The 56,262-nt window shown below is 44.4% G+C and carries 53 protein-coding genes; 13 read left to right on the top strand and 40 right to left on the bottom strand.

What is annotated here, in order from left to right; all coding sequences use genetic code 11:
- A partial coding sequence (locus FTV29_RS10920) for an RNA-guided endonuclease TnpB family protein (protein ID WP_180075507.1) occupies nucleotides 1-575 on the top strand: 575 nt, incomplete at its 5' end.
- Between the two features lie 12 nt (nucleotides 576-587).
- Here the strand turns inward: FTV29_RS10920 and FTV29_RS10915 are convergent.
- The 10 genes from FTV29_RS10915 to mazG all read right to left on the bottom strand — a co-directional run bounded on the left by FTV29_RS10915 (nucleotide 588) and on the right by mazG (nucleotide 9,222).
- A complete protein-coding gene (locus tag FTV29_RS10915) occupies nucleotides 588-1,856 on the bottom strand; it encodes a sensor histidine kinase KdpD (protein ID WP_100534599.1) in 1,269 nt (422 codons plus the stop codon).
- 704 nt (nucleotides 1,857-2,560) lie between these two features.
- Nucleotides 2,561-3,094: a ribosome biogenesis factor YjgA gene (gene yjgA, locus FTV29_RS10910; protein WP_005172645.1), complete on the bottom strand. Its 534-nt coding sequence runs from the start codon at nucleotides 3,092-3,094 to the stop codon at nucleotides 2,561-2,563.
- Nucleotides 3,095-3,096: 2 nt separating this feature from the next.
- A complete protein-coding gene (locus FTV29_RS10905; protein WP_034608740.1) occupies nucleotides 3,097-3,366 on the bottom strand; it encodes an HPr family phosphocarrier protein in 270 nt (89 codons plus the stop codon).
- Nucleotides 3,363-4,214, bottom strand: coding sequence for an RNase adapter RapZ (gene rapZ / locus FTV29_RS10900; RefSeq protein WP_005172647.1), 852 nt, complete (start codon nucleotides 4,212-4,214; stop codon nucleotides 3,363-3,365). The genes FTV29_RS10905 and rapZ overlap by 4 nt, the downstream gene beginning before the upstream one ends.
- Before the next feature lie 18 nt (nucleotides 4,215-4,232).
- Nucleotides 4,233-5,081, bottom strand: a complete 849-nt coding sequence (panC, locus tag FTV29_RS10895; RefSeq protein ID WP_005095700.1) for a pantoate--beta-alanine ligase — start codon at nucleotides 5,079-5,081, stop codon at nucleotides 4,233-4,235.
- Between the two features lies 1 nt (nucleotide 5,082).
- Nucleotides 5,083-5,892: a 3-methyl-2-oxobutanoate hydroxymethyltransferase gene (gene panB, locus FTV29_RS10890; protein WP_005095698.1), complete on the bottom strand. Its 810-nt coding sequence runs from the start codon at nucleotides 5,890-5,892 to the stop codon at nucleotides 5,083-5,085.
- Between the two features lie 53 nt (nucleotides 5,893-5,945).
- A complete protein-coding gene (gene folK, locus FTV29_RS10885) occupies nucleotides 5,946-6,431 on the bottom strand; it encodes a 2-amino-4-hydroxy-6-hydroxymethyldihydropteridine diphosphokinase (RefSeq protein WP_005095697.1) in 486 nt (161 codons plus the stop codon).
- A complete protein-coding gene (gene pcnB, locus FTV29_RS10880; RefSeq protein ID WP_159138480.1) occupies nucleotides 6,428-7,900 on the bottom strand; it encodes a polynucleotide adenylyltransferase PcnB in 1,473 nt (490 codons plus the stop codon). Before pcnB ends, folK begins: the two co-directional genes overlap by 4 nt.
- A gap of 136 nt (nucleotides 7,901-8,036) precedes the next feature.
- On the bottom strand, nucleotides 8,037-8,450 hold the full coding sequence (locus FTV29_RS10875; RefSeq protein ID WP_159138481.1) for a ComEA family DNA-binding protein: 414 nt from the start codon (nucleotides 8,448-8,450) through the stop codon (nucleotides 8,037-8,039).
- Nucleotides 8,410-9,222, bottom strand: coding sequence for a nucleoside triphosphate pyrophosphohydrolase (gene mazG, locus FTV29_RS10870; RefSeq protein ID WP_180075506.1), 813 nt, complete (start codon nucleotides 9,220-9,222; stop codon nucleotides 8,410-8,412). Before mazG ends, FTV29_RS10875 begins: the two co-directional genes overlap by 41 nt.
- A gap of 90 nt (nucleotides 9,223-9,312) precedes the next feature.
- Between mazG and FTV29_RS10865 the strand changes: the two genes are divergently transcribed.
- Nucleotides 9,313-10,083, top strand: coding sequence for an SDR family oxidoreductase (locus FTV29_RS10865; RefSeq protein ID WP_180075505.1), 771 nt, complete (start codon nucleotides 9,313-9,315; stop codon nucleotides 10,081-10,083).
- A gap of 22 nt (nucleotides 10,084-10,105) precedes the next feature.
- Here FTV29_RS10865 and FTV29_RS10860 read toward each other — a convergent pair whose 3' ends face one another.
- The 20 genes from FTV29_RS10860 to FTV29_RS10765 all read right to left on the bottom strand — a co-directional run bounded on the left by FTV29_RS10860 (nucleotide 10,106) and on the right by FTV29_RS10765 (nucleotide 30,986).
- The gene (locus FTV29_RS10860; RefSeq protein WP_218946067.1) at nucleotides 10,106-10,702 is read right to left on the bottom strand and encodes a 4'-phosphopantetheinyl transferase superfamily protein; all 597 of its coding nucleotides are present in this window, start codon (nucleotides 10,700-10,702) and stop codon (nucleotides 10,106-10,108) included.
- Nucleotides 10,703-10,846: 144 nt separating this feature from the next.
- A complete protein-coding gene (locus tag FTV29_RS10855) occupies nucleotides 10,847-11,542 on the bottom strand; it encodes a hypothetical protein (RefSeq protein ID WP_005172668.1) in 696 nt (231 codons plus the stop codon).
- Between the two features lie 21 nt (nucleotides 11,543-11,563).
- The gene (locus tag FTV29_RS10850; RefSeq protein WP_180075504.1) at nucleotides 11,564-13,615 is read right to left on the bottom strand and encodes a hypothetical protein; all 2,052 of its coding nucleotides are present in this window, start codon (nucleotides 13,613-13,615) and stop codon (nucleotides 11,564-11,566) included.
- 2 nt (nucleotides 13,616-13,617) lie between these two features.
- On the bottom strand, nucleotides 13,618-15,126 hold the full coding sequence (locus FTV29_RS10845) for a hypothetical protein (RefSeq protein ID WP_180075503.1): 1,509 nt from the start codon (nucleotides 15,124-15,126) through the stop codon (nucleotides 13,618-13,620).
- 274 nt (nucleotides 15,127-15,400) lie between these two features.
- Nucleotides 15,401-16,810 (bottom strand): ribosome biogenesis GTPase Der, encoded by a 1,410-nt coding sequence (gene der, locus FTV29_RS10840; protein ID WP_005095683.1) that lies wholly within the window; start codon nucleotides 16,808-16,810, stop codon nucleotides 15,401-15,403.
- Nucleotides 16,811-16,981: 171 nt separating this feature from the next.
- Nucleotides 16,982-18,130: an outer membrane protein assembly factor BamB gene (bamB, locus tag FTV29_RS10835; RefSeq protein ID WP_180075502.1), complete on the bottom strand. Its 1,149-nt coding sequence runs from the start codon at nucleotides 18,128-18,130 to the stop codon at nucleotides 16,982-16,984.
- Nucleotides 18,127-18,822 (bottom strand): tetratricopeptide repeat protein, encoded by a 696-nt coding sequence (locus FTV29_RS10830; RefSeq protein WP_180075501.1) that lies wholly within the window; start codon nucleotides 18,820-18,822, stop codon nucleotides 18,127-18,129. Before FTV29_RS10830 ends, bamB begins: the two co-directional genes overlap by 4 nt.
- Nucleotides 18,823-18,852: 30 nt before the next feature.
- Nucleotides 18,853-20,148, bottom strand: coding sequence for a histidine--tRNA ligase (hisS, locus tag FTV29_RS10825; RefSeq protein WP_180075500.1), 1,296 nt, complete (start codon nucleotides 20,146-20,148; stop codon nucleotides 18,853-18,855).
- Between the two features lie 3 nt (nucleotides 20,149-20,151).
- Nucleotides 20,152-21,273, bottom strand: a complete 1,122-nt coding sequence (gene ispG / locus FTV29_RS10820) for a flavodoxin-dependent (E)-4-hydroxy-3-methylbut-2-enyl-diphosphate synthase (protein ID WP_005172685.1) — start codon at nucleotides 21,271-21,273, stop codon at nucleotides 20,152-20,154.
- A 23-nt stretch (nucleotides 21,274-21,296) separates the two neighbouring features.
- Nucleotides 21,297-22,088, bottom strand: a complete 792-nt coding sequence (locus FTV29_RS10815; RefSeq protein ID WP_180050994.1) for a DUF4115 domain-containing protein — start codon at nucleotides 22,086-22,088, stop codon at nucleotides 21,297-21,299.
- Entirely contained in the window at nucleotides 22,079-22,879 is an 801-nt protein-coding gene (gene pilW, locus FTV29_RS10810; RefSeq protein WP_005172689.1) for a type IV pilus biogenesis/stability protein PilW, read from the bottom strand. Before pilW ends, FTV29_RS10815 begins: the two co-directional genes overlap by 10 nt.
- Before the next feature lie 14 nt (nucleotides 22,880-22,893).
- Complete coding sequence (rlmN, locus tag FTV29_RS10805) at nucleotides 22,894-24,129, bottom strand: 23S rRNA (adenine(2503)-C(2))-methyltransferase RlmN (protein ID WP_005095669.1); 1,236 nt, start codon at nucleotides 24,127-24,129, stop codon at nucleotides 22,894-22,896.
- 122 nt (nucleotides 24,130-24,251) lie between these two features.
- A complete protein-coding gene (ndk, locus tag FTV29_RS10800; RefSeq protein WP_004647460.1) occupies nucleotides 24,252-24,683 on the bottom strand; it encodes a nucleoside-diphosphate kinase in 432 nt (143 codons plus the stop codon).
- A 110-nt stretch (nucleotides 24,684-24,793) separates the two neighbouring features.
- Nucleotides 24,794-24,994: a Fe-S cluster assembly protein IscX gene (iscX, locus tag FTV29_RS10795; protein ID WP_005172695.1), complete on the bottom strand. Its 201-nt coding sequence runs from the start codon at nucleotides 24,992-24,994 to the stop codon at nucleotides 24,794-24,796.
- An 87-nt stretch (nucleotides 24,995-25,081) separates the two neighbouring features.
- Complete coding sequence (locus FTV29_RS10790) at nucleotides 25,082-25,633, bottom strand: phosphatase PAP2 family protein (RefSeq protein ID WP_180075508.1); 552 nt, start codon at nucleotides 25,631-25,633, stop codon at nucleotides 25,082-25,084.
- Nucleotides 25,634-25,663: 30 nt separating this feature from the next.
- The gene (locus FTV29_RS10785) at nucleotides 25,664-26,935 is read right to left on the bottom strand and encodes a glycosyltransferase family 1 protein (RefSeq protein WP_005095661.1); all 1,272 of its coding nucleotides are present in this window, start codon (nucleotides 26,933-26,935) and stop codon (nucleotides 25,664-25,666) included.
- 91 nt (nucleotides 26,936-27,026) lie between these two features.
- Nucleotides 27,027-27,260 carry a hypothetical protein gene (locus FTV29_RS10780; RefSeq protein WP_159516235.1) on the bottom strand — a complete coding sequence of 78 codons (234 nt, stop codon included), beginning with the start codon at nucleotides 27,258-27,260 and terminating at the stop codon, nucleotides 27,027-27,029.
- A gap of 389 nt (nucleotides 27,261-27,649) precedes the next feature.
- A complete protein-coding gene (gene ilvC / locus FTV29_RS10775) occupies nucleotides 27,650-28,666 on the bottom strand; it encodes a ketol-acid reductoisomerase (RefSeq protein WP_005172704.1) in 1,017 nt (338 codons plus the stop codon).
- Nucleotides 28,667-28,770: 104 nt separating this feature from the next.
- Nucleotides 28,771-29,262 (bottom strand): acetolactate synthase small subunit, encoded by a 492-nt coding sequence (gene ilvN, locus FTV29_RS10770; RefSeq protein ID WP_004813125.1) that lies wholly within the window; start codon nucleotides 29,260-29,262, stop codon nucleotides 28,771-28,773.
- A complete protein-coding gene (locus FTV29_RS10765; protein ID WP_034608751.1) occupies nucleotides 29,259-30,986 on the bottom strand; it encodes an acetolactate synthase 3 large subunit in 1,728 nt (575 codons plus the stop codon). The genes ilvN and FTV29_RS10765 overlap by 4 nt, the downstream gene beginning before the upstream one ends.
- A 687-nt stretch (nucleotides 30,987-31,673) precedes the next feature.
- Between FTV29_RS10765 and FTV29_RS10760 the strand changes: the two genes are divergently transcribed.
- The 4 genes from FTV29_RS10760 to holA all read left to right on the top strand — a co-directional run bounded on the left by FTV29_RS10760 (nucleotide 31,674) and on the right by holA (nucleotide 36,504).
- Nucleotides 31,674-32,024, top strand: coding sequence for a DUF4124 domain-containing protein (locus tag FTV29_RS10760; protein ID WP_180075499.1), 351 nt, complete (start codon nucleotides 31,674-31,676; stop codon nucleotides 32,022-32,024).
- Between the two features lie 123 nt (nucleotides 32,025-32,147).
- Nucleotides 32,148-34,769: a leucine--tRNA ligase gene (leuS, locus tag FTV29_RS10755; RefSeq protein WP_180075498.1), complete on the top strand. Its 2,622-nt coding sequence runs from the start codon at nucleotides 32,148-32,150 to the stop codon at nucleotides 34,767-34,769.
- 193 nt (nucleotides 34,770-34,962) lie between these two features.
- Nucleotides 34,963-35,496, top strand: a complete 534-nt coding sequence (locus tag FTV29_RS10750) for a hypothetical protein (RefSeq protein WP_005095647.1) — start codon at nucleotides 34,963-34,965, stop codon at nucleotides 35,494-35,496.
- A gap of 9 nt (nucleotides 35,497-35,505) precedes the next feature.
- Complete coding sequence (holA, locus tag FTV29_RS10745) at nucleotides 35,506-36,504, top strand: DNA polymerase III subunit delta (RefSeq protein WP_180050981.1); 999 nt, start codon at nucleotides 35,506-35,508, stop codon at nucleotides 36,502-36,504.
- Here holA and FTV29_RS10740 read toward each other — a convergent pair.
- The gene (locus FTV29_RS10740; RefSeq protein WP_180050979.1) at nucleotides 36,501-36,950 is read right to left on the bottom strand and encodes a bacteriohemerythrin; all 450 of its coding nucleotides are present in this window, start codon (nucleotides 36,948-36,950) and stop codon (nucleotides 36,501-36,503) included. The two genes, holA and FTV29_RS10740, sit on opposite strands and share 4 nt — an antisense overlap.
- Before the next feature lie 590 nt (nucleotides 36,951-37,540).
- Here FTV29_RS10740 and FTV29_RS10735 point away from each other — a divergent pair.
- From FTV29_RS10735 to FTV29_RS10725, 3 genes are read left to right on the top strand one after another with little or no spacing between them, the layout of a single operon-like run.
- A complete protein-coding gene (locus FTV29_RS10735) occupies nucleotides 37,541-38,905 on the top strand; it encodes a MacA family efflux pump subunit (protein ID WP_159138490.1) in 1,365 nt (454 codons plus the stop codon).
- A 2-nt stretch (nucleotides 38,906-38,907) separates the two neighbouring features.
- The gene (locus tag FTV29_RS10730; RefSeq protein ID WP_180075497.1) at nucleotides 38,908-40,884 is read left to right on the top strand and encodes a MacB family efflux pump subunit; all 1,977 of its coding nucleotides are present in this window, start codon (nucleotides 38,908-38,910) and stop codon (nucleotides 40,882-40,884) included.
- Nucleotides 40,885-40,894: 10 nt separating this feature from the next.
- On the top strand, nucleotides 40,895-42,313 hold the full coding sequence (locus FTV29_RS10725; protein WP_159138492.1) for an efflux transporter outer membrane subunit: 1,419 nt from the start codon (nucleotides 40,895-40,897) through the stop codon (nucleotides 42,311-42,313).
- 69 nt (nucleotides 42,314-42,382) lie between these two features.
- Here the strand turns inward: FTV29_RS10725 and FTV29_RS10720 are convergent, their stop codons facing one another.
- The 3 genes from FTV29_RS10720 to orn form a co-directional block, all read right to left on the bottom strand.
- A complete protein-coding gene (locus FTV29_RS10720) occupies nucleotides 42,383-44,218 on the bottom strand; it encodes a tetratricopeptide repeat protein (RefSeq protein WP_159138493.1) in 1,836 nt (611 codons plus the stop codon).
- 98 nt (nucleotides 44,219-44,316) lie between these two features.
- Nucleotides 44,317-45,087 (bottom strand): ThiF family adenylyltransferase, encoded by a 771-nt coding sequence (locus FTV29_RS10715; protein ID WP_005172727.1) that lies wholly within the window; start codon nucleotides 45,085-45,087, stop codon nucleotides 44,317-44,319.
- Between the two features lie 456 nt (nucleotides 45,088-45,543).
- Nucleotides 45,544-46,101, bottom strand: a complete 558-nt coding sequence (orn, locus tag FTV29_RS10710; protein WP_004278381.1) for an oligoribonuclease — start codon at nucleotides 46,099-46,101, stop codon at nucleotides 45,544-45,546.
- A 124-nt stretch (nucleotides 46,102-46,225) separates the two neighbouring features.
- Between orn and rsgA the strand changes: the two genes are divergently transcribed.
- The 4 genes from rsgA (at nucleotide 46,226) to secB (ending at nucleotide 48,558) form a co-directional block, all read left to right on the top strand.
- On the top strand, nucleotides 46,226-47,284 hold the full coding sequence (gene rsgA / locus FTV29_RS10705; protein ID WP_005095621.1) for a ribosome small subunit-dependent GTPase A: 1,059 nt from the start codon (nucleotides 46,226-46,228) through the stop codon (nucleotides 47,282-47,284).
- Nucleotides 47,285-47,377: 93 nt separating this feature from the next.
- Nucleotides 47,378-47,785, top strand: a complete 408-nt coding sequence (locus tag FTV29_RS10700; protein WP_005095619.1) for a rhodanese-like domain-containing protein — start codon at nucleotides 47,378-47,380, stop codon at nucleotides 47,783-47,785.
- An 18-nt stretch (nucleotides 47,786-47,803) separates the two neighbouring features.
- Nucleotides 47,804-48,061, top strand: coding sequence for a glutaredoxin 3 (gene grxC, locus FTV29_RS10695; RefSeq protein ID WP_100329331.1), 258 nt, complete (start codon nucleotides 47,804-47,806; stop codon nucleotides 48,059-48,061).
- A gap of 38 nt (nucleotides 48,062-48,099) precedes the next feature.
- A complete protein-coding gene (gene secB, locus FTV29_RS10690; protein WP_004278389.1) occupies nucleotides 48,100-48,558 on the top strand; it encodes a protein-export chaperone SecB in 459 nt (152 codons plus the stop codon).
- A 212-nt stretch (nucleotides 48,559-48,770) separates the two neighbouring features.
- On the opposite strand, the gene FTV29_RS10685 is transcribed toward secB, so the two are convergent.
- From FTV29_RS10685 to FTV29_RS10660, 6 genes are all read right to left on the bottom strand, one after another.
- Nucleotides 48,771-49,577, bottom strand: a complete 807-nt coding sequence (locus FTV29_RS10685; protein WP_005095616.1) for an enoyl-ACP reductase — start codon at nucleotides 49,575-49,577, stop codon at nucleotides 48,771-48,773.
- 127 nt (nucleotides 49,578-49,704) lie between these two features.
- Nucleotides 49,705-50,529 carry a TatD family hydrolase gene (locus FTV29_RS10680; protein ID WP_074384015.1) on the bottom strand — a complete coding sequence of 275 codons (825 nt, stop codon included), beginning with the start codon at nucleotides 50,527-50,529 and terminating at the stop codon, nucleotides 49,705-49,707.
- Nucleotides 50,526-51,488 (bottom strand): RsiV family protein, encoded by a 963-nt coding sequence (locus tag FTV29_RS10675; protein WP_159138494.1) that lies wholly within the window; start codon nucleotides 51,486-51,488, stop codon nucleotides 50,526-50,528. Before FTV29_RS10675 ends, FTV29_RS10680 begins: the two co-directional genes overlap by 4 nt.
- 49 nt (nucleotides 51,489-51,537) lie before the next feature.
- Nucleotides 51,538-52,362: a hypothetical protein gene (locus FTV29_RS10670; protein WP_159138495.1), complete on the bottom strand. Its 825-nt coding sequence runs from the start codon at nucleotides 52,360-52,362 to the stop codon at nucleotides 51,538-51,540.
- Nucleotides 52,363-52,469: 107 nt separating this feature from the next.
- Nucleotides 52,470-54,062 carry a peptide chain release factor 3 gene (locus tag FTV29_RS10665; RefSeq protein WP_005095608.1) on the bottom strand — a complete coding sequence of 531 codons (1,593 nt, stop codon included), beginning with the start codon at nucleotides 54,060-54,062 and terminating at the stop codon, nucleotides 52,470-52,472.
- 299 nt (nucleotides 54,063-54,361) lie between these two features.
- Entirely contained in the window at nucleotides 54,362-56,212 is a 1,851-nt protein-coding gene (locus FTV29_RS10660) for a bifunctional diguanylate cyclase/phosphodiesterase (protein WP_159138496.1), read from the bottom strand.
- Between the last annotated feature and the right edge of the window lie 50 nt (nucleotides 56,213-56,262).

Here is a 56,262-nt window from a genome sequence, read left to right as displayed (position 1 = left end):
CTACTGCAACTAAAGCGATTGGTATTGATCTCGGTTTAAAAGACGTTGCCACCTGTTCTGATGGTACTGTAATTTCAAATCCTAAGTTCTATCGGAAATATGAACAGAAATTAGGTATTGCTCAACGAGCCAAGAATAAAAAACGTGTACGTGCATTACACGCTAAAATTGCTAATTGTCGTAAAGATCATTTGCATAAGGCAAGCACCATGCTTGTGAGAGAAAATGCACTGATTGTTATTGGCGATCTGAGTGCGGGTAAACTTGTAAAAACTAAAATGGCAAAATCTGTTTTAGATACAGGTTTTTCAGCATTCAAAACAATGCTCAAGTATAAATGCGAGAACGCAGGGGCAATGCTTGAAGAAGTAAGTGAGAGATTCACAACCCAAATCTGTTCGTGCTGTGGTGAGATCACTTCTAGCAGTCCGAAAGGTAGAGCAGATTTGCGAATAAGAGTATGGGAGTGTGAATGCGGAAGTTCCAATAACAGGGACGAAAATGCAGCGAAGAACATACTTGCGCTTGGGCATAAGCGTCTAGCAGTAGGAATCACCTCCGTTTCAGGGAGGTGAGGATGTCAACTTTTAGGATTTCTCAGCATGCAGATCTTCAAGCACCAATGCCTGATGATCATTGGTGACCATTGGCAAACGCACCGTAAAGGTCGTACCTCGACCTTCTTTTGAATCCACCGCGATTTGACCATGATTCAGATCAATAAAGCGCTTGCACAATACCAAACCTAAACCGGCACCTTTCTCTTCAGCAGTACCTCGGACACTCACCATCAACGTCGGCTTGAACAGATTCTGTATCTGCTCTTCAGTCATGCCCAGACCGGTATCCTGAATGGTGATTTTAACCTGCTCACCGTCCATTTCTGCCTCTAAAATGACTTTACCGCCTTGATTAACTGGGGTAAATTTCAGCGCATTGGAGACCAGGTTTTGCAACACTGAAGTAATCATATTGATATCCGCATGGACTTTAATGTCTTCGGGAATATTGTCGATTAATTCAATTTTTTTATTCAACGCCAGACTGTGCAATACACTGCAGACAATTTTACTGGATTGCTTGAGTTCATAATTAATCGGATGATATACAAAGCGTCCGCCCTCGGCCATGGCCCAGGTCAGCAAGCTTTCCAGCAAGTTATAAGTCGATTGTGCATTATCATATAAATAATCCGCGATACTCTGAATACTGGACTCATCCAAGGTATCACGTTCCTGCGCCAGAACTTCGGAAAAGCCCAGCAGGCCATGAAATGGCGCACGCAGATCATGTGCGATGATTTGGAAAAATTTGGTTGTACTAAAGTTTTGTGCACATTGCTGTTCGTATAGCTCTTTCAGCTCAGTATGTTCTTCATTGAGTTGGATTCGAATTACTAAACTTTCAGCAAATTGCTTAACGGTCTCAATATCATCCTGATCAAACATGTCAGTTTGATCATCAAAAAAAATCACCTGACCTAGCGGCTGACCAGCATTCGCTTTTAAATTAAATGCGACCAGTCGGTGATGCGCCACACCCAGCTCTTTCACATAATTCGACAATTCTGCATAAGCAGGATGCGTCTGATCGATGACATCTGCCTGTTGCAGATATGTAGGGATGGCAATTTCCTGCGGAGCATGCAAGGCCCGAAAACCGTGCGGACAGCTGTACCAGATATACGGCTCCATATGGAATCCAATAATACTGGTTTTAACGCCTAGGACTTTACGGGCAACCTTACAGAAGGTGTCTAGTAAATTATTGGAGGTATAGACGCCTAAAATGAGAGATATACGACATGAGCTTAAAAGCTCCGTATTCTGACCGACCTCTAGCAGTTTTAGTTCCATGTCTGCCTCTCTGAATATGTATGGAATATAGAAAACACTGTCGACCAAATTTATACAATCAATAACAAAGATTCTATATTTACTGAACGCTGAAAACTCACCTATAGGTTAAAGGATTTGTTAATCTGTTTCTATCCAAATACACTCATAACCGCAAGGCACTGATATTTAATTAATTAAGAATAACTTGAAAATTTAATCTTCAAAAAAAGTCTGCTTAAGTATTTGAAACTCAATATCTAAGCTAAAATTAAGCATGTTTATTTGTATTTACTTTAACATACTCTTGACCAAAAAATACTCAGCATCGATTTTTATCCCCTTTTAAATAAAAGTTAATGGTTTTTCAACTATATAGATTTAAATTTCGTTTAAAAAAATAAATTAGATTGGCTTCACTCTCTAATAACGCTCAAAATTCATTTTTTATTTTTAAAAAATACTTAACAATGATCTTGAGTCTCAACTTAAAGTCTCAAAAAAACTGTCTGAAAGATAGCCTTTGAATTGTAAAGAAATTACAGTCTTTAACAAATTAATTGCGAAAATTTTGTGATTTTTTATCACTCAAGCTTACATTAAAAATGGAAATTTCATGCTGAGGAAGAATGAATCCAATTCAGGGTATTTTTTACACAAGAAACAGTGCACTTAAGGTAAAGACAAAAAAAAGCAGCCTAAAAAGACCGCTTTTTAACGAAGAATTAATTGTCTGAAATTAACGCCACTTGCTGTACATAGTTAAATAACTTTAACTTAGACGCATTGACCTCTGCTTCAGGTGCCTGATTCTTTAAATCACGATGTACGCGAAGATAATGCTGACGCAAGGTATGACGCTCTGTGGCATTATAGGTTTTGGTAAATTCATTAATGGCCGGGTCACCATCTTTGACAATTCGATCGACCCAACGCTGTAATTGGGCTGTCTTTTTAAGACCTTGTTTTGGTGTTAAATAAGATAAAATCACCGTTTCATTTTCATTGCGCAGTAATTTACCAATACGTGAAAATTGACGGCGACGTGCTTCATGTGAGGTAAATTCCTGTACATCGAGCAATGCTTCAATCAAACGCTCTTCAACAGGCAAGTTTTTAATTTGTTTAGCACTCAACTCAGCCAGCTGTGCACCCAAAGCCGCCATACGCTGGACTGCTTTTTTCTGTTCGGTTTTACTTGCGCGTCCCTCTAAAGAATCGAAATCTTCTTCAGTTAAACTGTTCGGTCGACGTGCCACGATTAATCTGCCTCATAAAATTTTGCTGCAAATAGTGCCTGAATTTCAGATAAGGCTTTGTCCTCATCCGCTCCTTCAATCACCAAGCGTAAAGTTGTTCCTTTGCCCGCACCGAGCATCAGCAAGGACATGATATTTTTTGCATCTACCAGTTTGTCCGTTTTTCCAATCTGGATACTGGAACGAAATTTGGTAGTCACTTCTATAAGTTTACCAGATGCGCGTGCATGTAAACCCAGTTTATTAATTACGTCAACAGTGGTATCAATCATGACCAGTGCTTCATTTCTCGATGGAGGACTTGAATAGACCATTTTGCCTCAAGGGCTTTTTTTAGTCTATCCACAATGTAAACAGAACGATGCTGGCCACCGGTACAGCCAATTGACACAGTCATATAATGACGATGCCCTTCAGAAAAGGTTGGCAACCATTTGTCCAGAAAATGGTAAATATCATTAAACATATCTTCGACCTGATCGCTCTTTTGCAAAAACTCCTGCACCGGTTGATCGAGTCCTGAAAATTTGCGTAATTCCAGTTCCCAATGCGGATTCGGCAAATGCCGGACATCAAAGACATAATCGGCATCCAGTGGAATGCCATGCTTATAACCAAAAGACTGCAAAATCAGGATCAGGTTATCGGTCTGTCCCAACTTGGTCAATAAGGTATGTTTCAGGTCATGCACGCTTTTATCTGTAGTATCGATGTGCACGGTAGAACGCAGCTGGATGGGCATTAGCAGGATTTTTTCTTCCTGAATGCACTCGTTCAGACTCTTAAAGCGCGAAGCTAGAGGATGCGGCCGACGCGAGGCACTAAAGCGCGCAATCAGTTCCTGATCCTGCGTGGTCAGATAGATAATATCAACCGAGCCATGCTGTTGTAGCTGCTCGAACACATGATCAAATTCTTGCAAATCGGCACGGGTACTGCGTACATCGACCCCCAAAGCCAACTGTTCCAGATTGTTCTCACTGTGCAGTTTCGCCACGATTTCGGGAAGCAATGCCAAAGGCAGATTATCAATACAGTAATAACCCAGATCCTCAAGCACCTGCAATGCAGATGATTTACCTGAACCAGATTGTCCCGTGACAATTAAAATGCGCTTCATACATGCTACCCTTTCATCCTATCCGGCAGTGTATTTGACCTGCAGGTTATCGATCAGACGTGTATTACCTATCTTTGCAGCTACAAATAACACAACATCTTGATTAAACGTATGAATTTTTTTTAATTCTGGCGTTCGTGCTTCAACATAGTCTACGACAAACCCGACATCTGTTAAAGTCTGGCGAAGCTCGGCCAATACCGTATCCAGTTCAATCGCAGCATGGAGCTGCTGTTCAGCCTTTTGTAAGCTTTGATAAATGACCGGTGCGATTGCACGATGCTCTTGGCTTAGGTAACCATTTCGAGAACTTAAGGCTAAACCATCTTCTGCACGGGCAATTGGCACGCCAATCACTTCTAATGGAATATTCAGGTCTTGTACAAACTGGCGAATCACTGCCAACTGCTGATAATCTTTTTGCCCAAAGAAAGCATAGTTTGGCTGAACAATGTTAAACAATTTGGTCACCACCACCGCTACACCATCAAAATGGCCGGGGCGCTGCAAACCACACAAGTCATCAGTAATGTCAGAGATACTGATATTGGTCAGACGCGGTTTTTTGCCATACATTTGCTCAACCGTTGGCGCGAAGACGATATCACAACCGACGTCTGCCAAAAGCTGCTGGTCCTGCTCCAGTGTACGCGGGTAGTTATCAAAATCTTCATTGGGTCCAAACTGGATCGGATTGACAAAGATACTGACCACCACCACATCACACAGCTTACGCGCTTCACGTACCAGATTTAAATGACCCTGATGCAGATTGCCCATGGTGGGTACAAAACCAATAATCTTGCGGTTGGCACGTGCCGGATTAAGTGAGGCCGCGAGTCCCTGAATGGTGGTTTCTGTTTTCATCTTACAATTCAACCTGAAAAGTTTGTGCGGGTGCCGGGAAAGATCCATCTAAAACTGCAGCATGATAAGCTTTAAAAGCATCCAGAATGGCAGTAGCACCCGATTGTTCCTGCATAAAATTACGGACAAATTTTGCAGTATGGCCAAAGGTTAAACCCAGCATGTCTTGTACTACCAAGACCTGACCATCAGTGGCTGCGCCTGCACCAATGCCAATCACCGGAATTTGTGGAAACAGTTCCGTGATTTCCTGACCCAATTGTGCCGGTACACATTCCAGCAATAACAGTGCAGCACCTGCATCAACCACTGCTTTACAGTCTGCAATCAGTTGATCCGCTGCTGCACGGGTACGGGCTTGCAGCTTATAACCGCCAAAGACATGTACCGATTGCGGCGTTAATCCCAAGTGCACACAGACTGGAATACCGTTACGGGTCAGCACCTGTACGGTTTCTGCCAGCCATGCACCGCCTTCCATTTTCACCATTTGTGCGCCGGCCTGCATCACGGTTTTGGAACTTTGCAAGGCATCATTTAAGGTGGCATAACTCATAAACGGCAAGTCAGTCATGATAAAGGCATGCTGGTTACCACGGCGTACCGCAGCGGTATGATAGGCCATATCTGCAACAGTCACTGGCAAAGTCGAATCGCGGCCCTGAATTGACATTCCCAAAGAGTCGCCAATCAGAATACTGTCTACTTCTGCAATTTCCATGGCTTTGGCCATACTGGCATCATAGCAAGTCAGACATGAAAATTTGCGTCCATCTGCTTTGAAGCGTCTTAAGTCACTCAGACTGACCATGAAGATGTTCCTCTATGATTGAAGTTCTCGCGAACATACCCATAACTCAAAAATTAAATATTTGCCCAGTTCGTGTCATCGAGTACCGTTAAGGTCGATTGCTTGACGATGTCCAGGTCTTTTAAGGATGTAGCATGAACCTGTATTTCAGCATCAATGTCCAGCAACGGAATGAGTACGAAATCACGCTCTAACACGCCGACATGCGGTACAGTCAGGCGTTGATTTTGTATCTGTTCATCTCCGTAGATCAGCAAGTCCAGATCCAGCGTACGCTCGCCCCAATGACGCAAACGTACCCGACCGGCTTCCTGCTCGAAGGCTTGCAGACGATCGAGGAGCTCTAACGCTGCCAGATCAGTATTTAACTGCACCACTGCATTCAGATAGTTTGGCTGATCCTGTGGTCCCATCGGTGGACTTTGATACAGATGCGAAGTTTTCACCTGACCCAATGTCGCCAGTTTCTGTACAGCTTCTGCCAAAATCTGGCGTGAATCGCCCAGGTTACTGCCCAGGCCAATATACGTCACGATCATTGTGTTGGCCCAAACACCACCTGGCTTAAATCACGTTGCACCCGCTTACGTTTCATAATCGGATGATCTGCGCCAATTTCACCACTGGCACTGGCTGCCACATGTGACAGGGTTTTCGCCTTGTCTTCAAACTTGGCTTTACGCACCCGGCGGTTACGTGGTTCAGGCTCATTGACTAAAGGCTCAATCTCGGCGAGATCCTGTTGTGCCGTCAGTTTCTGTTCCAGATGTTCTTCTTGAGTGGCCTTACGACGGCTCTTGGCACGCTGACGGTTGTACTGGCTAATGGCCCGTTCTTTCTCGTCACCGCTCATTTGCTGGTAAGCATCCCACCAGCTGCCCATGCCTTGCGCCGTTGCATCGCCTGATTTTTCGCGCAACAGCAAAAAGTCAAATCCGGCACGGAAACGCGCATGACTAGACAAGGCCTCAATTTGTTGCGGTTTTGGATTCAGCAAACGGGTCTGCATTTCCCAGACTTCACGAATGAAAGTCTCGGCGAAGCGAGGAATAATGGTTCGGGTTGCCTGACGTTTCAAAACATCCAGACCCGCTTGGGCACGTGCTTCTGCTGCGACCACGCCTTTATTCAGATAAAACTCACAACGCTCGAGGAATGGCTGCCATAACAGTACCGCGTAGAAAAATGCAGGATTGATGGTCTTGCCAATCGAAATACGCTGATCGGTATTTTTCGCGGCACGCTCCATAAACGGCGTGATTTCAGCTTTGATATCGGCGAACAGCTGATGCCAGATTCCGAAATCAATCAGCATGGGCAACACACGATTCAGATGCCCCATGGTGAATAACTTTTGTGATTCATCATAGAGTCGATGCGGAGAGACATCACGCAGCAGCTGGGTCATTTCCGGGGTAAAGATATCCAAAATTGCTTCATCAATATTGAAATTCAATTTGGCAGCAAAACGTAAGGTACGTAACATCCGCACCGGATCTTCTTCAAATCTTAAGGCCGGATCACCGAGCAAACGTAAAGTTTTGCTGTGAATATCATCTACAGCATTGCAGAAATCCAGCACAATCGCTTTACGCGGCTGGTAATACATTGCATTGATCGAGAAGTCGCGACGGGCAAAATCCTGCTCGATGCTGCCCCAGTTATTATCACGCAGAATCATCCCCGCGGCCGAGGTGACTGCTTTTTTTGGAGGTGCCCGGAAAGTGGCCACTTCAACCAGTTCCCGCCCTGAATAGACATGCGCCAGTTCAAAACGCCGTCCGATAATTCGACAACGTCGTCCGAATACTTCCTTGACCTGAGCCGGGGTTGCATTGGTAACTGCATCGAAATCTTTAGGATTCAAACCTAACATCAGATCTCGAACACCACCACCCACGATATAAGCTTCATAGCCTGCCTTGTTTAAGGCATCAATCACATCGAGAATATAAGAAGGTAATTGAGCGGTTGATAAACCACATTTTGACGCGCGCAAAGTTTGCAAAAGACGCTGTCTCCTACGTCTGAACGTAAAATTCTAAGATGACGCTAATCATATCGCTTACACGACTAAAGGGCAATTTGATTATGTCAATCCTGCCGCTCAGATTGATTCTGTATTTTGCATCAATTCAGTCTATTCACAACGCGAGTCTGGCCTTGTTTTTGGCAAATAATGCCGGCCCAATGCCTTTGACCAGCTGAATATCTTCAATGCTTTTAAATTTCCCATTTTTCTGCCGATACTCAACAATGGCTTGGGCTTTCTTTTGTCCCACGCCATGCAACTGTTGCAATTGTTCAATATTTGCACTGTTTAAACTAATTCTATCACCCGTCGCTTGTACCGAAAGTGGCGGTTTTGCCAGATAGTGATCTGCTTTAGTCGATGCATTCTGTTGTTTGAGCCGCGCATCATGTTGCTGTTGTCTGGTCTTCCATTCCATATAATCGGTCGCAGTTGCATGTGTAGTTCCAATAGCAATATAGCCTAGCCATAAACCCAAAAGAAGATTAATCCACGCCGGACCTGTTCGATGTTGTTGTTTGTTCATGCGCCGCTCTTTGTTTTAATTCTAATTTGGCCTGTTCCCAGAGCTGATCCAATTCAGCCAGTGACAAGCGGTCTATATTAAGTTGTTGTTTTTCCGCCTGATGTTCCATCAAGGCAAATCGAGTACGAAATTTATGGATCGTGCCTAATAATGCCATTTCACTCGAGATTCCAAGTTTACGGCCAACATTGACCAGAGAAAATAAGCAGTCACCAAATTCTTCCTGTATTTCATCGGAATTCTGGCTTGCCAAAGCTTCTTTTAACTCGGCCAGCTCTTCTTCTACTTTGTCATATGCCCCAGTGACATCGGGAAAATCAAAACCAATTTTCGCGACATTTTTCTGGATTTCATCTGCCTGTACCAAGGCCGGTGCATGCTTGATTTCATCTAAACGGGAACGTGGCTTGCCCTGCTTTTCTTGCTGTTTAATTTCTTGCCAGAGCTGAGAGACATCTTCCGGGCTCAATTTTACAAACTGTTCAGCCTGAAATACATGCGGATGACGGCGGATGAGTTTGTCGCTAATGGCCTGCACCACATCCTGAAAATCAAAAGCGCCCTGCTCGCTGTACATTTGCGACTGGAACACCACCTGTAACAGCAGATCGCCCAGCTCATCGCGAATCTCGTCAACATTTCCAGAACGTACCGCAGCTTCTACTTCATAAGCTTCTTCAATCGCATATTGGGTCAGAGATTCGGGAGTCTGCTGCTGATCCCATGGACATTTTTCACGTAATTCACGCATGATATTAAGCAATTGTTCCACTTTTAAAACCTCTTCTTTACCAAATAGTCGCGTCAATCTGCCTGTTTCTTGTTATGCTCAAGAAAAAAAGACAATAAGGAGATCAAGCACATGCACAGTATATTGATTAGTGGGGCAGCACAAGGAATTGGCGCCGCGACAGCCATGCTATTTTACCAGCACGGCTATAAAGTCGGTATTTATGATATCAATGTGGCACAGGCCGAACAGCTGGCCCAGCAACTGGGCGAACATGCCAAAGCTGGCTTTCTGGATGTGGCAGACTATACTTCCTGGGAAACAGCTTTGGCGGAGTTTTCAGCCTGGGCCGGTGAAATCAACATTCTGGTGAATAATGCCGGAATTTTATATTCAGGGCCTTTTGAAGACACCACAATTGCAGCGCATCATCGCACGCTGGATATTAATGTTAAAGGTCTCCTCAATGGCTGTCATGCCACTTTCCCTTATTTAAAAGAATCTTCATTTGCTCGTGTCATTAATTTATCTTCGGCATCCGCCATTTATGGACAGGCTGATTTGGCCTCTTATGCGACCAGTAAATTTGCCGTGCGCGGTCTGACTGAAAGTCTGGATATTGAATGGCAACCCTATGGGATTCGGGTGCTTGATGTGATGCCACTTTTCGTCGGTACAGCCATGGTGAAAGATATGCAGGCAGAAAGTATTAAAAAAATGGGGGTACATTTGAAAGCAGAGGATGTCGCACAGGATATTCTAAAACTGGTACAGCTTAAAGACTCTATCTGGCAAGCTACGCACCATCCGGTTGGATTAAAAAGTAAATTTTTATTTCATCTATCACGTATGAGTCCACAGTTTGTGAACCGAATCAGCAACCTGTTGATTGCCAAACAATAGAGTCTATTTCTACTCTGCTGATTTAAACAGATTGATGAATCTGGATTAGCGGAAATCTGAAACCCTTGCATGAATGCTCACTTTGCCAGGCCACGGTGAGCATACATCCTGCCATATTATAATTTTGATAGGCATAGACGCCGATCTCTGGATGTTCACATCTTCCACCATTCTGATCTGGATGAATCTGGGTATTTAACTCATTCAGGTTGATGCGTATGCCCAGTCCTGAGGCCTTTAATACAGCTTCCTTAGTGGTCCAGACCTTAAACCAGTATTCGGAATCATAGTCCAGTGCCTGCCACTGTTTAAGCTCTTCAGGATGAAAGGCATGTTGTGCCATGGCTTCAAATCGAACCTTACGGCTCAGCTCTTCAATATCAATTCCCAAATTTTGGACATTATTGCTCGTTGCCAGAGCATAGAAATTTTGACTATGGCTATGGTTAAAGTTGAAGTCTGGATGAGTGTGGAGATAGGGTTTGCCGAATTCAGTAATGCTAAAATCTGAAGATTGGATAAGATAATTAAGTTGATCTGAAAGCAATTGGTTACGATAGGCATAGATCGCATGTTTACGAAATTTGATTTGCTCTACACGTGATTGATGAAGTTCCATTGAAAAGAACTGATCTATTTTTTGCAAATAAATGTGAATATTACGCGACAATGGAGAGCTCTTGAAAACAGTTTGACTTTTTTCATTTTACGTCGCTAGATAAAAAAAGAAAGCCTGTTCGAAAACAGGCTAGCTTTATCTGTCTTAAATTGAATCTGAAATATCGACAGGTTTTGCTGCAGCAGATTCTGGGGCCTTAAAGTTCAAGCCAGCTTTTTTCATCAGTTGTGGATACTCAACCAATGCCATAGTCGAGTTTTTGGCAATGCCGGTGACATCGCTAAGCAGACCTTTGGCATCCATAAAAGACATGCCACTATTGCTGATAGTACTTGGATTGCTCAGCAATTGCATAGACACCTGCTTACTATTTACGACCAGTTCGCGTGCAGACAGACCAGCAATGGCAAAGTTTGTCAGTGAGTTCATTAAATGCTGTTTCTGGCTGGTATTTAATGCATTAATACGCTCAAGTGTCGCAGCTTCATCTTTTTTCGAAGCTTCCAGAACCGCATTGGTTAGCTTGGTAATTTCTTTCTGGATCGCTTCTTTTTCTTTGACATCAGAAGTGGTTTTCAAGCTATTCAACTTGGTTTTCAGCTCTTCGCTGTCTTTTCGCTCAGCAAATAAGGTTGCCAATGCTGTACGACTCTGAATAAACATGGCATTGGTTGCTTGTGCCTGCTTAAAAAAACCGGCTAAATCCAGATTTTGTGAAGATGTACCTGTTGTTGTTTCCACTACTTTTGAGGCCAGACCACTGAGTGTTCCAAAACCTGCATGACTTTGTGATGTCAATACAGCACTTCCTAATATCAATATGCTTACGATTTTTTTCATAGTATTTCCCCTCATAATTCCTTACTGCCCTGAATCGGCTTTTTGCACGATCTGATTTAAAATTTTTGGTAATGCTTTAAACATTTGAATGTTGTACATGGCATGACGATGAGCAGTATTTATGCCTTTTAAATTAACTTCCTGTTGCAAACCTACAGCACCGACCCGCTCCTGTTTTTCATTAAAACGGCGTGCTCCTCCTGCCAATACCAAAGTGGCATCGCAGATGGATTGATCTGCATTGCATTTGATGGAATCTTCTTGAACCTGAATCTTAAATGCTGGCTGTAAACACTCTTCTTTTGGCACATACAGTTTCAAATCCAGCTGTTTTTTAAAGCCCGCATTTTCAGTCATTTTTACAATAGATGTTTTTAAACTGGTCTGCCCTTTAAACCCTGAACCTGTCGCATAAAACGGACGCTTGGATTGACTGGTAAACGCGTGGTAAATCAGTGGCCCAAATCCATAAAACGGAATCTCTCCAACCTGTTCAGTATGCAGATTTGAACAAAGCACCCGGGCAAGTTTTGAGTCACCGACAGCAGCGTGACTATCCACCAAGATGCTGTCTCCTGAACGTACCGGTAGACGATCATTTCCACTCACAGGAAAATCAAGCTGTGCTTTAACTTTATTGCCCTGACGCTCAACCACTGTAGCTTCCCAAGTGGGAATCAATACTTGACGTTGTGCAACTTTTTCACGGTTATAGACATGAATTTTCATGCCTGTGGTCAAGCGCTCACCCGTATCCTGAATCGTGATGGTATCGCTCCCCCCGCTCGATACCTGCAAATCGGAACGGGTAAATTGAATCCCTTTCTGAAATTGCTGACCTAATTTCACCAAAGCATTTTTGAGTGCCACTTCTTTACGCGTACCGAGTGAAAAACCCATACCTTGTGAAATGGTTTCACTTATTTCATCAGTCGCATGCGCGGAATAAATCACACGTCCCGAACGATCAATCATCTCAGCAAAAACTTCGCTATGTACTACTTGCTGCTGGGTCATCTTGCCGACTTGTTGCTGATAGCCAATCACAGGGATCACATTAATACGAATAAAAAATTCTGGTAGTTCGCGCTGGTGCTGGGTTTCCTGATTGCTTAACCCCGTCTGCTCACTGACACTTTGTGCCAAAGTGCTGTAACGTTTATTCACCGGCGTAAGGGTAAATGATGCATTCTCCCCGATGGCATCAGAAAAAATCTGCTCAATCAGGTCTTTTGATTCACCTTGGTAGGTCAATACATCTACGACCAAAGCTTTAGGCTTATTCAGCGCCTGACGGGTATTTGCCGAAATCTTGCTAAACTGGCTTGAAGTGCCACTCATCAACACCGGTAATGCCACTGCATAATCACTATCGGCATGTACAACTCTAATCAAATCTCCGGAATCCGAACTGAGTTCATCGTCTTTGGCAATGCCTTGATTGAAGCCTTTATCTAAAATCAGATAGGATTTCCAGCGATCAATCACCTTGGTCTGTACTTCAGACACCTTGAATTTCTTCTGGAGATCCTGAGTGAGTTGCTGGGTCAAGGTCAGCAAACTGCTTTGAAACTTCTGCTGGACGGCTTGACGTGTTGCAACAGTCTGAATCTCGGTCGACAACACCTGAATAGGCTGTGACAAGGTAGCACTATCGGTATAAATCACTTCCCCAGATAGAATATTGGTCAATTTTAAGCTTAAGGTGACTGGCAGAAAAATCTCGGCTGTAGATTCCTTTTGCACCACATATTCACTAGCACGCAAAACGTCCAGAGAAGCCACATAGCTTCGATGTTTATTCTGCTGGGAAATTGAAGCCACCACCTGATCTTGCAAAACCTGTTTCAACTGCTGCTCAAAAGTCTGTGCAACTTGTTTACGGATCACCTCGTTCGACACAGCCTTGCTAAAGTCACAGGAAATCGAGGAGGCATTTGCTTCTATATGATCTGCCGATTGACGACAAGGCAATTCCAAGCCATAAATTCCTTTAGCCGGAAAAACCTGAATATTGGCCTGCACACTTGCAGCAGTACCCATCAGGGCCATGGCAAGAGTAATTTTTTTCATGCTTATTTGCATTGGGTACCGCCAATACATAAGGTAATGGTATTCCCTGCTTGCAAACGTTCTGCATTAGACAGCACAGGATTTACCCGGCGTAAAGCTTTGGCCAGTTCAGCACTCAATGGCTTTTCACTTTTATAAGTCATGGTCATCTCGACCAGCTTGCCATCCTGGGTACGTATATCGATATTTTCTGCGCCGTCCATCTCATCTAAAGCCACATAGAGATCATCTCCTAAGCGGCTAGATACGCTACCCGATACACTTTTTACAAAAAGGGTAATTTCCTTACCATACATGCTACGGTTTTTCGAATAGGAAAGAATTTGTGGACCGACTTCGGACAAGGTTATTTCGCCCAGTTTACCGGCAACATTGATACGACACGAATCTGTCGTTGCAGCCGTTGATGATTCCGTGCGGGTATCACCGCCCATCAGCGTGCCATCATCGACTGAATAAATTTTATAGCTGACAGCACCATCACACACAAATTGGCCGGTTACACCTGAACGACCACGGTCATAAATATAGGAGCTACCGACCATAAACCAGTCTGCTTTTTCCTGACGTGCAGCAACTGCAAGTTTTGCCAATTCTGCATCACTCAGCAATTGCTGAATGGACATACTCTTGCCTTTTAAATAACGGCTACGGAATAGATCCGAATCCATTAAACGTAGATCGTATTTAGATGCTGAGCCTGCAATTGCATTCAGTGTATGGTTTTCACGCTCTGGCTTTGTAGATGGAGTCTGATATTCCACATATTTTACAAAGTTTTGAATATCATTTTGGCGTTCAGACTGGCTATAACGTGCTGACTCACTGGTGTTATAACTCGCTGAAGCTGAAGATTTACCTGAATTATTGTGACTTGCTGAACGTGCTGCGACTCCTACACCCGCACCATAATAATTATCATATGCATAACCAGATGCAGCTGATGACTTTCCTTTCGATGAATATGATGAACTCTCGCTCGCTTTGGCACTTTCTTTGGCATCATAGCTGGCCTTTTCATCATAAGCATAGCTTTTATCAGAGAAGTACGAGGTAAATTCTTTGACCGGTTTTGAGTTATCACGCGGCACACCGAAATATTCATCCATCACGATCATGATCGGACTGGTTCGGCTATTCTTTTTGGATAAACCCAGGTCATTTAAGATCTGGCGAAACTCCTGATCATCCATTTCAATTGAAATAGAGGTGACCAATTCTTTATTACTATTAGTTTGGCTGCCACGATTAAACACGTAGCCATTATCAACTTGTTTCACAATATCTGTTAGATGAGGCTGAGCATCCTGCATGGCTTGAGGGCCATTAATTTTTTTGATTAAAGCAATGACTGCATCAATTTTTGCATTATTCAATGCTTGATTACGTGTTCCTACCGGATCTTTTTTAATAATAGGGCTACTGCCCTCACCATTTACTTTGATCATTTCAGCACACGCGAGGCTTGGCAGGCCCATCATACAGATTAAAGCCAATGCAGTTTTTTTCATGTTCCCCTCACACCACCCCAATCGAGACAGTAATTTCTTATGATCTTTTTCAGCCAGCTTTCATTCTTGCGACTGAGTTAACAATTTAAAACAAATATAATACATATTACATAAATATTAAATTGATACTTATACTAAATGACTAGAAAAAAAGAAAATTTTTATTTTTGCTAAAATCAGAATTAAGCTTTATCACAAATACATTTTTATATTTTTCACAAAAAACGAAAAAGCCTGCATCAGCAGGCTTTTTATCGAAAACTAAAAAAAGAAATTAACGTTTAAATTTCTTCTCGGCTTTCTTGAACTTCTGTACATAACGACGTTTACGCGCTGCAATACGCTCATCCATCACCGTCTTACGCCCTTCAAACGGGTTTTCAGAGGTTTTAAACTCAATTTTAATCGGCGTACCTTCAAGCTTGTATACTTTACGGAATACGTTTTCAAGATAACGACGGTAATCCGCAGGGGTTTTATCGACCTTGTTACCATGGATCACGATGGTTGGTGGATTCTGTCCGCCCATATGCGCATAACGCATTTTAATACGACGACCCTGAACCATAGGCGGTTGGTGGGCATCTGTTGCATCATTTAAAATCTGGGTGATTTTTGCCGGTGATACTTTCAAACGAGATGAATCATAGGCACGGTGAATCGAAGGATAAAGCTCACCCACACCCGTTCCATGCAATGCAGAAATCAAATGCACTTTTGCCCATGGAATGAAATCGAAGCGACGCTCTACATCGAGCTTACATTGCTTGCGATCATATTCAGTCATGTTATCCCATTTGTTGACAGCAATGACCATGGCACGACCCGCTTCAAGCGCATAGCCAATCAGATGCAAATCTTGCTCTACAATACCATCACGTGCATCGACCACAACCACAATCACGTTGGCATCTTTCATCGCCTGCAAAGTCTTAACAATCGAGAATTTCTCAATCATTTCATCCACTTTACCTTTACGACGCACCCCTGCAGTATCAATCAGGGTATATTGACGGCCATCACGCTCGAATGGAATATAAATCGAGTCACGTGTTGTACCCGGCTGGTCAAATGCCACCACACGCTCTTCGCCGAGCAAACGGTTCACCAGCGTAGATTTACCCACGTTTGGACGACCAATAATCGCTAAACGCAGACCAGTGTTTTTATCATGCTCTTCCGGGTTTTCATCTTCCGGTACATCGGCAAGCACGTCTTCCAGCATTTGCTGAACACCACGACCATGGCTGGCAGCAACTTGTAGCGGCTCGCCCATGCCCAGTTTGTAGAATTCAACCAAGGCAGCTTCAGCATGTACGCCATCGACTTTATTGGCCGCCAGAAAGACCTTTTTACCTAAAGTACGCAGTTCACGCGCAATCTGCTCATCGGAAGCCAGCAGTCCGGCACGCGCGTCGACCACAAAAATGATAATATCGGCTTCATGAATGGCAGTTTTAGATTGCTCTGCCATATACGAGTCAATACCGCCTTCATTTTCACCAATACCACCGGTATCAACCACAATGAAAGATTTATTTTGATAGGTTGCATCGCCATATTTACGGTCGCGTGTCAGACCAGCAAAGTCTGCCACCAATGCGTCACGGCTCTTGGTAATCTGATTGAACAGAGTTGATTTTCCGACGTTCGGACGACCAATGAGCGCAATTACGGGTTTCATAGAGTAACCTTTATTCAATAATCAGGCAGTCAAAGTGGCCTGAACATCAGAAAGTATAGGAAGATATAAGGGGAAAAATACCCTAAATAAAAACACGGGGCATTGATTTTTCAATCACCCCGCGTTCACAAAAATACGGTTGCGGCTAGTTTAACATAAGGCTCGTTAAAATTAACGGTTCTGCCAAATGCTTAATGCGCCCTTGCGTGTAGAAACATAAAGCTGGTTGTCGATCACGCGTAAGTTACGCACTTCACCAGAGGTTTTCGAACGACCAGTAATTTGTCCGGTACGCGGGTCAATCAGGTGCAACACACCATCCAGATCACCGACCACCAAATCCGTGCCTAACATCACTGGATTACTGAGCTGACGATTCAGCAATTGATCATTTTCCCAAAGCGGTTGACCCGAGCTAATCTCAAAAGCTTTAATTTTGCCATCAGTTTGCGCCACGAATACGCCATTTCCGACAACTTCTGGACGCTGGATGCTGCTGGCATCTTCACTCCAGATCACTTGCTGTGAAGCCAAGTCCAGCACAGTCACCTGACCTTGATAACTGGTCGTCACCACAAACTGACCTGCAACGACCGGCTCACCGTCAATATCGACCAGACGCTGAATATCAGAACGGCCATCCGACACGGCGACACGACGCTGTAACTTTGGTACGCCACTTAAGGCATCCAGTGCATAAATATACGCATTTGAAGATGCAATCAGCACATTACGCGCATCTAATGGCACAGGAGCCGCCATACCACGCAGGCTGAATTGTACATTAGGCAGGTTATAAGTCCAAACTTGTGCACCGCTTGCCACTTCATGCGCATAGACCATACCGTCATTGCTCACACTAATCACACGACCTGCATGAATCAGTGAAGGCGCCAGTAAAGCACCCGTCAATTGTGCAGTCCATTTTTGCTCACCGGTTTGCTGATCGAGTGCAAACAGTTGGCCCTTCTGGCTACCGACAACAACCAGACCCTCGGCCGCTTCAACGCCAGAACTTAGATTATCTTTGCTGACTTTTTTCTGCCAAAGACGCTGTTTGCCCTTAAAGGCAGACACTTCACCTTTCGGATCGATGGCAAAGATCACACCATTGTCTGCATCCAGACGGAGACGCAATGGATCGGCAGCATCTGTCGCAGATACACTGGTGGAAAATACAGGAACCAGTGTTTTGGCTTGGGTCAGTTTTGGAAGTGGATTCGGTTTTACTTCTGGAACTTTATTTGTTTTACCTGCACAGCCAGCCAGTGCAAGCGTTAAAACAGTCAAGGCACAGGTAATTTTGTATTTTCTATTCATGCAGCTTCTTCCGCTTGTGTTTCTATAATTGGGCGTTCGATTTCTGGATCATCGACCAACACGCCTACGCTTTCGAGCTTAATTTGTAAAATCTGACGTTCTTCTTTACGTTCAATCAAGGCATCCCATGCACTTTGATATACTTTTTTCGCATTTTCAATATCATTTTTGGCAACATAGATATCGCCACGTGCTTCATCGGCAGTTGCTTTAAACGCAGGTTCAGTCACTGCTTCTAAAGTTTTCAATGCAGCATCATATTTTTTCTGTGCCAGTTGCGCATAAGCCAGACGAAGTTTGACCACCTGAACCAGACCTTTATCGTCTAGTGTCGAGTTTTCAACTTTTTGTAGCGCTTTCTCAGCCGCAGCATAATCTTCTTTGTCATAGGCCAGTTTCGCCATGACCAGCTGAGTCTGAATGGCCTGAGCTGAATCTGGTGCTTCTTTGACAATTTTGTCCGCAGTTTCAGACAGCTTGGCAAAGGCATCGCCCTGCGTCGCCTGTGCATCATCCATCAACTGCTGAACCTTGGCAGTGTGCATTTGCGACTCTGCCAGGTTTTTCTTCTGCCAATATTCCCATCCAAAAAAGGCAATCAGCGCAATCAAAATCCCTGTAATGATCGAAGAACCATACTTCTTCGTAAAGGATTTTAAGTTTTCAAACTGTTCATCACCCACTGCGCTCATGAGACTACCCTTTTCCTGATGTTTTATCGATTATTTTAAAGAAATTTTAGCACTAAAAAATGCAACGAAGTCCGTAAATGGCACATTCGATTGCTCTGCGGTTGCCAGTTCTTTCACTGTAAAAGTCTGCGCTTCAAGTTCACGCTCACCTAAAATCGCAGCAAACAAAGCACCGGCCTGATCGGCCTTTTTCATTTGCGACTTCATTGAACCTTGAGAGCCCACTTTCAAACGCACCTGACTCCCCGCTGCTTCAAGCTGATCACGGATCTGTTCAGCAATGACCAAGGCTTGACCTTGAGAAGCCGGTTCAGCCACCAGGAATACTTCACAATCACGCGTTGGTGTATTGTCTTCAACCTGTTCAAGCAGAAGCAATAAACGTTCGATACCCATGGCAAAACCAACCGCAGGTACAGACTGATCAGGCTTGCCCTTCAATTGACCAACAAGACCGTCATAACGGCCACCGGCACACACGGTTCCTTGTGAACCTAAATGTGTTGTAGTCCATTCAAACACAGTTTTGTTGTAGTAGTCTAAGCCACGTACCAGTTTTTGGTTGATCACAAAACTCACGCCGGCATCAGTCAGATACTGTTGTAACTGGGCAAAATGCGCCAGAGTTTCTTCACCCATAAAGTCATGCAGTTTCGGTGCATTTTCTAGGATGCTTTGGGTTTTGGCATCTTTAGAATCCAGAATACGCAGTGGATTCGTGGTCAGACGGCGCTGAGAATCTTCGTCCAGATCGGCTTTATGTGACTCTAAAAATTCAACCAAGGCTGCACGATAGGCTGCACGTTCGTCCGATTCACCGAGTGTATTTAACTCAAGTTGAACCTTGTCCGCTACGCCCATACGTTTCCACAGACGTGCAGTCATCAAAATCAGCTCTGCATCCATGTCCGGAGTCGCCACACCAAAGGCTTCTACACCAAACTGGTGGAACTGACGGTAACGGCCTTTCTGTGGTTTTTCATAACGGAACATTGGCCCGATATACCAGACGCGAGGAGTTGCACCACGAAGCAGATTATGCTCCAGCATGGCACGTACACAGCCTGCAGTTCCTTCAGGGCGTAGTGTCAGAGACTCAGGCGGATTACCTTTGTCCAGAAAGGTATACATTTCTTTTTCAACGATATCGGTGGCATCACCGATCGAACGTTTGAACAGATTGGTCTGTTCAACGATAGGCAAACGGATTTGTTGATAGCCATAAGCATCCATCAAACCCGACAGATGCTGTTCAAGACGTCTCCAAGCTGGGCTTTGCGTTGGGAGAATGTCATTAAAACCTTTGATTGCGACGATTGAACTCATGATCTACTCAGAAAAACTTGTACGAATAATTTCTTTAGATTTAGCTTCTTCAAGCTCGGTAACGCGTTGACGAACCATATTTTCGATTTCATCAACCAGTTGATTGGTATCAATTAGATGGCTTTTTTCACCATTACGATACACCAGTGAACGTGGCGCAGCACCTACGACACCGATATCGGCTTCTTTAGCCTCGCCCGGCCCATTTACTTTACAGCCAATCACCGAGACATCCATCGGGGTACGGATATCTTCCAGACGCTCTTCCAGTTGTTGCATCACTGAAATCACATTAAATTCCTGACGTGAACAGCTTGGGCAGGCAATGAAGTTAATGCCGTTAGAACGCAGACCCAGCGATTTTAGAATATCAAAACCGATTTTAATTTCTTCTTCAGGCTCGGCAGCAAGCGAAATACGCATGGTATCGCCAATGCCTTCCATCAGCAAACCACCCAAGGCGATTGCAGATTTAACCGAACCTGTACGGTAAATACCGGCTTCGGTTACACCCAAATGTAGCGGATTATCAATTTGCTGAGACAGCAAACGATACGCATCCATGGTCAGGAACACATTGGATGCTTTAACTGAAATTTTAAATTCCTGAAAATCCAGACGGTCTAAAATGTCGATATGACGCATCGCAGATTCAAGCAATGCTGCACCTGTCGGCTCGCCATATTTCTTTTGAATGTCTTTTTCGAGTGAACCGGCATTGACACCAATCCGCATTGAAATATCATTATGACGTGCTGCTGCCACCACTTCACGAATCTTGGCTTCTGAACCGATATTGCCCGGGTTAATCCGCAAACAGTCTGCACCGAAGTCCGCAACTGCCAAAGCAATTTTATAGTCGAAGTGAATATCAGCCACCAAAGGCACATTCACCTGCTTACGAATTTCACCAAATGCTGCCGCCGCTTCCATCGTAGGCACAGAAACCCGCATGATGTCTGCACCGGCATCGACACAGCGCTGAATCTGTGCAACCGTGGCTGCCACATCACAGGTTTCAGTATTGGTCATAGACTGGATACTGATTGGTGCATCACCACCCACATAAACTGAACCGACACGAATTTTACGTGTTGGACGACGTTTAATTGGATTTACGATCATGGTTTTGCTCTACTCTTGATCTGTTAAGGTGACAAACGGAATTCTGCTTTTCCGTTTACGGTATAAGGTGACAATGAAATATTTTCATTATTCAGGCTGAGTGATACAGCTGCCGCATCATCAAGACGAATCTGGAATGGCGCTTCACCATTGAGTTGCAAACTCGATGCCTGACGGCCAGTCGCTAAAACGTTACCGGCTGAATCGACGATATGCACAGAGGTCGGACGGTTAAAATCGAGTTTTAGCTGGTCGCCAGACAGTGCGGCGCCTGCATCCAGATTCAGAATCTCGATATTGGAAGCACCGACTCCAGAAACTTCACTGCTATTTTGCGAATTACTGCTCGACCAGTTTTGAATCATGGCAAACAGTGCACCCAAAATTAGCAGCAAGACCAGCGTAATAAAAATGCGCTTTAACCATTTACGGTTACGGTCACGCTTGGAACCTGGCAATTTCCCCATAATTTTGATGGGGGAATTATTCAGCGCATGATTGGGCAACAAACCCGTATCATTGGTATAAATTTCATCAAAACGCTGAATAATAGTCGACGCATCTACACCCAAAAGTTTGGCATAGATCCGGTAATAGCCTTTGATAAAAGTCGCCTCAGGCAAAGACTTATATTCATCCTGCTCAAGTGCAGTCAGGGTTTTGACCGGAATATTCAGCTCTTTGGCTACATCTTCCAGATCACGTTGCTGATTGAGACGAATCTGACGCAAGTACTCGCCCGGACGTTGAATATTTCCTAACGCATTTGGAGCTACGCTCGAATGATTCGAAGGTGAATTAGGATTTACTTCCATACGGCCTCAGTACTGTACTGTAATTGCAAATAACGTTGGTATTCCTGGCTTTCAGGAAACAATGCACGTAACTGGTTCACCAATACCTGCATCCCCAACTGATCACCACTGGCACGCGCAGTGCGAATGCCAACCCAGAGCGCACGGGCACCCTGATTTTTCTGTCCCACACCACGCGCAAACTGTTGATACAGTTGTGTCGCTGCCGGGAACTGCTGGTTTAAATAAAAAATTTCTGACAACTCTAACATTGATATATATGAATCGCGATTCGCCTGAAGCGCCTGTTTGAATGATTTTTCAGCATTCACCACATCGCCCATTTTCAGGTAAATACGTCCCATATTTTCCAGCGCACGGAAACGCTGATCATAACCTAAAGTTGCACCGGCAATGTTAAACTGCTCGATCGCATCATTATAGCGTTCTAGCTGATATAAATACGTGCCATAGTTGTTGCGTGCCTGTGCATTTTTCGGATCTGCCGAAATTGCACGCTTGAAATAAGCATCTGCTTTCTCAAGATTGAGCTGACTACCTTCCTGTTGCAATAGCACGCCCATCATCATATTCGCTTGCGAATCACGCGGAGTCGTTTCGAGTGCCTGATCCAGCGCACGTTTGGCTGCATCTAGGTCACCTGTTCTTAAATATTCTGCCGCCAATTGGGTACGGACTTTGGTGGCTTTTTCAGGATCTTTCTGACCCAAATCTGGCGTTTGACATGCAACCAAAGCTAAAGACACACATACTGTTGAAATCAAAGCAATTTTAGATGTTAGATTTCTCAACTGGCGACCTCTTATTATCCTTGTGAACGCATAATCTCATTTGACTGCGCAATTTTCTTTTTCCACTGTTCCGCACGACGGGTACGATCAGCCACTTGACCTACAAGCTGTCCACACGCCGCATCAATATCATCACCGCGTGTCTGACGAATCGTACACACAAAACCGGCATCAGACAAAGTTTTTTGGAAAGAAATAATGCGGTTACGGCTTGAACGCCCATAAGGCGCGTGCGGGAAAGGGTTGAATGGAATCAAATTAATCTTGCTAGGCAAGTTCTTCAGCAGCTTAATCATTTGCTGTGCATGTTCAGGATGATCATTCACACCATCCAGCATCACATATTCAATGGTGACGTGTTTACGTGAACTTTCATTACCATCTTTGGCGATATAACGCTGACACGCTGCAATCAGTTGTTCTAACGGATATTTCTTGTTGATTGGCACCAGTTCATTACGCAGTTCGTCATTTGGTGCGTGCAATGAAATGGCCAGTGCCACATCAATGTCTTTGACCATTTGGTCGATTTTCGGCACCACACCTGATGTCGATAAGGTCACGCGACGTTTCGACATGCCATAAGCAAAGTCGTCCAGCATAATGCGCATTGAATTGAGTACGGCATCGTAGTTAAGCAGTGGTTCGCCCATGCCCATCATGACCACATTCGTGACTGAACGTTCACGATCTGCCACAGGCACATCTTCCATATAGGAATAGTTCGCCACCCACAACTGACCAATGATTTCTGACTGGTCTAAATCGCGCTGAAAACCCTGTTTACCGGTTGAACAGAATGAACAGTCCAGTGCGCAGCCCACTTGAGACGAAATACACAAGGTACGACGTAGGCCGCTACGATGTTCAGCAGGAATCAATACAGTTTCGACGAGTGAGCCGTCACCATCGCCAACACGGAAGACCCATTTCCGGGTGCCATCTTTAGAATAATTTTTATGCACCACTTCGGGCGCTTTAATTTCACAAATACGTTCCAGTTTTTCACGCAGCTTGCCCGAAATATTGGTCATCTCGGCAAAATCGGTCACGAAAAATTGGTGAATCCATTTCATTACCTGCCCGGCACGAAACTTCTTCTCCCCCATATCCTCAAAGAATTTCTCCATTTGCGGACGAGACATGCCGAGTAGGTTCACTTTTTCCACAGCATTCTGCTGTGTGGGAGTGGACGGAGATGGTTGCTGTGCAGCTGAAACTGCAGATACAGCGACGACTTCAGTACTCATGTGTATTACCTAAACCATGCCTAAAGATCAAAGGAGAAGCTCAATATGTGAGCAAAGAATTATTCAAAGAATAAAAAAACCAGATAAGTATAATAACACTTATCTGGTTTGAATACTGCGAATTAACGAGTACGTGGAGCAATCTCAGTTTGAGCGAAGAAGTAGTTAACTTCACGGTCAGCTGATGCTACAGAGTCAGAACCGTGAGCAGCATTTTCGTCGATGCTTACAGCGAAATCTGCACGGATTGTACCAGGAGCAGCTTCTTTAGGATTCGTCGCGCCAAGGATATCACGGTGAGCAAGAACAGCGTTTTCGCCTTCAAGAACTGAAACAACCACTGGACCAGAAGTCATGAAAGCAACGAGGTCAGCAAAGAAACCACGTTCTTTGTGCTCAGCGTAGAAGCCTTCAGCTTCAGCTTGAGTCAAGTGTTTCATTTTAGTTGCAACGATTTGAAGACCAGCTTTCTCGAAACGAGCAAAGATGTCGCCGATGTGGTTTTTAGCAACTGCGTCTGGTTTTACGATAGATAAAGTACGTTCGATAGCCATGATAGGCTCCTTAAGTCAATTGTTGACATGAAAATTTGGCGCATTATACCGAGATAATGCGCACTTTTCTGCTTTTACACTGTAAAAATATGCTTTTTTCAATCGGGCACTTAACGCGCTTCGTCAATCCATGCCATTTGAATCGCTTCCAGCAGACCTTCTGTGGATTTAGTCGGGTCATCTGCAAACTCAGGCAAGGCACATACCCAGGCGTGTAAATCAGTAAAACGAATCCACTGCGGATCCACATCTGGATGCGCTTCGTAGAGTTCAATCGCGATATCGAGGGTATCAGTCCAACGTAAACCCATCTCTATTTCTCACCATATTTGCTTTAATGCTGTACTTTAGCAAATTTATAAAAATCTGCGAGCTTTCGCCTCAGTTTTCACTTATTTTTACAACATAATATTGAGATAAGGTGCGCTCAGCACAATGACCACGGCCATCATGCCTCCGATCATTGCCCCAACTGCGACATCACTTGGATAATGCAATCCCAGAATCATGCGCGATAAAGCCACCAGCAGCGTAAAAGGGAGCATCAACAGCAATAATAGCGGTGCAACATAACCCAAGACCGTGGTTGCCATTACCGCATGCAAGGTATGTCCAGACGGAAAACTAAAATGATCCAGCGGCCGCTCACCCAGTCGAATCACCTGATGCACCTGATAAGGTCTTGGACGTACAGTTTTTGTTTTGAGAATTTTATAAATCAGCGTACCGAACGTTCCGCCCAAAATGATATAGAGCATCTGTAGCCCATACTCCAAGCCACGAAGTCCCCATGCAGCAAAACACATCACATACCAAAACACGCCATCCCCCAAACAGCTAATGATTTTAAAAAAAGCAGCGATTCGATTTGAGTGGGAGAGATGATTGAGGTAGACACAGCCTTTTAAATCTATTTCTAAAAATTTGAGTTTGGCATTGTGGATTTTCATCATGTTGCTCCCGCTCTTGTTTTAATTAGGTCATTTATTTTGCCTTGTGATTGAGTACAGAACCTGTTCAAACTGCTCTACAGGATGTTGCCATCCGACCTTCTGTGCACAGTGTGAAGCATACACACCCATTCTTCTAAGTGTGTGATAATCTGGTAACTTTAAGATATTGGCTGTTAAATCTTCTTGCAGACCCAGTGAGCTGAGCCAGCCTGTTCGGTCGTGTTGTACATGTAGATGTGCACAAGCATAATCATAAGCAATAACCGGTAGTCCACTGGCCATCGCCTCCAATACCACATTGCCAAAGGTTTCAACCTGACTCGCAAAGCAAAACACATCGGCACTGGCATAGGCTTCAGCAAGCTGTTGACCACGCAAACTCCCGGTAAACACAATCGAAGCATCATGATTCAACTGCTCTAAGCGCTGTCGGTCTGGACCATCTCCGACCACCACCAGACGCACATCCTGACAATGCATATGACGCAATGTGAAATATGCCTGAATCACCACTGGTATTTCTTTTTCAGGCGATAAACGCCCGACATACAACATGACACGGGTCTCTTTGGAAGCTCCCCAGCTCTGGCGTAGGGAATCAGAACGCCATTTAGGTGAAAAGGCTTGTGTATCTACCCCTCGTCCCACCACAACCAGTGGACACGTCACTCCAAATTTGCGGAGTGCTTCGGCAGTCTCACGACTCGGTACACAGGTAATTGCGGTATGATTATGAAACCATTTGAGATAATGCTGAATAGGTTTAACCAAGAATGCCAAATCAAAGAAACGGCTAAATTCCTGAAATGGAGAGTGAAAACCGCTCGATACAGGAATTTTAAGGAATCTTGCAGTTTGCTGCGCGGCAAGCCCTAATGGGCCTTCTGTGACGATATGCACTACATCGGGTGCAAAGACTTCTACCGCATGGCGAACTTTTAGAAACTGCGGCCAACCGAACTGTAAGCCTGAATATTTGGGAATACGCTGTGCTTTAACCAAACATTCCCGATAGGGTTGAAATTCAGCACAGATGCCTTTTTGCTCGGGTCGAATCAATAAAATTTTATGCCCCTGTTTTTTCAGCCCTTTGCAGAGTTGTAACAGTGAATGGGCTACACCATTAATTTCAGGTGGCCATGTTTCGGTCACTATGGCAATTTTTAAGCGGGGGCGTACCAAATCTGCAAGCGCAGATGATTTTTGAGGACTTTTCAGACGTTGCTGTTTTAAGTCAAATTGAAAGCCATCAAGGAATGCTTGTTGTTTTGTTAAGGCTTGGCTGTAGGGCTGATTCATGTCGCACCTATCTTACTTATGTATGTTTTAAGCAAAGCATAGGTGTTCTGTGTGACTGTTTGATGAAGTAGCAAAAACTTAATAATGGGTGCTATGCAACCCGAAATGAGCCTTCTGAATTGAATATCATTTTGGCTGTAGAAGCTTTTTGATCTTTAATAGTTAGAATTAATCCTTTGTAGTAATTAGGGTCATTACAATCAATAAATACATCACGCTTAAAAATATCTTTTATCTCAAAAACTAAATTGCTCTCAATAAAATCATTAATATTTATTAGATTCTTTTCTGTACTAATCTCAAATCCTAAGCATTTAACTTTCATGCATTTTCCAATAAAAAATCCCATAATAACGAGGTCTTTATAGCATAAAATTCAACCAAAAGAAGTATTAATTCTTCTCCTTATCAACGATTTTGTTTACTTGAATCCACGGTACGAAAAAAATAAAGCACTGCTTTATTCTTCTTGAGGCACGTAACGTTAATACTAACTTCATTATCACACAAAAAAAGCCCCTGTTAAAAACAGGGGCTTTTTGACTTAGACATTAGAACTTAGTTCTTTTCTTTGTCTACGATTTTGTTTGCTTGAATCCAAGGTACGAAAAAGATGTAAGCACTGCTTACATCTTTTGAGGCACGTAACACCAAAAATAAAAAACCCACTCAAAATGAGTGGGTCTTCGCATTCAAATCAATTGATTCGAGAAATTAGTTTTTCTCTTTATCAACAATTTTATTTGCTTGAATCCAAGGCATCATCGCACGAAGTTTGTTACCAGTTACTTCAATACCGTGAGCAGCGTTTTGACGACGACGTGCAGTCATTGAAGGGTAGTTTAAAGCACCTTCTTGAATGAACATCTTCGCGTATTCGCCAGATTGAATACGTTTAAGTGCATTACGCATCGCTTCACGAGACTGCTCGTTAATTACTTCAGTACCCGTTACATATTCACCATATTCAGCGTTGTTCGATACTGAGTAGTTCATATCCGCGATACCGCCTTCGAACATCAAGTCAACGATCAATTTAAGCTCGTGTAGACATTCGAAGTACGCCATTTCAGGCGCATAACCAGCTTCAACCAAAGTTTCGAAGCCCATTTTAACCAGTTCAACTGCACCACCACAAAGAACTGCTTGCTCACCGAAAAGGTCAGTTTCAGTTTCTTCACGGAATGAAGTTTCGATAATACCAGTACGGCCGCCACCTACGCCTGAAGCATAAGAAAGTGCAACGTTACGCGCGTTACCAGATGCATCCTGGTGAATTGCGATTAAGTCAGGAACACCTGAACCACGCTGGTATTCAGAACGTACTGTGTGACCAGGTGCTTTAGGCGCAACCATGATTACGTCAAGGTCAGCACGTGGAACAACTTGGTTGTAAAGAATCGAGAAACCGTGAGCAAACGCTAAAGTAGCACCTTGCTTGATGTTTGGCTCAATCTCGTCACGATAAAGTTGAGATTGGAATTCGTCTGGCGTCAAGATCATGACTACGTCAGCTTGCGCTACAGCAGCAGCAACTTCAGCAACTTTAAGACCTGAATTTTCAGCTTTTTTCCAAGAAGTAGAGTTCGCACGTAAACCTACAGTGACATCAACGCCAGAATCTTTCAGGTTAAGCGCATGCGCGTGACCTTGTGAACCGTAACCAATGATCGCTACTTTCTTAGATTGGATGATAGATAAGTCAGTGTCTTTATCGTAAAAAATTTGCATTGCTGTCTCCGCTTAATGCTTGTTTGTCTGTTTAAATCAGGCAATGACCCTTGTATTTACATTGCCTGATACCCCCTTCTTATTAGGATGAGGAAATATTTAAATTAGATGGTTAAAACTTTTTCGCCGCGCGCAATACCTGAAACGCCTGAACGCACCACTTCTAAAATGGTGTGTTCTGCAAGTGCATCAATAAACGCATCAACTTTTTCAGTCGTACCTGCGATTTGAATGGTATAAGTCGTTGGTGTTACATCGACAATCTGACCACGGAAAATATCTGCGGTACGCTTAATTTCGTCGCGAGATGAACCCAATGCTTTGACTTTGATCAGCATCAGTTCACGCTCAATGTGCGCACCTTCAGACAGGTCAACCACTTTCACTACTTCAACAAGCTTGTTGAGTTGCTTGGTGATTTGCTCAATCTTGTGATCATCGCCATAAGTGGTCAAAGTCAAACGAGAAAGTGTTGGATCTTCAGTTGGCGCAACGTTTAATGTTTCGATGTTGTAGCCACGCTGAGAGAATAAGCCCACTAAACGGGAAAGCGCACCTGCTTCGTTTTCAACAAGTACAGAGATGATATGTCTCATGCTGTGCGCTCCCCTTTTGCTAACCACATATCTTGCATCGATTGACCTGCAATCAACATCGGATAAACATGCTCAGTACGATCAACCATGACGTTAATAAATACGCACTTGTCGTTAATCGCCATCGCTTCTGCAAGTTTCGACTCAAGCTCATCGGCATGATCAATCTGAATACCGACGTGACCATACGCTTCCATCAACTTGGCAAAGTCAGGCAGTGACTCTACATAAGAGCTAGAATGACGACCTTCGTAATTCATGTCCTGCCATTGTTTCACCATACCTAAAGCACGGTTATTCAGACACAATATTTTTACGTTCAAGCCATATTGCTTACAGGTCGAAAGCTCCTGGATACACATCTGAATCGACGCTTCACCCGTAATACACACCACCTGTTGATCCGGGAAGGCAAGCTTCGCAGCCATCGCATAAGGCAAACCTACACCCATAGTGCCTAGGCCACCTGAGTTGATCCATTGACGCGGACGCTTGTATTTGTAATACATCGCACCAAACATTTGATGCTGGCCTACGTCCGAAGTAATGATCGCTTCGCCATTGGTCACTTTATCCAATACCTGAACCACTTGTTGCGGCTTCATCACACCATCAACACCTGCTGCATAACGACCGCCATGCACTTTGCGCCATTCATTAATCTGAGACCACCATGCCGCAATCACTTCAGGGTTTGGCTTGGAAACATTCAGCTGTTTCAACTGATTCAACATCTCAGTCAATACCGGCTCTACCGCACCGACAATTGGAATGTGCGCCATAATGGTTTTTGAAATCGTCGCTGGGTCGATGTCAATATGAATCACTTTGGCATTCGGACAGAATTTTGCCGGATTGTTGGTGACACGGTCATCGAAGCGCGCGCCTACACACAGAATCACATCTGCATTGTGCATGGTCATGTTGGCTTCATAAGTACCATGCATACCGAGCATACCGATGAACTGTTCATCATCACCCGGGAATGCACCCAAGCCCATTAAGGTATTGGTTACCGGATAGCCCAATAGATGCGCAAGCTCTGTCAATTGTGCAGATGCATTGCCTTGAACCACACCACCACCCGAATAAATTACTGGGCGCTTAGCATTGACTAATTCTTCAATCGCTTTACGAATTTGACCTGAGTGACCACGAAACGGTGGCTGATACGAACGCATCTTCACTTTTTCCGGGTATTCGTAAGCAAATTTTTCTGCAGGATTGGTCGCATCTTTAGGAATATCGATTACGACAGGGCCTGGACGACCAGATGACGCGATATAGAATGCTTTTTTAATGATTGCAGGAATTTCGCTGGCATGACGCACCTGGAAACTATGCTTCACGATTGGACGTGAAATGCCGACCATATCGGTTTCCTGGAATGCATCTTCACCAATCAGATGACTCGCAACCTGACCTGACAAAATCACCATCGGGATTGAGTCCATATAGGCCGTTGCAATTGGCGTTACCGTATTGGTTGCACCCGGACCTGAGGTCACCAGCACCACACCGGTCTTACCTGTGACGCGTGAGTAAGCATCCGCCATGTGACCGGCAGCTTGTTCGTGACGTACGAGGTAATGATTGATTTTGTCTTGTTGAAATAGCGCATCATAAATATGAAGAACTGCGCCGCCTGGGTATCCAAAAACATGTTCAACGCCTTCGTCCGCTAATGCGCGAACAAGCATTTCACCACCAGATAGAAGTTCCAACGTGATTCACCCTAATATTATGACACTGCACAAATGGGAGGCATTTGCAGTGTTTCATTTGTTAACTGTCTGCACTGTTATAGCACACAAATTTCATAGTTTTCATAGCAATAGGAAAAAAATCTGATCTTTTGGCTGTTCGAGCAATACAAGACCTAAAACATGTTGGGATAAACATATTTTGCTTAGCTTTGTTCAATTTCTCGGCTAGAGAAATCGCCCACTGCATGAAATGACACTTAGTCGAAGGGTGATCGATTAAGGCATATAAAACTATTGCAGCATTCTTGTGTTTTCAGGCTTTAAAGTCAAGTTTAAAAAACAGGCAATATGCGCTTAAAAACACCTGATTTGCTGTTTTTAACAGCAATCTAGAGCAAGGACAGTAATAAAGAATTAATCTAATAATATTTAATCCAATAAAATTCATAAACTTATATATTTAATTTTATAAATTTTTAGTATGTCTTATATAAAAAAAATGAATGAATTTTTATTAAATCCAGTAAAGTTGTTTATCAATAAATTTTGTGTCTGAAAATTTGCTCACCACTTCTACAAACGAGATGCAGAAGCTGTTCGATCCGTGATCATGAATAGAGCGGATAAAAATTCATTATTTTTACTGTGAAAATCACTACAATGTTTTGTAGTATTTTATGGCTAGAACACAGAGGCTCAAAAACAATGAAAATATCTTTTTTAACTGCCTTAAGTCTGAGTTGTGCAATTTCTCTGGGCATTTGTAGCAGTAGTGCTTCAGCAATCCAGTATTATAAATGGGTCGATGCCAAGGGCACCACGCACTATACAAAAACACCGCCCCCGAAAACAGCGAAAAAAGCCACAACTGTCGATACCTATGGCTGGAAAAATTCAGCACCGGCATCTCCAAGAACAGCTGAAACTGAAGTTCAAACCGAGAACACACCTCAAGAACAACTGCAACAGCCTCAAATTCCTGCGAATCAGGACCAGCAACAACGTGAAGCGAACGAAGCCTTGCAGCAATCTAAAAATCGTGCAGTTGCTTTATAAGACACCTCTATATAGAACAGCGTGTTTTTTCTTCGGGAAATGCCGGCGCAAAATTCACTTTTAGGTGCATTTTGCGCTATGCTGTGCAACAGACTTTTTTCACCGTAATTCACTGATACGTTTATGACTACTCACATTGATTCCGAATATCAAGCCAGTGCGATCGAGCCTCAAGTCCAACAGGATTGGGAATCTCGCAAAGCCTTTAAAGTTGCCGACAAAGTAGAAGGTCCACGTCGTTATATTCTCTCGATGTTCCCTTACCCAAGTGGCAAGCTACATATGGGTCATGTGCGTAACTATACGATTGGTGACGTGATCAGCCGTTTCCATCGCTTAAAAGGTGAAACGGTCCTACAACCAATGGGTTGGGATGCTTTCGGTCTACCTGCTGAAAACGCAGCGATTGCACATCAGGTTGCACCAGCAAAATGGACATTTGAAAATATTGCTTACATGCGCGACCAGTTAAAAAAACTCGGTCTTGCAGTGGATTGGGATCGTGAATTTGCCACCTGTACCCCAGAATACTATCGTTGGGAACAATGGCTATTTGTTCAGCTTTATAAAAAAGGCTTGATCTACCGTAAACTTTCAACTGTAAACTGGGATCCGGTCGATCAGACTGTGCTTGCCAACGAACAGGTTGAAAATGGTCGCGGCTGGCGTTCAGGTGCATTGGTTGAAAAACGTGACATTCCAATGTACTACTTCCGCATTACCGATTATGCGCAAGAATTATTAGATGATCTAGACACATTGAAAGACGGTTGGCCTCAACAAGTTCTGACCATGCAACGTAACTGGATTGGTCGCTCACAAGGGATGGACATTAGTTTCCCTTCAGCAAATCCAGAAATCTATGCAGACGGTTTAACGGTATTCACTACTCGTGCCGATACCTTAATGGGTGTAACGTATGTTGCAGTTGCAGCAGAACACCCGATGGCGCTGAAAGCGGCTGAAACAAACCCAGAATTGGCTGCATTCATTGAAGAATGCCGTATGGGTTCTGTGGCAGAAGCGGATCTTGCGACTGCTGAAAAGAAAGGCATGGCAACCGGTCTTTCTGTGAAGCATCCTGTGACTGGCGAGGAAGTTCCGGTTTGGATCGCCAACTATGTATTGATGTCTTATGGTTCTGGTGCGGTGATGGCGGTTCCATCACACGATGAACGTGACTTCGAATTTGCCAACAAATATGGCCTGACCATCAAGCAAGTGATTGATACCAAAGGCGCAGACGATGCGGACTTTAATGCAACTCAATGGCAAGAATGGTACGGCTCTAAAGAAGGTAAACTGATTAATTCAGGCGAATTTGACGGTTTGGATTTCCAGGGTGCATACGATGCATTCCTTGCTAAATTAGAACCAACAGGCCTGGCAAGTTCTAAAGTTCAATTCCGTTTACGTGACTGGGGTGTATCTCGTCAGCGTTATTGGGGCTGTCCAATTCCAATGATCAACTGTAACACCTGTGGTCAGGTACCAGTGCCAGAAGATCAACTTCCTGTGGTTCTTCCGACTGACGTTGTTCCAGATGGTTCAGGTAACCCACTGAACAAAATGCCTGAGTTCTATGAAACGACTTGTCCATGTTGTGGTGGCGACGCACGTCGTGAAACAGATACGCTGGATACCTTCGTGGAATCATCTTGGTACTATGCACGTTATGCATCTCCAGACTTTACCGATGGTATGGTGAAACCTGAAGCGGGTCAAACCTGGTTGCCTGTGAACCAATACATCGGTGGTGTTGAACACGCGATTCTGCACTTACTTTATGCACGCTTCTTCCACAAATTGATGCGTGATGAAGGTGTAGTACAAGGTAATGAACCATTTACCAACCTGTTAACTCAAGGTATGGTTTTGGCAGATACTTATTACCGTGAAGCTGAATCAGGCAAGAAAACCTGGTTTAACCCTGCAGATATCGATCTCGAACGTGATGAAAAAGGGCGTATTCTGTCTGCGAAATACCAAGGTGATGGTCAGGACGTAATTGTTGGTGGTCAGGAAAAAATGTCGAAATCGAAAAATAACGGTATCGACCCGCAATCAATTATTGACCAGTACGGCGCAGATACGGCACGTGTGTTCATGATGTTTGCAGCTCCACCAGATCAATCACTAGAATGGTCTGACGCCGGTGTTGAGGGTGCAAACCGCTTCCTGAAACGTGTATGGCGTTTAGCAACAGGCTTCCTTGAAAAAGGTAACAGTGCATCAAACATCGACAAAGCGGCACTGTCTACGGCTGCACAAGACCTACGTCGTAAAACTCATGAAACCATCCAAAAAGTCGGTGATGACATCGAACGTCGTCATGCATTTAACACTGCAATTGCTGCATTGATGGAACTTCTAAACGCGAACAACAAGTTTGAAGCCCAAGATGACAATGACGTTGCTGTTGCACGTGAATCAATTACCACGCTGTTAACTTTACTTGCACCATTTGCACCGCATTTAAGCCAGACTTTATTGGCTGAATTTGGGATTGAATTGAATTCAACTTTGTTCCCTGCGGTAGATGAGTCTGCGCTGACACGTAATACGCAAACCATCGTGGTTCAAGTCAACGGTAAACTCCGTGGCAAGTTAGAAGTATCTGTAGATGCCTCTAAAGATGACATCTTGGCTCAAGCCAAAGCATTGCCTGAAGTTCAACAATTCTTGACTGGCCCAACCAAGAAAGAAATTGTGGTACCGAATAAATTAGTGAATTTGGTGGTTTAAGAATCCACCTCTCCCTAACCCTCTCCTAGAAGGAGAGGGAAATTTCCTTCTCCCTCTGGGAGAAGGTTAGGATGAGGGAACAAAAGGATTTCACAATTCCCAAACAAAGCCCGTTGCCAGCCAACGGGCTTTGACTTTACAATCCAGTTCAGGATTTCAAATATTCCCCTTCGGGAAGCATAGAGGGCAACACATGCATTTGGGCAAACGTTTAGCAGCAATTGTTTTAACTTGTGGTCTGAGTGCAGGCTTAGTCGGCTGTGGTTTTCATCTGAAAGGAACCAATCCGAGCTCCGCACCTGTTGCTTACTCTGTCATGAGCCTGTCTTTACCGCCCAATACTGAAGAACTGCAAGAAAAACTGGCAGTTTACCTCGGTGCTGCAGGCGTACAGCTAAGTAATGCACCTAATGCTTATGTATTGCGTGTTCTCGATTACACGCCGCGCCGCTTAGAATTAAACGGCAAGCTGGTAGAAACCTTGCTGCGTTTAAATGTAACCTTCCGCATTGAAGATGCGCAAGGCAATCCGGTGACCGAACCACGCACTGTGGTGGCAACGCGTACTTATCAATATGACATTGAAACAGTCAACACTGATGACCAGGAACAAAAGTTTTTGAATCAGGTGATTATTGATGATGTGGCACAGCAGATCGCGCGTCAGATTTCATCGAACCGCCTCCCCTTGGCCAAACAAAATACCCCAGCGCAACCTGCTCAATAAGAACGCCTTATGAAACTTGACTATCTGCAAGCCCTAAAACGTGTCGATGAAGCTCGCGGTGCCTGGGTCTTGCATGGTCAAGAGCCTTTGCTAGAACAAAACCTGATCGATGCCTTTCGCGCACATTGGCAAGCCAAAGATATCGAACGTCAACGTTATGATGTCAGTTCAGTTTCTGAGTGGAAAAATGTCTTTAATGCATTGAACAGTTTGTCATTGTTCTCAACCCAACTGGCAGTTGAAGTGCATGGCAATATCAAACCAGATGCCAGTAGCCTCAAACTGCTGAAAAGCTATTTACAACAAGACAGTGATAATCTGCTATTGGTCGTTATGCCCAAGCAAGATGCGAGCAGCCTCAAATCCAGCTTCTTCCAGACGGTTGAGGCCAATGGTGTCTGCGTTGCGCTTACTGCAAATTATCCACGCGATCGTCAGCAAATTTTGGCAGTTGAAGCAGAGAAACTGGGGATTAAACTGGCCCATGATGCCTGGCAATGGCTGGAACAGCATCATGAGCACAACTTGCTGGCAGCCAAAAACAGCCTGATGCGGGTCAGTGACACCTTTACGGAAGTTGATGTGATTCAGATTGATCATTTATATGCCTGCTTACAGGATCAATCACGCTATAGCACCTATGATTTGAGTGATGCCCTGCTGCAAGGCAATCTCTCGCAATCGATCAAGATTTTCCAGTATCTGGTCGCTTCAGGTGAACCGATGAGCCTGATCTTATGGAGCCTGAGCAAGGAAATGCGTCTGTTGATGCAACTGTTTGAACAGCCGCAAAATGCCTTGCAAATTGGAATCTGGAAAACCAAAGTCGGGCTATATCAGCAAGCTTTACGCCGTCTCAGCCCACAACGCTTTTTGAGCTGGCCCCAGCTGTTAATCCGTATTGATGCAGCCATTAAAGGGATGTCCAAAGAGAACCCTGAACATCTCATCTTACAGGCCATTGCTGAAATGTGCGGTCAACGCTTATTTTTAGCGCCGAGTGCTTAACCAAAGAAACGTGCAAACCAGCCCTTGCCTTTTTTGCTTTCCTGAGCACGTAAATAACTCAACATATTATCGCGCACTGCATCGACATAGTCCTGATCATCATGTTGAATATGATTGATCAGCCATTTGGACAATAAACGATATAAATCATTTTCAATCGATTCTCCCTTCTCGAACTTGAGACGATAATCATTGAGTCGTTTCACAAATAATTCATGTATACCACGATGCGAAGCTAGGTATTGATAACTGACCTGTTCCAGCAGGTTTTCTTCAAAGCTGAAATGTGACTGGGTATAATCGATTAAATCCTCCAAGACCTCTTTGATTCGATCGCGATCTCCTGTGCTTTTTACCTGCTCCAAAGCATTGATATAATCTAAAATTTGACGGTGCTGATTATCGATTACGTCGATTCCAATATTATAGCTTTCATTCCATTCCATCGTTAAACCCTCATCAATGTTGCGAGCAAAGTTGTATTATTTTTGCACAATAAATGTGCGTTTTCTTGTTAAGTGGTAAAACCATAATTTTTTTATGGAATTAAATCTTACAAGCTTTATTTATTTAAATCCATATATAAAACATGGGTTTTTAATTTTTTTTTCTACTTAATTTTCAACTGGTTTTTGCTCTCTGGACTAGAGGGAGGAAAATTAAGCCAGAAACAGCCTTAAAACAAATATCACACAACAAATCTAGTATGTTTGGTCTTATGTCTTTATTGATTCACACTCGATTTTATTTGTGCAGCGCTTTGATTGAAAAAATACTGTTGGGGACAGTGATCATTTTATTCAAGAGTCACCTGATGATCTTTTAAACAGGATCGATGTTATCTATAGAGGGTCAAATCCTGTTATCAATGTCAGAACAAGCAATTCATGGAGCATTTTAAAATGGTCTGTATGGACGATATTTTCAGAAATCAGCCAATAGAAAATAATTCTCATTATAATTCAAAAAATTCACGATTTATCCCAATTTCGCTTTTATAATCAATCCCTATCTTTGATCCGAATTCGTACTCAATATGCCAAAAATAAAACCGACGAAACTAATTATGGCCGCCGTGATTGCCATTGTGTTAATCGTTGCGGGGTGGTATTTCCTCAAACCTAAAGAACAGCCGCCACAGTATATTACTGCTGAAGTGACGCAGGGTGATATTGAAAGTTCTGTACTGGCGACCGGTATTTTAGAAGCCACCAAAATGGTCAGCGTAGGTGCCCAGGTTTCTGGCCAAGTGAGACAAATGTATGTGGAACTCGGTGATCAGGTTAAACAGGGTCAGCTGATTGCACGAATTGATTCTGTTCGTCAGGAAAATGATTTAAAAACTGCTGAAGCCAGCATTAAAAACCAGATGGCACAGCTTGCGGTGAGACAGGCGAATCTGGCCAAAGTTGAAGCTGAATACAATCGTCAGAAAGCCATGTATGCACAGGATGCGACTTCCCGTTCAGAGCTGGAATCTGCATTTGCCAGTTATAAAACGGCTCAGGCCGATATCACGGCAATCAATGCACAGATCGAACAGTCGCGCCTGACCTTGGCAACTGCCAAAGAAGACTTGGGTTATACCCAGATTGTGGCACCGATGGATGGCACGATTGTGGCGATTGTGACCGAAGAAGGTCAAACCGTGAATGCCAATCAAAGTGCACCGACCATTGTGAAACTGGCCAAGCTCGACACCATGACCATCAAAGCTGAAATTTCTGAAGCAGATGTGATGAAAGTGGAAGAAGGCCAAACCGTTTATTTCACCACGCTGGGCAATAACGAGAAAAAGATTTACGCCAAACTACGTCAGGTTGAACCTGCACCCAATTCGATTAATACCGATTCAAATACATCTGGTTCATCGTCAAGTTCTGCGGTGTATTACAACGCTTTATTTGATGTGCCAAATGAAGACGGCAAACTGCGTATTGATATGACGGCGCAGGTTTATATCGTGCTGGATGAAGCTAAAAATGTGCTGACCATTCCAGCCGCTGCGATTCAGAGCTCAAATCGTCCGGCACGTGCCAATCGGGGTGAAGGTTCTCGCGGAGAAGGTTCCCGTAGCGAAGCTAATCCAGCAGCACGTCCTGAAACTGAATCAACTCAAGGCAATCGTCCTGCCGCTGAACGCCCTGCCCACCTAAATCTGTCTGACGCTGAAATTGCGCTGATTGAACAAGGCAAAGCGCAACGTGCCATGGTTCGTGTCTTGCAAGCCGATGGTACTGCAAAACCAACCCCTGTGCTGATCGGTTTGAATAACCGTGCCACTGCACAAGTGCTGAAAGGTTTAAAACGTGGTGATCAGGTGGTGATTGCCGATGGTTCTGATACTTCCAATGATGCAGCAAAACGCGGTGGTAATAGCCGTGGCCCAATGAGAATGTAAGCATGACTTCACAACAGCAGCCTCTGCTCGAGGTGAAAAATCTGGTACGTGAATTCCCTGCGGGTGAAGGCACAGTCCAGATTTTAAAAGGGGTGAATCTGGAGATTTATCCGGGTGAACTGGTGGCGATTGTCGGCCAGTCCGGTTCGGGCAAATCAACCCTGATGAATATTCTGGGTTGTCTGGATAAACCGACCACCGGCAGCTACAAGGTCAAATGCCGTGAAACCCGGGAACTGGAAGCAGATGAACTGGCGCAGTTACGCCGTGAATATTTCGGCTTTATCTTTCAGCGTTATCACCTGCTCGGCGATTTAAACGCAGCAGGCAATGTCGAAGTCCCTGCGATTTATGCGGGTGCAGATTCATCGGAACGGCATGCGCGTGCGGTCAAAATTCTGACCGATCTGGGTCTGGGTGAAAAAACCCAGAACCGTCCGAGTCAACTGTCAGGCGGTCAGCAGCAACGTGTGTCAATTGCCCGTGCACTGATGAATGGCGGTGACGTGATTTTGGCCGATGAACCGACCGGTGCCTTAGACAAGAACAGCGGTATTGAAGTGATGCGTATTTTGCGCGAACTGAATGCCAAGGGTCATACCATCATTCTGGTTACGCATGATCATAATGTGGCAAAAAACGCAACACGAATCATTGAAATTTCAGACGGAAATATCATTTCCGATCAGCCGAATGTGCCTGAAGCCGAAGACCATCTGGAAAAGCAGCCGCTGATCCGTAATCAACAAAAGAAGATTTCTTCATGGCGTTCTGCGGTTGACCGTCTGGGTGAGGCCTTCCGTATGGCGTTGCTGGCCATGAATGCGCATCGCATGCGGACTTTCCTGACCATGCTCGGGATCATTATCGGGATCGCTTCGGTGGTTTCAGTGGTGGCTTTGGGGAATGGTTCACAGAAGCAGATTCTGGAAAATATCAGCAGTCTGGGCACCAATACCATTACCGTATTTCAGGGGCGGGGCTTTGGGGACAATTCCAGATCTTCTCAGTCCAAAACCCTGATTCCGGCCGATGCCGATGCACTGGCCGAACAACCGTATGTCGATGGCGTCAGTCCCTCTGTGAACAGCAGTGTTACCGGCCGTTATAAAGAAATTGAAGCCTCAACCACGGTCAATGGCGTCAGTGAAGATTTCTTCTATGTGCGTGGCATGACTTTCCAGTCCGGTCAGCCCTTTGACCGCAGTAGCGTCATGCAACAGGCACAAGATGTTGTCATTGATACCAATACCAAAAACACTTTCTTTAAGGATGGTACTAATCCGGTGGGTCAGGTGATTTTACTGGGTAGCGTCCCGAGCCGGATTATCGGGGTGATTGATGCGCAAAAAGGCATGATGGGCAATAATGACAGCCTGAATGTCTACCTGCCGTATTCTACCGTGATGAGTCGTATGCTGGGGCAATCTAACGTTCGCAGCATCATTGTGCGGATTAAGGATGAATACCCAAGTGCGGCGGCTGAAAATGCAATTTTAAACCTGTTGGTACAGCGCCATGGCGCGCAGGATGTGTTTACCCAGAATGCCGACAGTATTCGTGAAACCATTCAGCAGACCACAGCGACTATGACGCTTTTAATTTCGGCGATTGCTGTGATTTCACTGGTGGTCGGCGGGATCGGGGTGATGAATATCATGCTGGTGTCCGTGACTGAACGTACTCAGGAAATTGGGGTACGTATGGCAGTAGGTGCACGTCAAAGTGATATTTTGCAGCAATTCCTGATTGAAGCAGTGCTGGTGTGTATTTTAGGCGGTATTTTGGGTGTGCTGCTCTCGCTCGGGATTGGCCAGCTAATTACACACTTTGCTGGCGGTACTTTCCAGATGGCCTATTCAACCACTTCGATTGTGGCTGCCTTTGTCTGCTCAAGCCTGATTGGAATTGTGTTTGGCTTTATCCCGGCACGTAATGCCGCTCGTCTGAATCCAGTCGATGCGCTTTCTCGCGAATAAGGAACCTGATATGCAAATGAATTTAACCAAGCTTGCCAGTGCCCTGTTGCTGGGAAGCTCGCTGACCGGTTGTGCGGCAGTGGTAAAAACACCTTATGAGCAGCCTGCGATTAATATGCCTGGCAATTTTCAAAATAATAAGGTTTTAAGTCAGCAGATCCATGCCGACATTCTGGCAGATCAATGGTGGACCTTATTTAAAGATCCGCAATTGAACAGTCTGGTCGATCAAGTGCTGGCGCAGAATACAGATCTGGCGGTGGCTGGCATAAGTTTACAGCAGGCGCGCATTCAGGCCAGACAGGCACAAAGCCAGCAAGGCGTCCGTGTCGGTGATGCACGAATTTCAACGGGTCAGCGTTTTGATCTGGAGGGTGGCAGCAATGCTTTGACGGGTCTTTCACTGGGCTATCCGGGCTTAAGCTATGAACTGGATCTGTTTGGCAAACTGGCCAATCAGACTGAAGCGGCGCGCTGGGAAGCCTTGGCATCTGCACAAGACTTACAGGCGACAGCGCAGAGCCTGATTGGCACCACGGCACAGCTTTACTGGCAATTGGCTTATTTAAACGAGCGTTATAGCGTGGTACAGCAAAATCTGGCAACGGCGCAAAAAACCTATGATCTGGTGCAGGTACAATATCGTGCCGGTGCGGTGTCCGGTCTGGATTTAACCCAGGCCGAACAGGCGATTCAAAGCCAGCAAGCCACCTTAAGCCAGATTGAGCAGCAACGGGTGGAAACGCGTACCGGCCTCGCAGTATTGCTGCATATGCCAGTACAACAGCTTTCTATTCAGGAGCCAAGCCGTTTACCGAATATTCAATTACCGAGTATTCAGGCCGACTTACCCGCGAGTTTATTGTCCCGTCGTCCCGACCTCCAAGCGACTGAACTACGTTTGCGTAAAGCGCTGGCCAATAAGGATGCCAACAAAGCCAGTTATTATCCTTCAATCAGTCTGACTGGGAATTTGACCACAGGTATTGGCAGCAGTACCTCGCTTTCAAATGCGTTGAAGAATCCGGTGGCGACTTTAGGTGCGGGTCTGACCTTGCCCTTCCTGCAATGGAATGACATGAAACGTGATCTGCAAGTCAATGAGCTGGAATATGAAAAAGCGATTATGCAATATCGCCAGACCATGTATGAAGCCTTTGCCGATGTGGAAAATGCCTTATCGAACCGGACTGAAATCAGTAAGCAAGTCACTTTGCAGCAACGTAATGTCGAACTGGCTGAACGTACCGAACGTCTGACTGAAGTACGTTATCGTAATGGCGCGGTGGCGTTAAAGAACCTGCTAGATGCGCAGGAAACCACACGGAATGCACGACTGTCTTTGGTACAAACCCGACAGAACCAGTACAATGCCTATGTGACTTTAATGCAGGCATTAGGTGGTAGTCCAATCCAGCAATTACCTTAAACAAAGCTTGAACCATAAAAAAACCGCTGTCTAACAGCGGTTTTTTATATTGCGTGATGTCAATAAAAATTACTTCATTTGCAAATAGGCATGCACATTTTTCAATAATTCAGTTGATCGCTCATGCCCGAGCAAACTGCCTTTTTCCAGCCAGTCCCGCGCGACTCCAATATCGCGTTCCACCCCAATTCCCTTGGTATATAAACGTCCCAGATGACTATAAGCATCGGCATTGACCTGCGCTGCCGCCTGACGGTAATACTGTACCGCCTGTTCGATATTTGCCTCAGTGCCTATGCCATTTTCAAACGCTTCCCCCAGCGCATTCAGTGCCACACTATTCTGCTGAGCAGCCGCTTTTTGCAGATAGCTCAAACCTAAGGCAATATCCTGCGCAATCTGTTTTCCTTTAAGATACTCCAAGCCCAATTCTGCCTGTGCCTGTGCATGTCCCAGTTGTGCAGCCTGATGCAGATAACGATTGGCCTGCTCTGGATTAAGGATAAAGACCGGATAAAGACCTGACAGAGCCTGATACAGGAACCAGGCTGCTTCCTTGGAGCCTTTCGCAACCGCCTGATTCAGATATTGAATGGCTTTGTCGCGTGTCGGCAATGGATATTCCGCCAGACTATAAAAACGCCCGACCACATAAATTAAATCTGCCTCAGACTGAGCCTCGATCTGCCAGTATTGCTGGGCCACTGCCTGAATCATGCTGGTGGCTTTGGCTGTGTCTTTTACAGTACCGATGCCATTTAAATAACACAGTGCCAGACCCATTTGTGCATAAGCATCATCGGAACTGAGCTGAAATGCTGCCTGATATAATTCAAATGCCTTTTGCGGCTCATAAGCCACTAGATGCTGTTCAAAATACAGCGCGGCAATCATGCATAAAGCGGGCGGATGCTGAGTATTGGCAGCTTCAGACCAGTAACGAAACGCCATGGTTTCATTTTTATCGACATACCAGCCATGAAAATAAGCCAGTCCAATTAAAGTCTTGGAATGCGCATCGGCATGTTCTTTGGACTGCTGCATCAAATGCTGGAACACGCGCTGACGCTGGTCGGTATCGATACGGCCTTGCAGTACGCCAGCATAATAATCATAGAGACCTTTTTGATCACCAAGACTGATACAGCGTTTAATAAATTGCAGGGCTTGAGTCTGGTCTTGGGGCAGCCTCTGTCCACGCGCATAATCATCGGCGATCTGCTGATTGGCAGCCAGATGATCTTGCTGCGCAGCTAAAAACAGATAATGAACTCCCTGAACCGAATCTTGAGCCGCTGAATCTGTTAAATAATACTGCGCCAGTTGATACTGCGAATTGCTATGTCCTTGCCCGGCATTTTGAATGAGTAAGGCCAAGCGCTGCTGTTCAGCGTTCTTCTCTTCTGGATTTGTTTCTGTAGTGGAAGAAAGTTCAGTGATGCGGTACTGGGCATCCAGATTGCCACGGGCTACGGCATGTCGGTACCAGTACAGCGCCTTTTCCGGGTCAGCCATTTGATAGCGTTGCTCCTCATGAATCTGCCCCAGATAATAAGCCGCGTCATCACTGCCCAGATGAAAGGCTTTATCGAGATAAATGATGGCTGTTTCCGTATTTTGCGCATGTCCCAGACCCTGCAAATGCATCAGCCCCATGCCGACATAAGCCTGTGGAATTTCCTGTTGCTGGGCAAGATTCTGGTAAATCTGATAGGCACGTGCATAATTCGGATGTTCAGGATCTGAACTCAAGCGCGCCGCATGCTTGAGCTGTGCATCAAGCTGCTCAATCCATAGATCATGCTGCACAGCTTTGGCCTGATCACGTTTTACCGGATCCGGACGTTTCCACATCCAGATTCCCAAAGCCCCTATCCCCAAAATCAATACCAGCAAGAACCACATAACTGCTCCAAAACATTATTTTTGTTCTGCAAATGAATCCTTTCATTCTAAACGCCGTCTCAAAAAAAGCACATATCTTGTGCTTTTTATTTTGTAAATCAGGCTTTTGCTCTTTTACTATCCAGCTTCTTCAAGCCTTCTGCCACAGCGACCATGGCAAAGCTTGAAGTCACCACCACGGCAGAGCCATAACCACCACAGCGCAAGCCGGCACTGGCACAGACATCGGCACTCGAGAACGGATTATCGATTGAATAGACACAGGTAATGCCGAATTTTTCTTTAGGTTTTTTACAAATACCTTTGCCGCGTAACTGGGCACGCAATTTGGCCAGCATCGGGTCCTGTTCGGTTTTAGATAAGTCTGCGACACGAATTTTCAGTGGATCCAGTTTACCGCCTGCTCCGCCTGACACAATCAAGGGAATCTTGTTAAAGCGACAATGCAGCATCAAGGCAAATTTGGCCTTCACATCATCAATACAGTCGAGAATTAAATCAGGATTACCTGCTAAAATTTCTTTGATATTTTCCGGCGTCAGATAGTCATCAATCAGATTGATCTTGATCCGTGGATTAATGGCATGACAACGCTCGGCCATCACTGCAATTTTTTCATGGCCCAAGGTCGTGCTCATGGCAGGCAATTGACGATTAATATTGGATGCCGCCACCACATCCATATCGACCAAACTCAGCTCGCCCACACCGCTACGTGCCAGCGCTTCTACTGCCCAAGAACCGACACCACCGATGCCAATCACCATCACATGACTTTTTTCATAATGACTGAAGCTGTCTTCTCCATAAATTTTGGCAACACCCGCAAAGCGGCGCTCATATTCATCGTCTTGAAGCAGTTCAGTCATAAGTCATCAATAGCTGTTAAATCACGGCTTATTTTAGCAAAGTCAGCATTTTTTTACTGCTTCTAAAATTTTGATACAAAATCTATCAGCAAAATCAGAAAGATAAATTCAGGAACATTTATAATTGGATAAAATTCATACATAAAACTTTAAATATGGGAGTCAAACACTGTGCTGATCAATGCTCTTTTGGCTCTCAATTTTATCCTGATCACTCTACATTTTTATTTTTACAGTAGCCAAAAACAGAAAAACTATGCGCTGAGTATTTTTATTCGTTTGCTGATTTTAAGCCTATTCGGATATGTGATCCTAGATCGCCATGAAACCCAGACCCATCTGATTTTGGTACTGATATCCTGGGTGATATTTGAACTGATTGAGAGTTTATATCAAAAGAAAAAAGCATCAATCTCATAAAAAAAGAGGCTTGCGCCTCTTTCAATCCATCTAAACTTAGTCTTTATTCATGATAAAGAAATATTGACGATAGTATTTCAGTTCGGCAATTGAATCACGAATGTCATCCATCGCCAGATGCGAAGCATTTTTCTTGAGACCACTCATAATTTCTGGACGCCAGCGTTTTGCCAGCTCTTTCACTGAAGATACATCCAGATTACGGTAATGGAAATACTGCTCCAGCTCAGGCATCAGGCGATGCAAGAAACGGCGATCCTGACAGATCGAGTTGCCACACATCGGGGATGACTTTGGATTGACCCATTTTTTCAGGAATTCAATGGTTTGCTGTTCTGCATCCTGAGCCGTCAGTTTACTGCGACGCACCCGTTCAATCAGACCCGATTGACCATGTTGACGAGTGTTCCACTCATCCATGGCATTTAACAGACGTGCAGGCTGATGCACCGCAAGCACAGGACCTTCTGCCAGAATATTCAAATTGTCATCGGTTACAATCGTCGCAATTTCAATAATTTGGTCATTGTCTGTGTCTAGACCTGTCATTTCAAGGTCAATCCAAATCAGGCGGGTATCAGCGGTGCTGCTCATAAATGTGCAATCTTATTGGGTTTAAAAACAACTATAGTAGCAAATTAATTACATCTTGGGTGTCATTCGGGGGCTGCTTCATGCTATTTTTGCCATCTGATTTACCCGGTTTTTTAGGATATGAATGGCCTTAATACGTAAGCGTCGTCTGACAGAGCAACAACAGCGCCGCATTCAGAAACAACAGAAAACACGTCAAGAAGATCTCGATACCTCCAGTGATCTGGAAGGTTTGGTAGTGCAACACTACGGCCGCCAACTTGAAGTGCAAGCTTTGTCTACTCCTGACATTCACCCTGAAAAACCTGTGGTCGCCGATGGTGAGCCTGAACCTTTCTGGAAAGAAATTGAACTAGGCAGCGTCTGGCGCTGTCATACCCGAACCAATCTGGATTTACTGGTCACGGGTGACCGGGTTAAATGGCAAGCCGATCCGAATACCGGTTTAGGAATTATTACGGCGATTCATCCACGTAAATCCTTATTGACCCGTCCTGACCGCTATCACAAGGTTAAACCGGTAGCGGCCAATATTTCACTGATTGTGATTGTGTTTGCACCATTGCCTGAGCCAGCACCGGGCCTGATCGACCGTTATCTGGTGGCCTGTGCCGATGCCGATATTCCTGCGCTTCTAGTGATGAACAAAGCCGATTTGTTAAAAGAGAACGATCCAATTCTGACTCTGCTACAAGAATATCAAGACCTCGGTTATGAAGTAATGCAAACCCAGTCCGATGGTGATCTGACTGTATTGTCCAATCGTCTGGAAAATGAAACGGTGGCTTTTGTCGGTCAATCGGGTGTCGGTAAAAGTACGCTGATCAATGCGATCGTGCCAGATGCAGCCCAGAAAACCAATATTATTTCGGAAAACTCGGCACTCGGTCAGCACACCACCACCTCAACCCGTTTGATCGGTTTTGGTGAAGGTGCTGCCCTGATCGACTCTCCGGGAATTCGTGAATTTGGCCTGTGGCATCTGCCTTTAGATAAGGTACAAATCGGTTTTCCTGAAATTGAAAACCTGCTCGGACACTGTCAGTTCCGGAACTGCACGCATAAGCATGAAAAACAATGTGCTTTACGTCAGGCCGCGAGTGCGGGTGAAATTTTACCGCGCCGACTGGACAGCTATTTGCGTTTAATCGATGAAATCACTGAAGCACAGCAAAAAAATTAATTTTCTTGTGCCTCAACCCTTGAAGCGGTGATTTTGATCACCATATTTATGAGCTATACTCTTGGCAATTTTAAAATTGTAATTAGGTGAATTGTGGAACGTTGGTTCGAGTTTATGGGGAATCACCCCTTCTTATTTGGAACACTCGCGGTATTGGTAGTTTTGTTCTTCATTATCGAAGGTCAACGTAACGGTCGTAAAATTTCTCCGCAGTCGCTGGGAATTTTAGTCAAAGCAAAAAATGCCATGCTGATTGATTTACGCGATGCCAAAGACTTCCGTGAAGGTCATATCAGCGGCAGCCGTAACATTCCATATAGCCAGATTACAAAGCATGTTGAAGAGCTGAAAGCATCTGATCGCCCTTTGGTGTTCATTTGCAACCTTGGACAGGTGGCTGGTACTGCGCTACAACAAGTGGGTCATGCCGATGCATACCGTCTTGATGGCGGCATCAGCAACTGGAAAGCCCAAGGTTTACCTTTGGTGAAAAGCAAATAATCCACGAACAGGAGATTGATCATGGCTGACGTTATTGTTTATTCAACGACTGTGTGTCCTTATTGCGTGCGTGCAAAACAGTTGCTTGAGCGTAAAGGTGTCGCATATAAAGAAATTAATCTATCTCAAGAAGCACCTGAAGTACGTCTTGAATTGATGCAGCGTACCAATCACCGCACTGTGCCACAAATTTTTATTAAGGATCAATTCATCGGTGGTTTCGACCAGCTTTATGCTTTAGAGCGTGAAGGCAAACTTGATGAATTACTGGCTTAATTCTACTAAAATCATCACTTTATATTAAGGATCAAAGAATGAGTGAAGAACAACAAGCTCAACCACAATTGGCATTAGAGCGTATTTACACCAAAGATATTTCTTTTGAGGTTCCTGGGGCACAAGTTTTTACCAAGCAATGGCAACCTGAGCTCAACATCAACCTTTCTTCTTCTGCAGAAAAAATTGATGAGACTCATTTTGAAGTGGCTTTAAAAGTCGTTGTTCAAGCGACCAATGAAGGTGATACTGCTTTTATCGTCGACGTGACTCAAGCCGGTATCTTCTTGGTAGATGGCGTTGAAGAAGAGCGTCTTCCATACATCCTGGGCGCATACTGCCCGAACATTCTGTTCCCGTTCCTGCGTGAAGCAGTGAATGATATGGTGACTAAAGGTAGCTTCCCACAGTTGCTGCTTACCCCAATCAACTTCGATGCTGAATTTGAAGCCAATATGCAACGTGCACAAACTGCCGCTGTAGATGGTCAGGCTTAATCGCTGTCCTGCAAATCTAAAAAAGACCGCTTATGCGGTCTTTTTTATGGCCTTGAGTGAACTCCCCCTTTATCAAAGGGGGAATGAGGGGATTTTGCTCATTTACTCTTTTTTTAAAGAAAGGGTTTAGCAAGATTAAAGAAAAATAATCCCTCCTAACCTTCCTTTAAAAAAGGGAGGAACTCTTCCCCCCCACGGCAGAGAATAGACTTTTATTCCGCATCCGCCATTAAATCAGCGCTCATACCCACGGTATTGAAACCGGCATCGACATACAGGATTTCACCGGTAATGCCATTGGCCCATGGCGAGCACAGGAATAATGCTGCATTGCCGACATCTTCAATCGTTACATTACGTTTTAATGGCGCAACTTTTTCATTTAAGTCGAGCATTTTACGGAATGATTTAATGCCTGAAGCAGCCAGAGTACGGATTGGACCCGCAGAGATGGCATTGACACGAATACCTTCCTGACCCAAGCTCGAAGCTAAATAACGAACACCGGCTTCTAAAGAGGCTTTGGCCATACCCATCACGTTATAGTTCGGCATTACGCGCTCAGAACCTTGATAAGTTAGCGTTAACAGGCAACCTTGACGGACTTGTAGCAAAGGCTTTGCCGCACGTGCCATCGCGATAAAGCTATAGGCACTGATGTCATGTGCAATATTGAAACCTTCGCGGTCTGTGATTTCGGTAAAGTCACCATCCAAAGTATGCGCCGGTGCGAAACCGATAGAATGCACCACGCCGTCCAGACCATCCCAGTGTTTTGCCAGCTCAGCAAATGCATTATCAATATCAGCATCTACCGCCACATCACAAGGAAAAACCAGTTTTGAACCAAACTGTTCAGCAAAGTCATCTACCCGCTTTTTCAGCTTTTCATTTGGATAAGTAAAAGCCAATTCAGCACCTTCACGATGTAATGCCTGAGCAATACCAAAAGCAATGGATAATTTACTCGCAATACCCGCGATCAAGAAGCGCTTACCCGCCAAAAGTCCTTGTGCCATGTGAATCTCACCTAAAAGAATATATATGCATGATGCCAAGTCTGAGGCATTTTAGAAATTGCATAATGCATCTTTTTTTAACAGATACCAAATTACAGCAGATACAGCCGAGCAATAAAAACCGGCATTATTCATCGGCCAAATTCAAAACCTGATGGGTATTCTGCCAGAGCTGCTGTGCCAATTTGGCTTGATCTTGCCCTAAGCTTTGTGCCAAACCTTCCAGTACATAAGGCAAGTTGGCAGGTGTATTGCGGGTACGTTGCTCACCTGACTGTTGACAGCATAACGGCGTCATATCCGGACAATCGGTTTCCAGCACCAGATGTTCTGCACCGACTGCCTGTACCACCTGATGCAGTTTTCTGGCATTCGGATTGGTAATCTGTCCGGTGACTCCCAATTTAAACCCCAACTTGACAAAAGCCTTGGCTTCCTCAACACCTCCGCCAAAGGCATGTGCGATTCCACCCTGTTTAAACTGATGCTGTTTTAAAATTTGTAAAACTTCTGCATGTGATTTACGGATATGCAGCAAAATCGGCTTATCGAATTGTTGGGCCAGTTCAATTTGTGCAGCGAAAAAATCTTGCTGCTTTTGAAAAATTTCAGGTTGTTTATGCTGCTTTAAAAATGTGTCGAGACCGATTTCACCAATGGCAATGCATTGTTCAACTCTAAGCAGCTGCTCTAAATCATGTAAATGTTCAGCCTGATGCTGTTCAATATAAAATGGATGCAAGCCGGGTGCCAAATGGCTATGCGGTGCATCTTTCAAGTCATTGATAAAACAATGGGTTTTTAACAAATCCTGAAAGCGGTTTTGCAAAAAGCCAATTAAAACCAGATGCTCCACACCTACCGCTTTGGCCGCATAGGCCAGATGTTCCCGATCACGATCAAAATCGGGAACATCAAAATGGGTATGCGTATCGAACAGTTTTAACTTCATTCGGCTTTAGATGCTAACGCTGGCTGTGCCTCGGAGGCTGCTGTTTCAGCTTGCGGCAGATATTGCGGTTTTAGCACGCCTTGTAGCTGCGCATAAGGAATCATTAAGCGCGGCAAACCCACCACATAAGGTCCGATTTCATATTCGGCATATTGTAAGATCAAACCTTCTTGGGCCAGATAAAAATTATCGGTCAGTATGAACTTCCAGGCCTGTTCATATTCAGCGACATCTTTTGCCAGCTTGGACTCCATGACCCAGACGTTAAAAGCCTCATACGCCTGTGCTTCGAGTTTGGCTTTTTGCTTCTCGGCAATAATGTCATCCAGCTTGACCAGTGTTTGCTGTTCAAGATCAAAATTATAATAGCGCTGTGCAGATGCTCCGTGCGCACCTCCCAGATAATGGCTACTGTTTAGCACCACAGTCGCCAATGGATCACCCGAATTCAGAATCTTGGGCTTAATCATCAGGCTAATGCTATGACTGGCACTCAGTGCTTTGAGCTCCTTGTCCAGATTCAAGAAGGTCTGCATAGAAGGCTGAATTTGCTGCTCAAGCTGCTGTTTTGGTGTAGTGACCGTCGACAAGGCTGTTTTTGGTTCAGAAGCAGCCACTTCGGCTTCACTGGCAGCAGTGGCTTTTGCCGGCTCAATCGCATCGACAGACAGGATATTTTTTAACTGTTGCAAAATCTGCTGATCGATCCATTCATCAATAAAGCGCTGATTACTGTTCAGGCGTTCAATCGAAATTTCCGGACAGTTTTTACCCTCACACTCTGGAATCACCAGCTTGAGTTTTTCGGTATCACCACTAAGTTTCAGGACTTCTGGCTCGGTTTGTACCACTTCAGGAGAAGTCGGCTCTTTCGGCTCATTGCTCTTCGGCTGACATGCACTCAGTAAAACTGCGGATGCCAGTATCGATAGACAAAAAATATTCTTATATTTTGGCATTCATTACCCTTTTCAAAACGTGTAATTAATCCTGAGAGGATTATGACCTTTAGAACATATTCCGATAGACTTCGGCTTTCAAGACCTGTTGTGTTTGTTCTTTTGTTAAATAGATATCCAGTTGTTTGGCATCTTTGCTAATGTCATGACTACGATAATGCAGACCAATCCCTTCCTGATCGAAGAACCACTCAGCCTGCCCCCAATACAGTTTTTTCGGTGCTTGCTGCTGAACCTCGTGATTATTGTCTTTTAACCATTTTTCATAAGCGGTTTGAATGATCTGATCCATTAACAACTGTTGTTTGGGATCGATAATATCCAGTGGAGTCAGCATTTTTTGCTGTTGACGATCGACTACAAAAAAATAATAGCGCTCATACACACTGATATTTTCCTGTTTACTATCAATACCAATTTGCAGCAAGACATATTGATTACGCTGATAGGGAATGCGGGTATACAGCGATAATTCATAAGCCTGATTGAGCTGGAGTTGAGCCTGCCAGGCATCCGATTTTTTCACATAGGCATTCATTGCCTGTTGTAAACTCATATCCTGTTTTAAGCCAATTTGATCCTGAATTACCTTGGCCTGCTGTTTTTCGATCCAGTGATTCATCCAGGGATCAGCCGTATATAAAGTCTGGATATCGACATTGATACAGTTTTTGATTTCACAAAATGGCAAGGCGATCTTGGCCGGTTGTTCTTGAATATTCAGGTAAGGCAAAATACTGGCACTTTGCTTAACTGGCGTTGTTTTTCCATCCGGCTGGTCAAGTTCCGGTTCTTTTTCGCTTTTATCACAGCCACTCAGGACAAGACTTAAACCAATGACAGCACCGAGGGCGGCTTCCTTGCTGAACTTCATTTTTAAACAATCTATCAGGTTATGAATAGTTTAAATGTAACATAAAACAAAACAGCTTCCGGAGAAGCTGTTTGATATTTTTAGACGATATTTGAATGCCTGAAAGTTTAGTGTTCGCGCGTATTATGGAACACGATGTCCGGATAACGTTCTTGCATGAGCTGTAAATTCACTCGGCTTGGCGCAAGATAAGTCAAGTGACCACCGCCATCGACTGACAACTGGTCGTGGGCCTTTTTCTTAAATTCGTTAAATTTTTTCTCGTCATCACAAGACACCCAACGAACAGTATTGATGTTCACGGGTTCGTAAACACAGTCAACTTTATATTCTTCTTTCAAACGATACGCCACCACTTCAAACTGAAGTACGCCCACTGCACCCACGATCAGGTCATTATTATGCTGTGGCATAAATACCTGTGTTGCACCTTCTTCAGACAACTCTTTCAGGCCCTTTTGCAACTGTTTCGATTTCAAAGGATCTTTTAAGCGTACACGACGGAACATTTCCGGTGCAAAGTGCGGAATACCTGTGAACTGTAGCTTTTCACCTGAAGTAAAGGTATCACCAATCTGAATGGTGCCGTGGTTATGCAGTCCGATAATATCGCCCGGCCACGCTTCTTCTAGATGCTGGCGGTCACCGGCCAGGAAGGTTAAGGCATCACTAATCCGCACATCTTTATCCAGACGTACATGCTTCATTTTCAGGCCTTTTTCATATTTACCTGAACAAATTCGCATGAATGCAATACGGTCACGATGTTTCGGGTCCATATTGGCCTGAATTTTAAAGACAAAACCGCTAAAGCCTTCTTCATCAGCTTCGACAACACGAGCCTGAGTAGGATGGGCCTTCGGCGGCGGTGCATATTGACTGAAGGCATCCAGCACATGGTCAACCCCAAAGTTACCTAAGGCTGTACCGAACAATACCGGCGTTTGACGGCCTGCCAGAAATTCTTCACGATCCAATGGCTCATTGGCCATTTGCACCAGTTCAAGTGATTCTTCAAATGCAGCCCACGCCAGCTCACCAACTTTCTCACGAAGATCCGGATAGTCATAACCATCACGTATTTCGATTGTAGGAATGGTTGAACCAAAACCGGTTTTGTAAATGTAGAATTTTTCTTCGATTAAATTAAATACACCGGCAAAATCACGCCCCGTACCCAATGGCCAGGTGATCGGAACACATTTAATTTTCAGAACGTTTTCGATTTCATCCAGAAGCTCGAGTGGCTCACGGATTTCACGGTCCATTTTGTTAACAAAAGAAATAATCGGTGTATCGCGCATACGACACACGTCCATCAATTTAATGGTCCGGTCTTCTACCCCTTTTGCACCATCAATCACCATTAATGCCGAGTCAACGGCGGTTAAGGTACGATAGGTATCTTCCGAGAAATCTTCATGTCCCGGGGTATCGAGCAGGTTGATCATCTTGTCTTTGAACGGGAACTGCATCACCGAGGTCGTGATCGAGATGCCACGTTCTTTTTCCATTTCCATCCAGTCTGATGTAGCGGCCCGGTCAGACTTACGGCTTTTCACCATACCTGCAACCTGAATCGCCTGCCCCCATAACAGCAGCTTTTCTGTCATGGTGGTTTTACCGGCATCGGGGTGGGAAATAATGGCGAATGTACGTCGCTGAGCGACCTGCGCCGCTAACTCATCTTTAAAACTCATGGAAAATACCTACTGCAGAACCGCAGTGCTCAAGATCAAAAACGATCAATATGAAAATTGGCGATATTGTAGCAGATTTCTAAAGCCAATAAGTATGCCCACGGCTGAAGGAAATGACAGTATTTATAAGATCTACACTTGCTGACTGCTGGATTTTTCAGCCCAGATTGAGTCGGAAATAATATGGTTATGAAGCTTAAATATGGGAGTTTGTGTCATTCAACTGGCCTGCTGAATAACGCTAAATATAGGTCCACCGTACTCTTTAGTACCGTATTAGTAGCGTATAAAAATTCAAATTAAGACAGAAAATCCTGTATTTCCAATGACTCGACTGGCATCGGCTTTGCCAGCAAATAACCTTGTAATTGCTGACAACCGAGTCGAGTCAAAATATCTGCTTGCAGCGTGGTTTCTATGCCTTCAGCCGTTACTTTTAAACCCAGTTTAATCGCCAGCCGAATAATGCTTTCCAGAATCATTTCTTCTTTAGAGCCGACGCTAAGATCCTGAATAAACTCTTTATCAATTTTCAGTTCATCCACGGGCAGATTTTTTAGATATAAAAAGCTGGAATGTCCGGTTCCAAAATCATCAATCGCCAGCTGGATGCCGATATTACGTAATTGTTCAAGGGTACGAATACTGGCATCGATATAATGCATGGCGGTCGATTCAGTAATCTCGATCATCAAATGCTGCGGATTGATCTTATAGCGTTTAAACAGGTTTTGCAGATTAGCTAATAGATGCTTATGCTCAAACTGCACCGCAGACAAATTCACGGCAATCGGGAAAAAGTCGGTATTATTTTTTTCCCAGAGTTGGATCTGTTTGCAAGCCTGTTCCAGTGCCCAATAGCCCATCTGAATAATAAGCCCGGTTTTCTCAGCGCCATGAATAAACATATTGGGACCCAGCAACCCATGTAACGGATGCTGCCAGCGAATCAGGGCTTCTACCCCACAAATTTTTCGCTCACTGGTAAATTTGGGCTGATAAAACAGTACAAATTGCTGATCTTCAACTGCTTTATACAGATCATTAATCAGTTTGCTCTGGCTCTTGGATTCATGCTGATCAGAAGAAAAATTAAAGACTGAATAGGTATTGCGGCCCTGATATTTAGAACTGAGCATTGCTGCATCGGCATTCACCAGTAAATCTTGCAGATTCTTGCCATGCTCCGGATACATCGCGATTCCGATACTGCCCGAAATATTAATGGTTTTGCCATCAATAAGGAAGCTGTCCTGAATCAGATTTAGAATCTGCTCTGACATTTCTGAAGCTTTGCTGACGGACGTATTTTCCAGCACCATCAGGAACTCATCGCCACCAATTCTAAGCAGCTTGGAACGGTCACCCCATAACTGATGAATACGCGCAGTCAGTTGAATCAGCAACTGGTCTCCGACCTGATGACCAAACACATCATTCACCGCCTTAAAACGATCCAGATCAATATATAAAAAGGCAATTTCCTGCTGATGTTGTTGCTTGGAAAACAAGATATCTGCGTATTCAGCCAGGTATAAACGGTTGGGTAATTTGGTGAGATTATCCTGGATATTTTGATTTTCGAGCTCTTTATTGGCCCATCGCAGTTGGCGATTCCGAGAGGCCAGGCGCAATTCTGAGAGAACCAGACGAATCATGGCAATCAGTAACAGAGCACTGATTAACACAACCGCGAACAACAGATCATAAGTCGCATGTGAAGATTCTGTGATTGGCGTAATCTCTGTTCTCTCAAAGTTGGCCCTAAGACTACTTGTATAGTGCATGGCTGAGACCCCGAGACTCATCACCACGATCGCGAGAGCCACTCGGGAAAATGACCAGATGCTTTGGATCATTAACCAGAGGGTAAAAATAGAAGCCGTAAAGACACTCAAATAAGAGAGCAACATCCAGCTGAAATCAAAATGATAGACATGACTTAAATGAATTGCTGTCATCCCAATGAAATGGATCGACCAGATCAACAGCCCCAGTAATGCGGCCGTTGCAAATAGCATGAGTGTTGCAAATTTTCTTCGCGACTCACGCCACCATATTTTTTGAATCGGCATCAAAAAATAGCCAGCGACGAAAGCAAAGAGAGTTGACCCGATGACCAGACTGATATCATGCTGAATAGGGATCATATAAAATGTTCCGTATTGGTCATCATTGTTATTATTCCCCTCACGTGTAT

The sequence above is a fragment of the Acinetobacter sp. YH12254 genome, from assembly GCF_013417415.1.
GTDB classification, from domain to species: domain Bacteria; phylum Pseudomonadota; class Gammaproteobacteria; order Pseudomonadales; family Moraxellaceae; genus Acinetobacter; species Acinetobacter pseudolwoffii.
This window is presented reverse-complemented; position numbering and strand designations above follow the sequence as displayed.

Coding starts and splice junctions, on each gene's coding strand:
- FTV29_RS10915 (WP_100534599.1), bottom strand. CDS start 1,856: ATGGAACTAAAACTGCTAGAGGTCGGTCAGAATACGGAGCTTTTAAGC.
- FTV29_RS10905 (WP_034608740.1), bottom strand. CDS start 3,366: ATGATTGATACCACTGTTGACGTAATTAATAAACTGGGTTTACATGCA.
- rapZ (WP_005172647.1), bottom strand. CDS start 4,214: ATGAAGCGCATTTTAATTGTCACGGGACAATCTGGTTCAGGTAAATCA.
- panC (WP_005095700.1), bottom strand. CDS start 5,081: ATGAAAACAGAAACCACCATTCAGGGACTCGCGGCCTCACTTAATCCG.
- panB (WP_005095698.1), bottom strand. CDS start 5,892: ATGGTCAGTCTGAGTGACTTAAGACGCTTCAAAGCAGATGGACGCAAA.
- folK (WP_005095697.1), bottom strand. CDS start 6,431: ATGATCGTGACGTATATTGGCCTGGGCAGTAACCTGGGCGATTCACGC.
- FTV29_RS10875 (WP_159138481.1), bottom strand. CDS start 8,450: ATGAACAAACAACAACATCGAACAGGTCCGGCGTGGATTAATCTTCTT.
- FTV29_RS10865 (WP_180075505.1), top strand. CDS start 9,313: ATGCACAGTATATTGATTAGTGGGGCAGCACAAGGAATTGGCGCCGCG.
- FTV29_RS10860 (WP_218946067.1), bottom strand. CDS start 10,702: ATGGAACTTCATCAATCACGTGTAGAGCAAATCAAATTTCGTAAACAT.
- FTV29_RS10855 (WP_005172668.1), bottom strand. CDS start 11,542: ATGAAAAAAATCGTAAGCATATTGATATTAGGAAGTGCTGTATTGACA.
- FTV29_RS10850 (WP_180075504.1), bottom strand. CDS start 13,615: ATGAAAAAAATTACTCTTGCCATGGCCCTGATGGGTACTGCTGCAAGT.
- FTV29_RS10845 (WP_180075503.1), bottom strand. CDS start 15,126: ATGAAAAAAACTGCATTGGCTTTAATCTGTATGATGGGCCTGCCAAGC.
- der (WP_005095683.1), bottom strand. CDS start 16,810: ATGAAACCCGTAATTGCGCTCATTGGTCGTCCGAACGTCGGAAAATCA.
- bamB (WP_180075502.1), bottom strand. CDS start 18,130: ATGAATAGAAAATACAAAATTACCTGTGCCTTGACTGTTTTAACGCTT.
- FTV29_RS10830 (WP_180075501.1), bottom strand. CDS start 18,822: ATGAGCGCAGTGGGTGATGAACAGTTTGAAAACTTAAAATCCTTTACG.
- hisS (WP_180075500.1), bottom strand. CDS start 20,148: ATGAGTTCAATCGTCGCAATCAAAGGTTTTAATGACATTCTCCCAACG.
- ispG (WP_005172685.1), bottom strand. CDS start 21,273: ATGATCGTAAATCCAATTAAACGTCGTCCAACACGTAAAATTCGTGTC.
- FTV29_RS10815 (WP_180050994.1), bottom strand. CDS start 22,088: ATGGAAGTAAATCCTAATTCACCTTCGAATCATTCGAGCGTAGCTCCA.
- rlmN (WP_005095669.1), bottom strand. CDS start 24,129: ATGAGTACTGAAGTCGTCGCTGTATCTGCAGTTTCAGCTGCACAGCAA.
- ndk (WP_004647460.1), bottom strand. CDS start 24,683: ATGGCTATCGAACGTACTTTATCTATCGTAAAACCAGACGCAGTTGCT.
- iscX (WP_005172695.1), bottom strand. CDS start 24,994: ATGGGTTTACGTTGGACTGATACCCTCGATATCGCGATTGAACTCTAC.
- FTV29_RS10790 (WP_180075508.1), bottom strand. CDS start 25,633: ATGAAAATCCACAATGCCAAACTCAAATTTTTAGAAATAGATTTAAAA.
- FTV29_RS10785 (WP_005095661.1), bottom strand. CDS start 26,935: ATGAATCAGCCCTACAGCCAAGCCTTAACAAAACAACAAGCATTCCTT.
- FTV29_RS10780 (WP_159516235.1), bottom strand. CDS start 27,260: ATGAAAGTTAAATGCTTAGGATTTGAGATTAGTACAGAAAAGAATCTA.
- ilvC (WP_005172704.1), bottom strand. CDS start 28,666: ATGCAAATTTTTTACGATAAAGACACTGACTTATCTATCATCCAATCT.
- ilvN (WP_004813125.1), bottom strand. CDS start 29,262: ATGAGACATATCATCTCTGTACTTGTTGAAAACGAAGCAGGTGCGCTT.
- FTV29_RS10760 (WP_180075499.1), top strand. CDS start 31,674: ATGAAAATATCTTTTTTAACTGCCTTAAGTCTGAGTTGTGCAATTTCT.
- leuS (WP_180075498.1), top strand. CDS start 32,148: ATGACTACTCACATTGATTCCGAATATCAAGCCAGTGCGATCGAGCCT.
- FTV29_RS10750 (WP_005095647.1), top strand. CDS start 34,963: ATGCATTTGGGCAAACGTTTAGCAGCAATTGTTTTAACTTGTGGTCTG.
- holA (WP_180050981.1), top strand. CDS start 35,506: ATGAAACTTGACTATCTGCAAGCCCTAAAACGTGTCGATGAAGCTCGC.
- FTV29_RS10740 (WP_180050979.1), bottom strand. CDS start 36,950: ATGGAATGGAATGAAAGCTATAATATTGGAATCGACGTAATCGATAAT.
- FTV29_RS10735 (WP_159138490.1), top strand. CDS start 37,541: ATGCCAAAAATAAAACCGACGAAACTAATTATGGCCGCCGTGATTGCC.
- FTV29_RS10730 (WP_180075497.1), top strand. CDS start 38,908: ATGACTTCACAACAGCAGCCTCTGCTCGAGGTGAAAAATCTGGTACGT.
- FTV29_RS10725 (WP_159138492.1), top strand. CDS start 40,895: ATGCAAATGAATTTAACCAAGCTTGCCAGTGCCCTGTTGCTGGGAAGC.
- FTV29_RS10720 (WP_159138493.1), bottom strand. CDS start 44,218: ATGTGGTTCTTGCTGGTATTGATTTTGGGGATAGGGGCTTTGGGAATC.
- FTV29_RS10715 (WP_005172727.1), bottom strand. CDS start 45,087: ATGACTGAACTGCTTCAAGACGATGAATATGAGCGCCGCTTTGCGGGT.
- orn (WP_004278381.1), bottom strand. CDS start 46,101: ATGAGCAGCACCGCTGATACCCGCCTGATTTGGATTGACCTTGAAATG.
- rsgA (WP_005095621.1), top strand. CDS start 46,226: ATGGCCTTAATACGTAAGCGTCGTCTGACAGAGCAACAACAGCGCCGC.
- secB (WP_004278389.1), top strand. CDS start 48,100: ATGAGTGAAGAACAACAAGCTCAACCACAATTGGCATTAGAGCGTATT.
- FTV29_RS10685 (WP_005095616.1), bottom strand. CDS start 49,577: ATGGCACAAGGACTTTTGGCGGGTAAGCGCTTCTTGATCGCGGGTATT.
- FTV29_RS10680 (WP_074384015.1), bottom strand. CDS start 50,529: ATGAAGTTAAAACTGTTCGATACGCATACCCATTTTGATGTTCCCGAT.
- FTV29_RS10675 (WP_159138494.1), bottom strand. CDS start 51,488: ATGCCAAAATATAAGAATATTTTTTGTCTATCGATACTGGCATCCGCA.
- FTV29_RS10670 (WP_159138495.1), bottom strand. CDS start 52,362: ATGAAGTTCAGCAAGGAAGCCGCCCTCGGTGCTGTCATTGGTTTAAGT.
- FTV29_RS10665 (WP_005095608.1), bottom strand. CDS start 54,062: ATGAGTTTTAAAGATGAGTTAGCGGCGCAGGTCGCTCAGCGACGTACA.
- FTV29_RS10660 (WP_159138496.1), bottom strand. CDS start 56,212: ATGATCCCTATTCAGCATGATATCAGTCTGGTCATCGGGTCAACTCTC.